Below are 57,261 nucleotides of genomic sequence, written 5' to 3' on the forward strand. Positions count from 1 at the left end.
CGCCACGGCCCGCCACGACGACCCCGCGCGCGTCGACGGCACGGTGAACGGCTCGCCGCGCCGGTCGGTGGCCTGCGCGACGCTCAGCGAGGGGACGCTCGGGGTGCCGTAGTGGGACCGGGTCGTCGGCGAGAGGATAGGCAGCTCGTCGCCGTCGACCGCGTAGCGCAGGTAGTAGTCGCTCGGCGTGTAGACGGCGGAGCCGGTGCTGTCCAGCTGGCCGAGCTTCTGCTGCGCGATCTGCGTGCCCTCGGTCTGCAGCTTGGTGTCCACCTGCCCGACCAGGGTGCCCCCGAGCAGCGCGGCGCTGGTGGCCCCGGCCAGCACCAGGCCGACCGCCAGCAGCACGGTGACGATGGCGACCAGCCGGGCGACCAGCGTGGTGCCGGCCCACCACTCGCGCACGGCGCCGAGCGGGCGGCGGCGGGGCGCGGGTGGGGCGGGGGCCTCGACCTGCTGCTCGACCATGACGTCCGTGGTCACGTCGACTCGCGCAGCAGGTAGCCCACCCCGCGCTTGGTGTGGATCAGCGGGGGCAGGCGCCGGCCGTCGGGCCCGTCGATCTGGTCCACCTTGCGGCGCAGGTAGGAGATGTAGGACTCGACGATGTTCGCGTCGCCGCCCCAGTCGTACTGCCAGACGTGGTCGAGGATCTGCGACTTCGACAGCACGCGGCCGGGGTTGAGCATGAGGTAGCGCAGCAGCTTGAACTCGGTGGGGGACAGGTCGACGGGGTGGCCGGCGCGCACCACCTCGTGCGAGTCCTCGTCGAGCTCGAGGTCGGCGTACCGCATCACGCTGCTGTCGTCGTCGAGACCCGGGCGGGTGCGGCGCAGCACGGCCCGGATGCGCGCGACGACCTCCTCGAGGCTGAACGGCTTGGTCACGTAGTCGTCGCCGCCGACCGTGAGGCCCTGCACCTTGTCGGCCGTGTCGTCGCGCGCCGTGAGGAAGAGCACGGGCACGTGCTGGCCCTTCTCGCGCAGGCGTCGCGTGACGGTGAAGCCGTCCATGTCGGGGAGCATCACGTCGAGGACGACGAGGTCCGGCTCGACCTCGCGCGCGAGGCGCAGCGCCGAGCCGCCGTCGGCGGCGGCGTGGACCTCGAAGCCCGCGAAGCGCAGGGAGGTCGCCAGCAGCTCGCGGATGTTGGGCTCGTCGTCGACGACGAGCAGACGGGCCTCGGGCGTGCCCGAGGCCGACGTCGTGTGGGGTGTCGACATACCCCGAGTCTGGCCCGAGACCCTGGGAGTTCGCTGGGTGAACGCCGGACGCGCCGGCGTGTGATGACGCGCACGCGTGACAGATTCATCCGGTCGGCAAAGGTGGACGAGCGACCAGGAACCCGGCAGATCGGTCACCCGTTCTTTGTGGATCTGCGGGATCGCGGGGGTACCGTCTGCGGGTGACCCTCCCCCTCTCCGGTGGCCCCCGACCGGTCGTCACCGTCATCCAGAGCTCTCCCGACGTCCACCTCGACCGCTTCGGCGAGTGGCTCGGCGACGTCGAGCTGCGCATCGTCGCGGCCTTCGCAGGTGAGAGCGTTCCCGCAGCCGACGAGGTCGGTGACGGGCTCGTCGTCCTCGGCGGCCACATGTCCGCCTACGACGACTCCACGGCCCCGTGGCTGCCCGAGCTGCGCGCCCTGCTGGCCGACGCGAGCACGCGCGGCGTCCCCACGCTCGGCATCTGCCTCGGCGCCCAGCTGCTCGCCGCCGCCCGCGGCGGACGCGTGCAGGTGGCCGCGCCTCCCGGGCGCGAGTCGGGCATCGTCGACGTGCGCTGGCGGCCCGAGGCGGCCGGCGACGCGGTCGTCGGAGCCGTCGCGGCCCTGGCCGACGAGCGCTACCGCACGCCGCAGCCGAGCATGCACGCGGACGCCGTCGTGGACCTGCCGCGCGGTGCGGTGTGGCTCGCGTCCTCGGCCATGTACCCGTACCAGGCCTTCCGCATCGGCTCCGCGTGGGGCGTGCAGTTCCACCCCGAGGCCGGCGCGGACACGCTGCGCGCGTGGGCCGACGGGTACGACGACGTCGACACCGACGCCGTGCTCACCGCCTACGCCGCGCGCGAGCTCGAGGTGACGGCCGGCGGCCGGGTGCTCGCCGAGTCGTTCGCGGCGCACGTGCGCGCGGTGGCCTCGGAGACCGTCTCCGCCTGACCCGACACGAGAGCGCCCGACCCCCGTGGGGATCGGGCGCTCTCGTCGTGTCAGGCCTCGATCTCCGGCGTGACCGGCGTGGTGCCCAGCTGCGTCGGTGCGTTGCCGGCCTTGAGGGCCGCCAGCCGGGCCTCGACCTCGATCTGCTCGGACGACGACTCCAGCTCGGCGAACTGCGAGTCGAGGGACGACGCGGCGATCTCGGCCTGGCCCATGGCGAGGGCCTCCTCGCGGCGGACCTTGTCCTCGAAGCGGGAGATCTCGCTGGTGGGGTCCAGCACGTTGATCGAGCTGATGGCGGTCTGCACGGTCTGCTGCGCCTCGGCGGACTTCTGCCGGGCGACCAGCGTGTCCCGCCGCGACTTCAGCTGCCCGAGCTTGTCCTTCATCATGGCAAGGCCGGCCTTGAGCTTCTCGACCGAGTCCCGCTGCGAGGCGATGATCGGCTCGGCCTCGCGGACCTCGCCCTCGGCGGTGAGCTGCTTGCCCAGCGCCACCTTGGCCAGGTTGTCGAACTTGTCGGCGTTCGCGGTGTCGCCGGCCGCGCGGTACTGGTCGGCGCGGCTCGACGCGGCCAGCGCCTTGCTGCCCCACTCCCGCGCCGCGGAGACGTCCTCGTTGTAGTCCTGCTCGGCCAGTCGCAGGTTGCCGATGGTCTGCGCGATCGCCTTCTCGGCGTCCGCGATCGAGTTGGTGTAGTCCCGCACCAGCTGGTCCAGCATCTTCTGCGGGTCCTCGGCCTGGTCGATGAGCGCGTTGACGTTGGCGCGGGCCAGCTGGGTGATCCGCCCGAACACGCTCTGCTTCTCGGTCATCGCTCGTGCCTCTCCTCGTCCGTGTGGTGCCTGCTCATCTGGAATCCCGGCCGCTCAGAAGCCGCCGCCGAAGCCGCCGTCGCCGAAGCCACCGCCGCCGCCGCCGTCGCCTCCTCCACCGCCGCCGCCGCCGCCCCAACCGCCCCCGCCGCCGAAGCCACCGCCGCCGCGCAGCACGCTGTCGAGCAGGATGCCGCCGAGCACCATCCCGCCGACGCCGTTCAGCCCGCCGCCGCGGCCGCCCATGGCGCTGCCGCGGTTCTGCAGGTCGTCCGCGCGCTCGACGTCCTGCTGCGCCAGCTGCGCCGCCTCGCGCGCCAGCTGCTCGGCGCGCTGCGCGGTCGCGAGCGCCGCGGAGGCGTCGGTCGGCCGCTGGTCGAGCGCCACCTGCCGCAGGCGCTCGGCCTCCGCCAGGCGGGTCCGCGCCTCGGGTCCCACGGCGCCGCGGCGGGTGCTGAGGAAGTCGCCCGTGGCCCGCAGGGTGGACTCGAGCCGCCCGAGGAGGTCGTCCAGCTGCTGCTGCGCGCGGCGGTCCCGCTCGGCCGCGTCGCGGGTGGGTGCCAGGGCCGCGTCGAGGGCGGCCTCGGCGTCGGTGATCGCCCGCATCGCGGCGAGCGGGTCGCCGGTGCCGGCGCGTGCGGCGCGCGCGGCCTCGACCGCGGTGCGGGCCGTCTGCGCGGGTGCGGCCACCTCGGGCTTGTCGCGGGCGAGCCGGTCGACGTCCGCCAGGTCGGCCGAGATCGACGCGATGGCGGCGTCGATGCGCGTGCCGATCGCGGCGAGCTCGGGCCCGGCCCGGTCGACGGCCTCGAGCAGCGTGCCCACCTGGCTGAGCGCCTCCTCGGCCGCGCGGGCGTACCCGACCGCGGTGCCGCGCTCCCCGCGGCCGACCGCCTCCTGGCCGCGGGCGACGGTGGTGTCGACCTCGTCGAGCAGCTGCTGCGCCTGGTCGGGGTTGCGCGCGACCGACGCGAGCGTCACCGGCGGGTAGGTCGCCGCCAGCGTCGCCACCTGGGCCCGTGCGGGGTCGAGCCTCTGCCGCAGGGTGGTCGCCGAGCGGGCATGGTCCGTGAGGGCCTGCTCGACGTGGGACTCGAGGTCGCGCAGGTGGTCGAAGCCGGCCTTCTGCGCGTCGAGGGTCGCGGCCACGGCGGCGCACGTCCGCAGGATGCGGGTGGCGGTGTCGCGGACCTGCGGCTCGGTGTCCGGGATCTGGTCGTCGAGCGTCTGGCGCAGCCGGAAGGCCTCGGTGACCTGCGCCTTCGCGTCGGCGAGCACGGTCTCGAACTCTCCCGTCGCATCGGCGCCGAACTGCGCCTGGGCGAAGCCGAGCTCCTCCTCCGACGCCTTGACCGCGTCGTCGATCGCGACCAGGGCGGACGCCGACCGGCGGTCGAGCTCGGCGGTCGGCAGGGCGGCCAGCTCGTCGGCGGGCGCGGCCGAGCCGGGCCCGGCGACCGCGTTCGCGCGGCGGCGTCGCGAGAGGAACCACGGGATGCCGAACAGCGCGACGATCACCAGGAGGCCGACGACGAGCACGGTGCCGAAGCCGCCGCCACCGCCCGAGGAGGAGCCTGAGCCCGAGCCCGTGGCCTCCTCGCGCAGGGTGTCGGCGGTCGCGATCGCGGCGCCCGCCCAGTCGTCGTTGCGCAGCTTGTCCTCGGCCGCGGCGCTGGCGGCCTCGACCTGCGAGCTCGACAGCCCCTCGACCGTCTCCGGCGCGAGCGCGTACCGGCGGGCGTCCGTGGCGACGGCGAGGATGACGTCCTGCGACCCGAGGCCCGACTTCTGCGCGGTCGACTGAGCCCACTGGACGGGGTCGGCCCCGCCGAAGTCCGAGACGTAGACGACGTAGAGCTGCAGCGCGGTGTCCGCGGCCAGCTCGTCGAGAGCCGCCTGCACCTCGGCCTGGCTGCCGTCGAGGGCGCCCACCTGATCGGTGATCTCGCTGGTCAGGGCGAGGGGCGCGACCGTCGGAACCGTGCCGGCGCCGAGCAGCAGGGGGACCCCGAGCAGCAGCGGGACGAGCACGGACAGGCGACGACGCGTGACGGGCACCCGAATGATCCTTCCGGTGGGGTCTACCCGCCGCAACGGCTCACGCCCGGGAACGGTTCCCCGGTCAGTCGCGCTCCGACTCCGTGGCGGGATCGAGGTCCTCGGCGTCGACGATCGAGTAGGCGTAGCCCTGCTCGGCCAGGAAGCGCTGGCGGTGCGCGGCGAAGTCCTGGTCGACCGTGTCGCGCGCGACGACCGTGTAGAAGTGCGCGGTCCGGCCGTCGCCCTTGGGCCGCATGATCCGGCCGAGCCGCTGCGCCTCCTCCTGGCGGGAGCCGAACGAGCCCGACACCTGGATGGCGATGGACGCCTCGGGGAGGTCGATCGAGAAGTTGGCGACCTTGCTGACCACCAGCTTGGTGATCTCGCCGGCCCGGAACGCGTCGAACAGGCGCTGGCGTTCGCGAACGGTGGTCTCGCCGGTGATCAGGTCGGCGCCCAGGTGCTCCGACAGCTCGTGCAGCTGGTCGAGGTACTGGCCGATGACCAGGGTCGGGTCGCCCTCGTGCTTGGCGACGAGCTGCTCGACCACCCGGTTCTTGCCGCGGGCCGTCGCCGCCAGCCGGTACTTCTCCTCGGGCTCGGCGGTCGCGTAGGCCATGCGGTCGGCGTCGGGGAGCGTGAGGCGGACCTCCACGCAGTCGGCGGGCGCGATGTAGCCCTGGGCCTCGATGTCCTTCCAGGGGGCGTCGAACCGCTTGGGGCCGATGAGGCTGAACACCTCGTCCTCGCGGCCGTCCTCGCGCACCAGGGTGGCGGTCAGCCCGAGCCGCCGCCGGGCCTGCAGGTCGGCCGTCATGCGGAAGATCGGCGCGGGCAGCAGGTGGACCTCGTCGTAGACCACGAGGCCCCAGTCGCGGGCGTCGAGCAGCTCGAGGTGCGTGTACACGCCCTTCCGCTTGGTGGTCAGCACCTGGTAGGTCGCGATGGTGACCGGGCGGATCTCCTTGCGGGCACCCGAGTACTCGCCGATCTCGTCCTCGGTCAGCGAGGTGCGCTTGACCAGCTCGTCGCGCCACTGCCGGGCGCTGACGGTGTTGGTGACGAGGATGAGCGTGGTCGTCGACGAGCGGGCCATGGCGCCCGCGCCGACGAGCGTCTTGCCGGCGCCGCAGGGGAGCACGACGACGCCCGAGCCGCCGTGGAAGAAGCCGTCGACGGCCTGCTTCTGGTACGGCCGCAGCTGCCAGCCGTCCTCGCGCAGGTCGATCTGGTGGGCCTCGCCGTCGACGTAGCCGGCCAGGTCCTCGGCGGGCCAGCCGAGCTTGAGCAGCACCTGCTTGAGGTGGCCGCGCTCGGAGGGGTGCACGATGACGTCGGTCGCGTCGATGCGGGCGCCCAGCAGGCCGGCGGTGCGCTTGGAGCGGACCACCTCGACCAGCACGGCGGGGTCGAGCGCGTGCAGGACCAGGCCGTGCACGGGGTCTTGGATCAGCTGCAGGCGGCCGTAGCGGGACATCGTGTCCGCCACGTCGACCAGCAGGGCGTGCGGGACCGGGTAGCGCGAGTACTCGAGCAGGACGTCGACAACCTGCTCGGCGTCGTGGCCCGCGGCGCGCGCGTTCCACAGGCCCAGCGGGGTCAGGCGGTAGGTGTGGACGTGCTCCGGGGCGCGCTCGAGCTCCGCGAAGGGGGCGATCGCGCGCCGGCAGGCCTCGGCCTGGTCGTGGTCGACCTCGAGCAGCAGCGTCTTGTCGCTCTGCACGATGAGGGGGCCGTTGGTCACGAAGTCTCCTGACGATCGTCTGGCGGTGCGTCCTGGGTCGCCCGCGTCACGGTCGCGATGCGGTGCACCGCCACGGTGAGCTCGGACTCGCGCGCGGTGTCGATGGCCCGCAGCCGGCCGCCCTCGACCCGCAGGGGACGCAGCAGCCGCCGTTGCGGGACGCCGTGGGAGCCGACCAGCTCGACCCACACCTCGGCCTTCTCGGCAGCCGCCTCGCGCAGCAGCACCAACGCGTCCACCGGGTCCGCTGTTCCCACCGCGGCGGGCGGGGGCACCGGTGCGGTCGCGCGCCGGGCCGGCGCCGGGGGCAGCGCGCCCGGCAGCCGCTCGACCTCGTCGGCCTTGCGCTCCTGCTCCGCGCGGCGCAGCTGCGGTACCAGCGCGAGGAGGCGTTCGTCGGTCAGCACCTCCCGCCCGCCCACGGTGGGCCCGGCCCCGGTCGCCCGGCGCCGAGCCCCCGCGGTGGCACGACGACCGACGCGGCGCACGGCCGTGACCACGTGCAGCACCTGTCCGTCGGGCCCTTCGGCCACAGGCGCGAGACCGTGCGCGCGCAGGGCGTCGACGAGCTCGCGGACGGGTGCCTGCGACGCCAGCACGGTCGGCGCGAGCCGGACCAGGCCGAGGGACGCCAGCCGGGGGTCCTCCGCGAGGCCGGCCAGCAGCGAGGGGTCGTCGGCGCGCACGTAGCCGGAGGCCGAGCCGACGCGCATCCGGCCGTGCCGGCGGGCCGCGTCCCGGACCAGGTACTCCAGCGGCTGCGGGACGCCCGAGCGCGCGTGGGTGCCCAGCTCGGTCAGGAGGCCGTCGGCGGTCGCGCCGGCGTCGAGCGCGCGCCGGACCGACTCGGGGGTGAAGCGGACGGTCAGCGCGCCGCCGCGGGACTCGATGTGCGCGGTCCGGTCCAGCAGGTCCTCGAGCTCGGGGCTCGGCCGGCCCGGGACGACGCCGGTGAGGTCGCCCTGCAGCAGGATCTCGTCGACGGCCGGCGGGAGGGCTGCGGCGAGGGCGTCGGCGGGGTCCGCGGGCTCGGCGCCGACCAGCGGCGCCGTCTCCAGCAGGAGCGCGCGGCCGGCGTCGGACAGCGCGCCCGCGCCCAGGATGCCGAGCCGGCCCGCCTCGACCAGGACCGCTTGCACGGCCGCTGCCGGCGGGACCGACCGCGGGGAGCGCCAGCGCAGCAGGGCGACCACGTGCGCGGCGTCGGGAGCGGTACCCGCAGGCGTCTCGGCGAGGACGTCGAGCACCGACCGGCGCAGGCGGGGGGCCCAGGTGCGCTGCAGCTCGGGGTCCAGCGCGGCCCGGACGCCGCCGCGCTCGTCTCGCCCGCCCACCAGCCAGGGCGTGCGCAGCATGGAGCGCCAGGTGCGGGCCAGCGCCGCCCACCGGTCCGGGACGTCGCGCACGGCCCACTCGTCCACCGCGACGGTCGGCGCGAACGAGGGGTTGTCCTCGCCGTCGTCGGCGACGAACGCGGCCGCACCCGCCAGCTCGATGACGAAGGCCGCCTCGGACTCGTCGGTCTCGAGCGCCATCGCGACCCGGCGCAGCTCGCGCACACCGAGGCCGCCGCCGCGCAGCACCCCGGGCGGCGTGTGCTCCCAGAGTCGCACCAGGCGGGCGACCAGCAGCACGATCCGCTCGCCGGCGGCGGCCGACTCGGCGGTCACCAGAGCGTGGCTGCGGCGCGGGACGTCGTCGGGGACGGACGGGGGGAACGCCGGCGACGCGTGCGTGCGGCCGCCCCGCAGCGCGATCGCGACCGCGCGGGGCAGCACGACGTGCCGGGAGTCGCCGGGCAGCAGCAGGTGGCGGCGCAGCAGCCAGTCGACGGCCGCGGCGGCCGCCGTGCTGTTGGAGGGCGCGAGGCCGACCGGCGGGCCCCAGAGCAGGGCGTCGAGCACCGGGCGGGCGCCCGTCGGGGCGGACTCGAGGAGCGTCGGCAGGTCGGAGAGGTCGACCGGCTCCGGCGTGGGGCCGCGACGGACTCCGGCGTCCAGCGGGGCGAGGCCGGCCGGGTAGGGGCCGAGGATCTCGGCGAGGCCGGGGGAGGGCTGCAGGGGAGCGTCGTCGTCGGCGGAGTCCGGGTAGACCAGGGTGCCGACGACGGCGAGCCGCAGCGCGCGCTCGACCAGCGCGACGCCCGCGTCGTCGGTGGCTCCCAGGGCCCCGGGCAGGTCGGCGGCCGTGACGGGACCGGGCTCCGAGAGCGCGACGACCGCCTCGAGCACCTGCAGCACGCTCGCGTCGACGTTGGCCAGGGCGCGCTCGAGGCTCGACCGGCTGGTGGCGCGGACCGCCAGCGACGACAAGGTCGCCGGGGAGGGCGACGCCAGGTCCGGTCGGCTGCGCAGGAGCGCGACGAGCTCGTCGTCGCTGCGTTCCCGCAGATAACCGGTGAAGGTGGGCATCCGCACAACCTTACGTGGCGTGCGCCGCGTGCGGGGCTCTCGTTACTGGTCGGTAGCGGGCGCCGACGTCTGGCAGTCTCGGTCCGTCCGTCGTGTCCCGTCCCGCTGGCCTGTGTGGAGGTCTCTCGCGTGCCGCTCTCTCCTGATGTCCTCGCCGGTCTCCGGGCCGACGCCGCCGCCCAGCAGCCCGAGATCGTCGCGCTCCGCCGCGCGCTGCACCGCACGCCTGAGCTCGGGCTCCGGCTGCCGGCGACGCAGCAGCTCGTGCTGGACGCGATCGCTCCGCTGGGCCTCGAGGTGAGCACGGGCGCCGGCCTGAGCTCCGTGGTCGCGGTGCTCCGCGGGGGTCGGCGGGGCCCGGCGGTGCTGCTGCGCGGGGACATGGACGCCCTGCCGGTCACCGAGGACTCCGACGAGCCGTTCCCGTCGGAGAACGTCGGGGTCATGCACGCCTGCGGGCACGACCTGCACGTCGCGGGGCTCGTCGGCGCGGCGCGGCTGCTCGCGTCCCGTCGCGACGAGATCGCCGGTGACGTCGTCCTGATGTTCCAGCCGGGCGAGGAGGGCGACCACGGCGCGCGGCTGATGATCGAGGAGGGCGCGCTGGACGCCGCCGGCGAGCGGGTGGTGGCCGCCTACGGGCTGCACGTCCTGTCGTCGATGCTTCCGGCCGGGCTCGTGATGGCGCGGCACGGGACCATGCTGGCCGCGGCGGACACGGTCCACATCACCGTGCACGGCCGCGGCGGCCACGGCTCCATGCCGCACCTCGCCGCCGACCCGGTGCCCGTGGCCGCCGAGATCGTGCTGGCCCTGCAGGCGATGGTCACGCGCCAGTTCGACATCTTCGACCCCGTCGTGGTCACCGTGGGCAGGATCTCCGCCGGCACGACCGACAACGTGATCCCGTCGACCGCCCTGCTCGAGGCCACGGTCCGCACCTTCTCCGAGGCGACGCACGCCTCCGTGCTGGACCGGCTGACCCGGGTGGCCGAGGGCATCGCCGCCGCGCACGGCCTCACGGTCACCGTGGACTACCAGCGCGGCTACCCGGTCACGTCGAACACTCCCGCCGAGGTCGACCGTGCCGCCGGCCTGGTCCGCACCATGTTCGGCGAGGACGCGTACCTCTCCGCCCCGCAACCGATCTCCGGCTCGGAGGACTTCTCGTACGTGCTGCAGCAGGTGCCCGGCACCTACCTCGGCCTCGGCGCGACGCCGGTCGGCGCCGATCCCCGGACCGCGGCCTACAACCACTCGGCGCAGGCGACGTTCGCCGACGAGGCGCTCGCGGTCGGCCCCGCGGTGCTCGCGGCGCTGGCGCTCGACCGGTTGGCGGAGGACGAGGAGCCGGTCGACCCGGCCGAGCTCGCGTCGAGCACGCCGTCGTACGTCTGACCTGCGTGCCCGGTGTTCCGATCCCTGTGCCCCGTGCTAGGTGCGCAGGGGTTGTCCGTGGCGGTCGGTGAAGTGCCAGTGGCCGTCGGGGTGGTGGGTGATCTCGATGCCGTGGTCGTGGACGGTGCCGTGGTGGTGCCAGCACAGCAGGACGCCGGTGTGGGTGTCGGTGGTGCCGTGGTCGCGGTGCCAGTGCTGGGTGTGGTGGATCTCGGCCAGGGCGGGTGGGGCGTCGCAGGTGGGGTATTGGCAGTGCCGGTCGCGGGCGATGATGGCGCGGCGTTTGGGCCCGGTGTAGGTGCGTTCGGTGCGGCCGACGTTCAGGATCTGGGAGGCGGGTCCGAACACGATGCGGGTGATCGCCGAGTCGCAGGCCAGGCGGGCCAGCACGGTGTCGGGGATGGGTCCGGTGCCGACCAGCTCGGCGACCGCGAACCGGTCCGGGTCGCCCGGCGCAGGCCGGGCGTGTGCGGGTGTGGCGCCGGGCCCGTCGGGGCGTGACGGCGCATCGCCGCTGCTGCCGTGCCCGTCGCCCGGTCCGCGCGTAGGGCCAGAGCCGGATCCCGATGCGTGCGGGTCGGGGTTGCCGGGGGCGTGCTCGAGGGCGCGGTGCAGGGTGGTGTAGTCGACGATGGCGGTGATCTGGGGGCGGTGGGTGCCGGTGGCGCCGGTCAGGTCGCGGTCCAGGGCCAGGCGGGTCAGGGTGACCAGGGCCCCGGCGCGGCGCCGCCCGGCGGGCAGCCCGGCCTGGTCGGCGGAGGTGCCGGTCAGCGCGGCCAGCGCCGCGGACAGGGCGTGGCCGTGCTCGGTGGTCAGGAACCCGGTCAGGTGGCACCCGTCGGTGGACTGGGCCAGGGTGAGGAACTCCCGCTCGGTGGCGTCCCGGTAGCCGCGCTCGTCCGCGCCGGGGTCGGCGTGCGCGGCCCACCGGCGGGTCAGCACCCGGAACTGGGCGGCCGGCAGCCCGGCGAACTCCAGCAAGAACCCCTCCCCGCACTCCTGGGCGGGGGCGGTCAGCAGGGTGCGCCGGTCGGGGGTGTTGGCCACCGCGGCGATCGCGTGCGCGGCCTGCACCGGGACCCGGCCCGCGACCGCCTCGACCGCGGTGGCCGGCAGGGTGTCCCGGAACGCCCGCCCCAACCTCACCAGGTCGGCGGCCTGGGTGTGCGGCAGGCGGCCCTGGGTGGCCAGCCAGGTGGTGATCGACCTCGCCCCGTCCGACGCCCAGCACCCGTCGGCCTCCACCACCGGCACCACCCGGGCCGCGATCGCCGCCAACCGGCCCGCCACCACCAACGCCTCACGCACCACCTCAACGGCGGCCGCGCCCGGCAACCGGCCCCCCACCGTGGTCGGGTCCGCCGCCACCGCCAACGCCTCCACCGCCGCGGCCAACGCCAGCAACGCCGCCGACGCTGGCGAGGCGGAAGGCGCGGGTCCGGCAGCCGCGTGACTCGCGCTCACGTCCTCGACCGACACCCGCACCCACCTCCTCCGCGTCCGCGGGACGGGCCGACCAACCGGCCCCAACAATCCCGCCACGAAGAAGTCTCCCAGCCACCACTGACATTCACCGCGACAATCGCCCGGATGGTGAGACGAGAACCAGACTCACCGTCCCCGCAGGTCAGAGCCACGCCGAGCCGCCCACAGCCCCCGACAGGGAATCATTTATCCACAAGAGAGAATGGTGATAAAGGGCGGGGTGTGCTGCATTCTTTGACCCCTCGAGCGGACGGCGCCCCCGCAACGATTCCGTGCGCCCGGGCCTCCGCCTGACAGCGGGAGGACGAACCCGCGCCGGGGCCGCCGACCGAGACGGCCCGGACGTTTCCCGCGACCCAGGGCCTTCCACCCACGGCGGCTCGAATGGTCGCGGGCCAGGCCACACCGGCGAACCAGCGGCCACTACCGCCCCGCGCACCCCACGCAGGTCGTCGCGGTCGGCCGCGCCTCGAGCCGACCGGCCGGGATCGCGTCGCCGCAGACCTCGCACACGCCGTAGGTGCCGTCGTCGACCTTCGCCAGCGCGCGCTCGATGGAGAGCAGCCGGTCGGAGGCATCGCGCGCCAGGGCGTCGACCTGCGCCCGCTCGAACGCGATCGTCGCGCCCTCGGGGTCGTGCTCGTCGTCGGCGTTGCTGTCGCGCGAGGCGTCGACGACGCCGCGGTGCTCGCGTTCGAGCGCCGCGAGGCGGTCCTGGGTCGTCGCCCGCAGCTCGAGGAGCCGGGCGCGCGCGGAAGAGGTCATCGTCGGACCCAACGCGCGGCGCCCCCGGGGGCTTCCGGCGCCGGGTGGGGTTTTCGATGGCTGCGGCCGGTAACCTTGTGGCCAGTACGTCTTCTTCTCATGAACGGGGTTCACCGTGCCTACCGGCAAGGTCAAGTGGTTCGACACCGAGCGCGGCTTCGGGTTCATCGCCAGCGACGACGGCGGCGAGGTCTTCCTGCATGCGTCGGCGCTGCCCGAGGGCGTCACGGCGCCGAAGCCCGGCGCGAAGGTCGACTTCGGCGTCGCCGACGGTCGCCGCGGCCCCCAGGCCCTGTCGGTGAAGCTGCTGGATCCCGTGCCCTCTGTCGCCAAGGCCGCGCGCAAGCCCGCCGACGACATGGCCGTCATCATCGAGGACCTCATCAAGGTCCTCGACCGCGTCGGCAACGACCTGCGTCGTGGCCGCTACCCCGAGAAGGCGCGCGGGGAGCAGTACGCCTCGCTCCTGCGCGCCGTCGCGGACGACATCGAGGCCTGAGCATGCCTGCAGCAACCAAGGACGCGGTCCTCGGATCGGCCGTCGACCTGGCCCGCGAGGTCGCGGTCGCCCTGGCCGAGGACCCCGCCGACGTCGGCGAGTACCTGGGCCTCGTGGTCGAGGGCGAGCGGCTGGTCTCGCACCGGTTCGCGTCGGCCGCCCGCGGCTACCGCGGCTGGGAGTGGACGGTCACGGTCGCCCGCGTGCCCCGCGGTCGCACGGCCACCGTGTGCGAGGCCGAGCTACTGCCCGGCCCGGACGCCGTCCTCGGCCAGGCGTGGCTGCCGTGGTCGGAGCGCATCCGTCCCGGCGACATCGGCCCCGGGGACGTGCTCCCCTTCAAGGCCGACGACCCGCGCCTCGAGCCCGGCTGGACCCCGACCGGGGACCCCGAGCTCGACGACGTCGCGATCGACGAGCTCGCCCTCGCCCGCGTCCGGGTGCTCTCGCCCCAGGGTCGCGACGAGGCCGCCGAGCGCTGGTACCGCGGCGCCCACGGCCCGACGAGCGCCGGCTCCCTGGCCTCGGCTGCCGCGTGCGGCAGCTGCGGGTTCCTGATCCCGCTCCAGGGGTCGCTCGGCACCGTCTTCGGCGTGTGCGCCAACCAGTGGTCGCCCGACGACGGCATGGTCGTGAGCGTCGACCACGGCTGCGGCGCCCACTCCGAGACCGACGCCGAGACCCCGCCGACCGACTGGCCGGAGTCCGACCCCCTGATCGACGAGCTGAGCCTCGAGCTGGTCAACCTCACCAAGCCCGCCGCCGCACAGCCGGTCGCGGACGCGGACGAGGCGCCCGTGGCCGACGAGACCCCGGTCGCCGACGACAGCGCCGTGGCCGAGGACACCGCGGTCGCCGACGACACCGCGACGACCGAGGACGAGCCGGTGGCCGACGACGTCGTCGTGACAGCCGAGCCGGTGGACGCCGAGGCAGCCCCCGAGTCACCCGCCGACACCCAGCCCGACGACTCCGCGGACGACCCGTCCGCCACCCCCGACCCGGAGCCGTGACCGCCGACGCCTTCGGCACGGCCGCCCTCCGCGCGGCCGTCCTGGGGGCGTGGCGCTCGTCCCCGGCGCGCCTGCGCGAGGACGCGAACACGGAGGAGGACCACGCCCGCGGCTACTACCGCGACCGCGTGATCGTCGAGCTGGCGCAGAACGCCGCGGACGCGGCGACACGCGCGGGCGTCCCGGGACGGCTGCTGCTGCGGCTGGCCCGCACCGACGACGACGGCACGGTGCTGGTCGCCGCGAACACGGGCGCGCCCCTCGACGCCGAGGGGGTGGCGTCGCTGGCGTCGATGCGGGCGTCGGCCAAGCGCGACGAGTCGCGGCGCGCGGTCGGCCGGTTCGGGGTCGGCTTCGCGGCGGTCCGGGCGGTGGCCGACGAGGTCTCCGTGCTGAGCACGACGGGCGGGGTGCGGTTCAGCACCGCCGACGCCGCCGAGCTGCTCGCCGAGGCGGCGCTCGACAACCCCGCCCTGGCCGACGAGGTGCGCCGCCGCGACGGCTCCCTGCCGGCCCTGCGGCTTCCCCTGCCCGCCGAGGGCACCCCGCCCACCGGCTACGACACGGCCGTCGTCCTCGAGCTGCGCGACGAGGTCGCCGCCGACGAGGTCCGCACCCTCCTGCACGACGTGGGCGACCCCCTGCTGCTGGCCCTGCCCGGGCTGGTCGAGATCCTGGTCGACGACGACACGGGCCCCGCCCGGCGCCTCGCCGACGTGGCCGAGCGCTGGACGGTCGCCACGGGCGAGGGAGAGCTGCCGCTCGCGCTCATGGCGGACCGCCCCGTGGAGGAGCGGGCCGCCCGCGCCTGGCGCGTGACCTGGGCCCTGCCTCGCGGCCGCGCGCCGCTGTCCCGGGCCGACCAGGTGGTGCACGCCCCGACGCCGACGGACGAGCCGTGCAGCGTCCCCGCCCTGCTCGTCGCGACCTTCCCCCTGGACCCCTCCCGCCGGCACGTGGCGCAGGGCGCCCTGACCGACGCCGTCCTCGACCACGCCGCCGACGTGTACGCGCGCCTGGCCCACGGCCGCGCGGCGACCGGCGGCGACGCCCTGGCCCTCGTCCCGACGGGGCTGGCGGCCGGCCCGCTCGACGCCGCCTTGCGCGAGCGCATCGTCGAGCGCCTGACCCGCACGCCGCTGCTGCGCAAGGCCGCGCCCGACGACGCCGACCCCCTCGTCGTCCCCACCCAGGCCGTGGCCCTCGCGGGCTCGTCGGTCCACGACGACGCGGCGCTCGCCGCCCTCGGCCGCCGGGTCACGTCCCTGGTCACCCTGCCCAGCGGCCGCGAGTCGCAGGCGCGCGCGCTCGGCGTCGAGATCCGGTCGCTCGCGGACGTGGTGGAGGACCTGCCGGCCGTGAGCGACGGCGGCTGGACGGACCTGTACGACGCCCTCGAGCTGCTGGCCGACGACCCGCAGTCGCGCGAGGCCCTCGGCGCCGTCCCGGTCCCGCTGGCCGACGGCCGGGTGGTCCGCGGCGCCCGCGGGACGGTGGTGCTCGACCCCGGGCTCGTGGCCCGGCTGGGCGAGCGGACCCTCGAGACGCTCGGCCGCTGGGGGCTGCGCGTGGTCGACCCGACGGCCGTCCACCCGGTGCTGGAGCGGCTCGGCGCCCAGGCGCCCGACGCGGTCGGACTGCTCAACCAGGACCCGGTGCGGCAGGCGGTGCTGGAGCTCGCCGACGACGACACCGAGACCGACGAGGTGGTCGACGCGGTCCTCGCGCTGGTGCAGGCGCTGGACGGCGCCGACCTGCCCCGCGAGGCCCTGCCCTGGCTCGGGCTGCTCCCGCTGCCCGCGGCCGACGGCGAGCGCACGCCCGCCGACAGCCTGGTCCTGCCGGGCTCCGCGGCGGCGACGATGCTCGACGACCGAGTCCTGTCCACCGTCTCCGTCGACACCGTGGACCGCTGGGGTGCCGCCGCCCTCGCCGCGGTCGGTGTCCGCGCCGACCTGGTGCTGGTGCACGTCGCGGACGTGCTGGCCGACCCGGCCTCCCTGCGGGACGGCGCCACCGACTCGGCGACGCTCGCCGCGCAGTCGCTGGACGGCTGGGACGACTACCTGCACCACCTGGCCCAGCGCCTGGGCGCCGGCGCGTACGTGGGCGACGCGGTCGCGGTGGCGGACCTCGACGCCGTGGACCCTGAGCAATGGGGGACGGTCCTCGCGCGGATCGCCGGCGACCCTGACCTGCGCCGCGCCCTGGTCGACCCCGTCCGCGGCGAGTCGGGCGCCGGTGCCCCGTCGTACACCTCGTGGTGGCTGCGCGAGCGGGCGGACCTGGGGCTCGGGCGCCCGTTCGCGGTCGGCGACGCCCTGGCCGCCCTGCTGCCCGCCGCCCCGGACGCCGTGGCAGGCCTCGACGCCGCCGTGCAGCGTGCCCTCGGCGGAGTGGCCGCGCTGGACGAGCTCGACGGCCCCGGCTGGACCCAGCTGCTCGACAGCTGGGGGCCGGTCGGCGTCGCGGTCGACCCCGCGCTCGCCGCGGCCGTGTGGGCGGCGATGGCGCCCGACGAGCCCCCCGAGCGGCTGCCCGCGCTGGTGGGCCCCGGCCGCGTGGCCGTCGTGCACGCCGAGGACGCCGCGGTGGCCGAGCACCCCATGTGGCACCAGCGCACCGACCTGGCCGCCCTGGTGCCCGGCACCGAGGCCACGGCCCGCCTGCTCGACCTCCCGTTCGCGGCCGACCTGGCCGACGGCGTGGTCGACGACGCGGGCGAGGTCGACGACGTCCCCGCCGGAGTCGGCACCCTCCTGCCGCACGCGCCGACCACGTGGGTGCAGCACGACGACCTGCAGGTCGACGGCTCGCCCGTCGAGTGGTGGGTCGAGGACGACGGCGACGGCTCCGTGGTGCACGCCGTCCACCTGGTCGGCCTCGCCGCCGGCCTTGCCCAGGCGGCCGGCCGGTGGGAGCTCCGCTACGCGGTCGAGGCGCTGCTCACGGCTCCGGAGCGGGCCGACGAGATCGCGCTGGACGTCGCGCAGGGGCAGCAGCGCGACGACGACGCGGTGTCCGATCCGTCCGGAACCCGATAGCGTCCCCCGCGTGCATCCCTTCCCGCCCGTGCCGCCAGCGCCCGGCGGTCGTCGGCACCGTCGGGACCTGCGGGATCGCCGGCAGCCGGGGCGCCAGTGGCCCCGCCGGCTCGCGTCCGTGCTGGCCTGCACGCTGGTCTTCGTCGCGGTGCCGATCGCCATGAACCCGACCGCGGACCTCCGCGTGACCTCGGACGGGGGAGCCGCGGCGCTCCGGGCCGACGACCCCGCGGGCCGGTCGGCCACCCGGTCACCGACCGCGCCGACCTCGTCGCCCCCCGGCACCGCCGCAGCGCCCCCGGCCACCACGGCCCCGGCCCCGACGCCGACCCCCGCCTCGATGGTCGACGAGATCGTGACCCGCACCAACGCGGAGCGGGCGACCGCCGGGCTGCCCGCGCTGACGGTCTCGCCGTGCGCGACCGAGCAGGCCGCCGCGCGCACCGCGCTCCTCGCGGCGGAGGACCGCTTCGAGCACGACCCCCTGGAGCCCGTGCTGGCGGCGTGCGACGCGCGCGCCGCGGGGGAGAACCTCGCCCTCGGCTACCCGACGGCGCTGGCCGTGGTGGCGGGCTGGATGGGGTCCGACGGCCACCGCGCCAACATTCTGGGCGACGCCTACACGCAGATCGGCGTCGGCTGCGCCACGGGCCCCCGCGGGCTGCTGTGCGCGCAGGTGTTCCTGGGCTGACGCGTCGCCGTCAGCCCCGGGCCTTCTGGCGGGCCCGGTTGCGCCGCGCCCAGCCGTACCCGAGCAGCCCGAGGAACGCCCCCGCGGCGCACACCCACGCGGGCGTCCAGGACGCCCGGCCGGTCGCGGCGAGCACCGCCGTGATCACGAGCACCACGCCCCAGATGCCGGTGCCGACGAGCATCACGCGGCCCAGGTCCACGTCCACCGGGGGTGGCGCGGTCCGGGTCGGGTGGAAGAGCTTGTCGATCAGCGACGGCACGGCGCGAGCCTAGTCGGGCCGCAGCCGCAGGCCCGGCCGCTCGATCGTGTGACGTTGACGACGACGTGCTGAACACGCAATTTCCCGGTCACACAGTTCTGCCACACTGCGCGCATGGCTTCGACCCCCACTGCGCAGAAGACACGCCCTGCGCCCCCGACGAACGTCGTCGACCGCTACTTCAAGATCACCGAGCGCGGCTCGACCATCGGCACCGAGATCCGCGGCGGTCTGGTGACCTTCTTCACGATGAGCTACATCATCGTGCTCAACCCGCTGATCATCGGCACCGTCCGCTCCGGCGACGGGCAGTTCCTCGGGGGCGGTGACACCCCCAACCTCGCCGCCGTCGCGGCGACCACGGCGCTGGTCGCCGGGCTGCTGACCATCCTCATGGGCGTCGTCGCCAACTTCCCGATCGCGCTCGCGGCCGGGCTGGGCCTCAACGCCGTCGTCGCCTACTCCATCGCCGCGCTGCCGGGCATGTCCTGGCAGGACGCGATGGGCCTGGTGGTGCTCGAGGGCCTGATCATCCTGGTCCTGGTGCTCACCGGGTTCCGCGCCGCCGTGTTCCGCGCGGTCCCGCTCGAGCTGAAGACCGCCATCAGCGTCGGCATCGGCCTGTTCATCGCGTTCATCGGCCTGGTCGACGCCGGGTTCGTGCGCATCCCCGCCAGCATGGCCACCCCGGTCGAGCTGGGCATCGCCGGCTCGCTGGGCAGCTGGCCGCTGCTGGTGTTCGTGTTCGGCCTGATGCTCGCGATCATCCTCATGGTCCGCAAGGTGCGCGGCGCCATCCTCATCGCGATCGTCTCGGCCACCGTGCTGGCGTTCGTCGTCGAGCTCGTCGGCAACATCGGCAGCAAGACCGACGAGACCGGCGCCGTGGTCAACCCGGCCGGCTGGCAGCTCGGCGTGCCGCACTGGCCGTCGGGCGGCATCATCGCGACCCCCGACTTCTCGCTGGTCGGGCAGTTCTCGCTGTTCGGCTCGATCGAGTCGATCGGCCTGGTCGCCGTCATCCTGCTGGTGTTCTCGCTCCTGCTGGCCGACTTCTTCGACACGATGGGCACCATGGTCGCCGTCGGTGGCGAGGCCGGGCTGCTGGACGAGACGGGGAGCCCGGTGGGCGCCCAGCGGATCCTGGTCGTCGACTCGATCGCCGCCGCGGCGGGTGGCGCGGGCAGCGTCTCGTCCAACACCAGCTACATCGAGTCCGCCTCGGGCGTCGGCGACGGCGCGCGCACCGGCCTGGCCTCCGTGGTCACCGGCATCGCGTTCCTGCTGGCCACGTTCCTGTCGCCGCTGGTCGCCATGGTCCCGTTCGAGGCGGCCACCCCGGCGCTGGTGGTCGTCGGCTTCCTCATGGTCACGCAGATCGCCGGCATCAACTGGAAGAACTGGGAGGTCGCCATCCCGGCGTTCCTCACCATCATCCTCATGCCGTTCACGTACTCGATCACGGCCGGCATCGGCGCGGGCATCATCACGTTCGTCGTCATCAAGCTGGCGGTGGGCAAGGTGCGCGACATCCACGCGTTCATGTGGATCGCGTCGGCGATGTTCGTCGTCTACTTCCTCATCGGCCCGATCAAGGCCGCGCTCGGCATCTAGCGGCAGACGCACGAGGCCGGGTCCCCACGGGGGCCCGGCCTCTGTCGTACCGGCTCAGCGTCGGACGGTGACGACGATCGTCTCGACGGCGGGCAGCAGCTGGTCGAACGACTTCTGGTAGAGCGCGGCACCGCCGCGGTAGGGGTCGACCACGTCGTCGTCCGCCGGCTTGTGCGCGCTGAGCCCCCGGCGGGCCGCGGCGAGCGGCACCAGGGCGCGCAGGCGGTCGGCGGTCGTGGCGTTGGCGCCGGGCAGCGTGGCGGGGTCGATGTCCGCCACCAGCCGCGCGAGCTCCCGCAGAGTGAAGGTGCGCCGCACGGCGGCGGGCACCAGCTCGACGATCGCCGAGCGGTGCCGCCGGGTCAGCGCCAGCACGAGGTCGGCCTGCTGCACCATCCCGGGCGTGAGCTGGCGGGCCGCGAAGCCCCCGGGGTCGACGCCCAGACCGGCCACCAGTGCCGCCATCTCGTCGGGCATGGGCCAGCCGACCATCGCGCCGGTGCCGGCCGACGCGACCTCGATGGCCGGCGCCAGCCCACCACCGTCGCGGCCTCGGTAGGCAGCACCCAGCCCGGCAGCGAGCAGTCGCTCGACGGCCGGCGACCGGCAGATGTTGCCGGTGCAGACGACGAGGACGCGCACGGGCTCGGCCAGGTCGGAGGGGGTCACGGGCACCATCTTGCGGGTCCCACCCGCAGATCACGGCATCGGATGACCCGATCGGCGCACACATCTCACCCTGTCTGGGCGGGGGCACCCAGACCGCGCCGGTACGATTCCGACCGCAGTCGCCCGAACCGGGCGGCGGTGTGTCCAGGGGGAGAGAGACGTCGTGACGCACCCGGGATGGGGATCCGACTGGACCGGTCAGCCGGTCCCGGAGGCTCCGCAGCACCCCGAGACCGTCCGCCGTCGCCGCTCGAGCGCGAAGCGTGCTCGCCGCCGACGCGTCGTGCGCTCGGTCCTGCTGGGCCTCGGGATCGTCGTCGTCGTGGTGATCGGCGCGGGCATCTGGCTGGCCACGGACGCGATGCGCGCGAAGGACGCGCTGCAGGCGGCCCGCGCGGACGTGCGGGACCTGCAGGCGCAGGTGACCGCCGGCGACGAGGCCGCGGCCGACCGGACGCTGGTGCAGCTGCAGGCCCACGCGGCCACGGCGAAGTCGTCCACCACCGGCCCGGTCTGGACGGCCGCGTCGTCGCTGCCCTGGGCGGGGGACAACGTCAGCGCCGTCCGGACCATCGCCCGGACCGTCGACGACCTGGCGCAGCACGCCCTGCCGTCGCTCATGGAGGCGACCACGCTGGTGGACCCGACCGCGCTGGCCCCCGTGGACGGCCGCGTCGACCTGGCCCCGCTGACGCAGGCCGCCCCGCAGATCGTCGCCGCGGACGCGTCCGTGCAGCTGTCCGCCCAGCAGCTCGAGGACATCGACACGTCCGCGCTGCTCGGCGTGGTGGCGGAGCCCGTCGAGCAGCTTCGCGACCAGGTGCAGGACGTCGCCGTCACCACCGCGACCGCCGCCCGCGCCGCCCAGCTGGTGCCGGCCATGATGGGTGCCGACGGCCCGCGCAACTACCTCGTGCTGGTGCAGAACAACGCCGAGCAGCGGGCGACCGGCGGCATCCCCGGGTCCGTCCTGCTGCTGCACACCGACGACGGCGCGGTCTCCGTGGTCGAGCAGCGCTCCGGCGGGTCGCTCAGCGGGCTGGCCGACCCGGTGCTGCCGCTCACGGACGCCGAGGACGTGCTCTTCGGCCCGCTGCTGGGCACCGACATGCGCGACGTGACGTTCACGCCCGACTTCCCCCGCACGGGCGCCCTGGCCAAGGGCATCTGGGAGCGCGAGGTGGGCGGCACGATCGACGGCGTCCTGTCGGTCGACCCGGGCACGCTCGCGCTCGTCCTGGGCGCCACGGGGCCGGTGACGATGCCGGACGGGTCGGTGCTCACCGCCGACAACGCGGTGCAGGCGCTGCTCAACGGCGTCTACCTCGACATGCCCGACCCCAAGGACCAGGACGCGTACTTCGCCGGTACCTCCGCCGCCGTCTTCGGTGCCGTCGTCAGCGGGCAGGGCGACGCGCCCGCCGTGCTGGACGCGCTGGCCGAGGCCGCCCGGCAGGGGCGGCTGATGCTCTGGTCGGCGGCCGAGGGCGAGCAGGACCGCCTGGCGGGCACGGTGCTCAGCGGCGAGCTGCAGGGTGCGGACCGCGACTCGGCCGTGATCGGCGTGTACCTCAACGACGGCACCCAGGCGAAGATGGGCTACTACCTGGACCTGACCATCGACGCCCAGGCCACCACGTGCCGCCCGGACGGCTCCCAGCTGGTCCACGCCGACGTCACGCTGACGTCCACGGCACCCGCCGACGCGGCCCAGCTGCCCTCCTATCTGGTGGGTCTGGACAACATCGTCCCGCTCGGAGACATTCGGACAAATGTCCTGATCTACGCGCCCGAGGGCGGCGGAATCGAATCGGTACGGGTGAAACCTGATCCGCAGGGTCTTCTTGCCCAGATCCACGACGGATTGGCGGTAGGCGGACGGACATTTACACTCAAACCGGGCGAGACCGGCTCGCTGGCGCTGGATATCGTTACAGGCCCGAAACAAATGGGCGACGTGCATATCCGCTCGACTCCGACAGCCCGCCAAAAGGGTGACGTAGTGCTCACTTCCTCGTGCGGTAACTAGCAGGTACGGTTGCCCCAAGTACATCGCGCCACACCAGTAACACCAGATCGGCGCCACCCAGTTATACGACCGTCCGGGGGGACACCAATGAAGATTCGTCGCACCGCTCTGGTCGCAGCAGCTGCCGTGGCACTCGCACTCGTCCCGTCCGCCGCCATGGCGTACGGCTCCGGTGACTACTCCAACAAGGGCACGGTGTCGGACACGACGCCCGCCGCCGGTCAGAGCTTCACCGTGACGGTCACCGGCCCCGCCGGCGCCTCGGTCACGCTGACCATCACCAGCAACCCGGCCTCGCTGCCCGACTCCGCGATCACCATCGCGGGCACCAAGTCGCTGAGCAAGGTCACCAACGCGTCCGGCACGGCCGTCTTCACGGTCACGCTGAGCCAGGGTGGCACCTTCACCCTGGTCGCCACCGACACGGCGTCGGGCGCGGTCCTCAGCACGCAGACGGTCACCGTCGCGGCCGCTGCGGGCACCTCGGGCCAGCTGAGCTCGACCGGTTCCAACGCGCTGCCGATCGCCCTGGGCGCCGGTGCGCTGGTCCTCGTCGGCGCCGGTGGCGTCGTCGTGGCCCGCCGTCGTCAGGCCGGCGCCGCGGCCTGAACGGCCTAGCACCTCACACGAGAGCCCCGCACCGGATGGTGCGGGGCTCTCGTGCGTCCGGGGGTGGGCGGCGGGGCCTCGGGCCGCTGGAGGGCCTGTGAAACCCTGTCGTCGCTGGGGCCCCCGGGACCGCGACTGCCGTCGCTGACGGCCCTTCAGGGCTCCGAGCTGGGTTGTACCGCGGTCGACCGGCCGACGGCCGACGCCCTCGACTTCCACGGGGGTCCACGCCGCGATCGCCGCCGGCCGTGAGGCAGCGACTGGAGGACGTCAAACGACGACGGCCCCGGACCGAGTGGTCCGGGGCCGTCGTCGTCAGGCGTGGAGCGTCAGTGCGTGGGCCGCTGGTGCTGGGCCGGGGCCTGCGCCTGCTGGCGCTGGAACTCGCGCAGCTGGGTGTCGCTGAGGGAGTCGCCGGGCCACAGCGTGGTCGGTCCGGACACGGCCGTCGGGCTCGTAGGCTCCGGGGCCTGCGGCACGCGGCCGGTCGGCGTGCCCTTGCGCTTCTTGCGGCTGGTGCGCCCGGAGTCGGCGGCCGTGGCCGGCGTGGGCGTGTAGTCGTAGTAGGCGTACTGGTCGCTCTGCTTGCGCTTCTGCCGGTTGACCACGATGCCGAGGATGCGGGCGCCGACGGTCTCCAGGGCACCCACGGACTCGGCCAGCTGGCTGCGGTGCAGCTTGTCCGCGCCCACCACCAGCAACGCTCCGCCCGTGAGCTTGGACAGGATGGCCGCGTCGGTGACGGGCAGCAGGGGAGCGGTGTCGACGATGACGACGTCGTACTGCGACGTCAGCTTCTCCAACAGGTGCGCCATGGCGAGCGAGCCGAGCAGCTCGCTGGGGTTCGGCGGCACCTGGCCGGCCGGCAGCACGTGCAGGTAGCCGTTGCCCCACGGCTGGATGACGTCCTCGACGTTCGCCCGGCCGATGAGCACCGTGGTGAGCCCGACGTTGCCCTCGAGCCCCATGTACTTGGCCACCGACGGGCGGCGCAGGTCGGCGTCGATGAGCGCGACGCGCGTGCCGGCGTCGGCGAGCGTGATAGCGACGTTGATGGACGTCGTCGACTTGCCCTCGCCGGGCAGCGAGGACGTGATGACGATCGACTGCGGGCGGTCGGCGATGTCGAGGAACTGCAGGTTGGTGCGCAGCCGCCGGAACGCCTCGGAGCGCTGGCTGTGCGGGCTGCTCTGCACGATGAGCGGGTGCTGGGGGGCTTCGGGGTCGTCCGGGATGGTGCCGATGACAGAGGTCTCGGTGACGCGCGCGACGTCCGCGTCGGTGCGGATACGGGTGTTGAGCACCTCGCGAAGGATGGCGATTCCGATGCCGAGCGCCAGGCCGACGAGCAGGCCCAGGGCGAGGTTGAGCTTCTTGTTCGGCGACGACGGGCCCTCCGGGGAGACCGCGTCGCGGACGATCGAGATCTTGACCGCCGATGCCCCGCCGTCGCTGGGCGTCTCGAGATCGGCGATGACGGACTTGAACTGCTTGGCGATGGCATCGGCCGTCGCTGCAGCCATGGCGGGGTTCTCGTCCGTCACGGTTACGTTGATCAGCGACGTGTTCAACGGGGAGCTCGCGCTCACCCGTGACGCGAGGGTGTCGGTGCGGGCGTCGAGCCCGAGGTCCTCGATGACCGGCTGCAGGACGAGCGGGCTGGTGACCAGCTGCGTGTAGGACGTCACCTGCTGGCGCGTGAAGTTGGAGCCCTGGAGAAGGTCGCTCGACGAGTCGCTGGACTTCACGGAGACGTACAGCTGCGTGGTGGCGTCGTAGAGCGGCGTGCTCGCGAGCGAGAGGGCGACGCCGAGGCCGGCGCCGAGCACGGCGAACACGGCGATCGACAGCCATCGCTTACGCAGAATGACCCAATAATCCTGAAGCTCCACGAACGTATTCTCCCTGCTCGCCATACCCGGTCAGACAGTGTCTCATGCGCATGATCGTGCGGATCTGCGGGTGAAAATACCGTGTGACGGGCGTTATGCCCGACATCCGTTCACCCGTACGATCGAAGTGCGAGTCGCCCGGGGTAACATTTGCCGGACCGTCTTCATGGCGCGCGTCGCCAACGGAAACGGACATCGGGGGGAAACGTGACGATATCGGACATGCGGGCGCGCGCCCTCGCCTTCGTGCCGCAGCAGCTCACACGGTCGACTTCCCCGCAGGAATTCTCCGCACCCTCCGGCCGTCGTGATCTTGCCTTCCGCCTGTGGGCCACGGACGCTGTCGCCGTCACCTTCTCCGTGATCGTCGCCTACCTGGTTCGGTTCGACCACACCGGCCTCGCGACGGTTTCGGGTGAGTTCTCCCCGTCCTATCTCTCCGTGTCCGTCGTCCTTGCCACCGCGTGGTTGGCTGCCCTGGCCTTCGGGCGGACACGTGACCGCCGCGTGCTTGGCAGCGGTCCCACGGAGTTCTCGCGCGTCTTCAATGTGACCTGGCGGCTCTTCGCTGCGGTCGCCGTGATCGCCTATCTGCTGCGCATGGAGATCGGCCGCGGGTACCTCGGGTTCGCGGCACCGTTGGGCCTGGGACTGATTCTTGCTGGGCGGTTCTTCTGGAGGCGCTGGCTGCACGAGCAGCGCGAGGCCGGCCACTTCCAGTCGGGGATCCTGGTCATCGGGCACCGTGACAAGGCGGCACGGCTGATCGGCGAGCTGAACAGGAACCCTCGCGCCGGCTACTCCGTACTCGGCGTCTGCGTCCCCACCGGCGAGGTCGCGGAGGGAGAGCTCATCGGCGGCATCCCCGTCCTGGGCGCAATGCACCGTGCCGGCGAGATCGCCGAGCAGATCGGCGCGTCCGCGGTCGCAGTCACCGGCGCCGACGCGATCACCTCCGACACAGTCCGTCAGCTCGGCTGGGACCTGGAGGGCAAGGGCATCGACTTGGTCCTCACGCTCGCTCTGGTCGACGTGGCCGGTCCGCGTGTGCTCATGCAGCCTGTCAGCGGGCTGCCGCTGATGTACGTGGACGAGGCGCGATTCACCGGCGGGAAGTACATCGCCAAGTCGCTGTACGACTGGGTGCTCGCCGCGGTGATCACCCTCGTCCTGCTGCCGGTGCTCGCGGCGGTCGCGATCCTCGTCGGGGTTACCAGCCGCGGTCCAGTGCTCTACCGGCAGGAGCGCATCGGCAAGGATGGCAAGCGATTCCGGATCTTCAAGTTCCGCACCATGGTCGCGGGGGCCGACAAGCGGCTGTCCGAAGTCCTGGCCGACCAGGGCATCGACTCGGTCGGGATGTTCTACAAGCCGAAGAACGACCCGCGCGTCACATCGGTCGGACGAGTGTTGCGCCGCACCTCGATCGACGAGTTGCCTCAGCTGTTCAACGTACTGCTCGGCGACATGGCCCTGGTGGGGCCCCGCCCGCAGATCGATGCGGAGGTGGCCCAGTACGACCGAACGGCACACCGACGACTTCGGGTGAAGCCCGGGCTGACCGGACTCTGGCAGGTCTCGGGTCGATCGAGCCTCGCGCCCGAGCACGGTATCCGTCTGGACGTCAACTACGTGGAGAACTGGACACCGTTCGGCGACCTGATGATCCTCGCGCGCACCGCCAGGGTTATCGTCCGGGGCGACGGCGCGTACTGATTCGTCGTCTGACCGCGTGCCCCTTACCAGGAAGACAGCCAGCTACATGCGAGACCTGATCGTGCACGAGTGGATCTCGGCGACCGGTGGTTCAGAGAAGGTTCTGGACCGCTTGGTCGGCGTGCTCCCCGATGCGCAGGTCGTGTGCCTGTGGGACGACGATCCGGGCAGATACCCCGGTCGTGAGGTCGTCGAGTCGTGGGTGGCGAAGACCCCATTGCGGGGGCGCAAGGCTCTGTCCATCCCTGCGTCGCTCGCCGCGTGGCGGACGCTCAACGTGGGCGAGGTCGACCGGATCGTCGTCAGCTCGCACGCTTTCGCTCATCATGCGCGGCCCCTGCGCCGAGCAGCCGATGCGCAGAAGTTCGTCTACGTGCACACACCTGCCCGCTATCTCTGGGCTCCGGAGCTCGACGTCCGGGGTTCGGGTGCCGCCGTGAAGGCTGTTTCCCCGCTGCTTCGTGGCATCGACCGCCGCCGCGCCAGTGAGCCCAGCTCGATCGCGGCGAACAGTCGCTATGTACGTGACCGCATCCGCGCGGCGTGGGACCGCGACGCCGACGTGATCTACCCACCAGTCGACGTCGCGCGGATCCAGTCCGTCTCCGACTGGCGGGACGAGCTCGGTCCGGGCGATCTGGCCGAGCTGGACGCACTCCCCGCGCAGTACCTGATTGGTGCGTCACGGTTCGTTTCCTACAAGCGCCTCGATCTGGTTATCGACGCGGGTGAGGCGTCGGGCCTACCGGTTGTCATCGCCGGATCGGGCCCGGAGGAGGGTCGCCTGCGGGAGCGCGCATCGGCGGCCACGGTCCCCGTCACATTCGTGCGCCGGCCATCCGACGCCCTGCTCTTCGCGCTGCTCCAACATGCGGTCGCCTTCGTGTTCCCTGCGATCGAGGATTTCGGCATCCTTCCGGTTGAGGCCATGGCTTGCGGAACGCCCGTCATTGTCAACGCGATCGGCGGTGCGCCCGAGAGCGTGGAGGCCCCACTCGGCGGCGCGGTCGTCGAGTCATTCACGTCCGTGGAGCTCGCTCGCGCGGTGTCCGCCGCGTCGAGCGTCGACCGCAAACTGGTCGCGAGGCACTCGCGCCAGTTCTCCGCCGAGCGCTTCGACGCTGAGTTGCTTCATTGGCTCAACGGCGAGGTCATCGACCTGGGCCGCGCCGCGCCGGGGGAGGCGGCCGCATGACGCGCTCCCGCCAATTGGTGGCCGTTCTCGTGCTCGGTACTGCCGACTGGGATCAGGCCATCGCGACCAACCAGCACTACGCCACGCGTGCTCTCGCCGAGGGATATACCGTCACTTTCGTCGAGTCGATGGGCCTACGACGGCTGGAGCTCTCCCGTCGCGACGTCGTCCGGATCCTGCGTCGGCTCGTATCCAAGTTGATCCGGCGTCCATCCGCCGGCGCGCTCGCACGACCGCGTCCCGAGGGGCTGCAGGTGCTGACGCCGTTCGTCGTACCCCAGCACACCGCGGCCGTCGCACGTTGGTTCAACGAGCGCTCATTGCGGCGCCTGGTCGCACCTTGGCTCGAGCACGACGGCCCCAAGCTCCTTTGGACATACTCGCCCGAGACGTACCGCCTCGAGGAGTTCGCTGACGGGATCGTCTACCACTGCGTGGACCTCCTGCACGAGGTGCCCGGGATCACCCCGGCTGTCGTCCTAGCGGGCGAGCAGCGGCTAGCAACTGCTGGCGCGGTCGCCGCGGGCACCGGGTCAGTAGTTGTCGATCATCTGCGTGCCCAGGGCTTCGCGTCACCGATCTCGTGGCCTAACGTCGCGGACGTCGGCACCTTCGACTGGACTCGACCGGGGGCGCCCACCGGGCCGCGCGCGGGACGCGTCGTGTTTGGTGGCAATCTCAGCACCACCAAGGTCGACTTTCCTCTCCTTCGTCGATTGGTCGAAGCGGGCCTCGACCTCCACCTCGCCGGTCCTGTTTCAGAGGGTGGCGGCAACGCGCGCGAGGAACTCGATGCGGTCGTCGCGGCGGGCGCGACGTACCACGGGATGCTGCGGGCGAAGGAGCTTGCCGACCTGTGTGCCACAGCCAGCGTCGGCGTCATCCCGTACCTCGACAACGCCTACACGCGCGGTGTGAGCCCGTTGAAGACCTACGAGTACCTGGCGGCGGGTGCGTGCGTCGTGTCCACCGCCATCCCCGCGGTCGTTGCCCTCGGCGATGACGTTCTTGTGTGCGGCGATCGCGATGACTTTGTCGCAGCTGTCGTGGCCAACAGCGAGGCACCGAGCGACGCAGTGAAGATGCGCCGCCTGCTGGCGGCTCAGCAGCACAGCTGGACCAGGCGGGGCGAGGAGATCCGGCGAACTGCAACGGCGGCGTTGGTCGAGACAGTTGTCGAGACGGTTGAGGTTGACCGATGACGCGTCTGCGAGTTGTCCACGTGGCGAGAGACATCGTCGGGACGGGAGGTGGTGAAGTGGTTCGTCAGGTCACCGCTCTCACCGCGGCTCGCGGCGTAGAAGTCGTGCTGGTCACCGACTCGACTGACTTCGTTCCCGCGCCCGGAGTCACCGTCAAGACAGTCGCGGGGGGTGGCGCCCTCATCGCTTGGCAGCCGGAGCATCGCATCGGCTGGCACGTGAGGCATGCGCTGCAGATTGCTTGGTTTACCGTTGCCTCCTCCATGATTGCGTTGCCTCTTCGGATGCGCGGGTATGTGGTGTTCAACCACAACTGCGAGTCCCTCGTCGGCCAAGTGCTGGTGATGCACAACGTCTTCAGCGCAGAACTGACCCGCCGACACCTGTCGAGGCCGCGAATGTTCCTCGCCTACCTCAACCCGGTGCGCGCCATTCGCATCGCCAAAGAGCGTGTACTCGCGGCCCCGGTGTGGGGTAGGCGGCTTCTCGCCGTATCACAAGCGGCACTTCCCGACGTCGTCGCGCTCGCAGGCGGGCATGACCGCGTGTCGGTCACTCCCAACGGTGTCGATCTCACAAAGTTCTCTGCCGAACCCGGACCGATCGACGTGCTCCTCGCTCAACAGTTGGTGGGCTCAAGGACCGTCGTCCTCTTCATTGGCCACGAGTTCGCCCGCAAAGGACTCCCTGAATTGATCGCCGCTCTAGCGGGCATGCCCTCGGACACGATTCTCCTCGTCGCCGGAGGGGAGTCCCAGGACCGAGAGCGATACCGGATCATGGCTGAGAAGTCTGGCGTCGCATCAAACGTCGTGTTCCTCGGCCGCGTGGACGACGTCCGCCCGGTGCTGGGAGTCGCCGACGTCTTCTGCCTGCCCAGTCACTACGAGACGATGCCGCTCGTTGCGCTAGAGGCATTAGCCGCGGGCGTCCCAATCGTCCTCACGCCAGAGTGCCCGGCGCATCGGCTCATCGTCAGCGGCGCCAACGGTGAGGTCACCTCCCATGATCCCGAGGAAATCGGCCGTGCTATCGCTAAGGCGGCGCTCGTGGTCAAGGGCGATGCCGTGCGCGCGTCCGTCGCGGAGATGAGCTGGGAGCGCACGACAGCGGGCTATCTCCAAGTTGCAGAGGGGATCGCGACCCGTGGTTCTGTCGCGCGTCGACGTCGGGTGGCAGCATGAAGAGAGGCTTCCTCGTTCTATTTGCCGGCGGGATCTTCGGCAAGATCGTCGCGCTACTGCGCGAAATCGTGTTCGCGGCCGCCTTCGGCACCGGTGCGACCGCTACCGGGTTCCGAGTCGCTCAGACAGCATCCATCGTTCCAGCAAACCTAGTGTCGGGGGACTTGATCTCTGCGGCCTTCGCTCCGAGCTACGCCAAGTTGTCAGCATCAGACGCAAGGCGCGCGAACTCGCTGCTAGTCGCTTACCTCTTGTGGGTCACCAGCGTCCTGGGCCTCGTCTCGCTCGTGGTCTTCGTAACTCGCGCCGACCTGGTCGCCATCATCGTTCCGGGTGCCCTGCCGACCGTCCAGGCGACGGCGAGCAGCTTGCTCGCCGTCCTCGCCTGGGTGATTCCGGTATACGGCATCTCGACGATCACTTCCTACGCGCTCTCAGCCACGGGAGCGTTCGCCCAGAACGCCATCCGCCCGATGGTTCAGAGCGTCGGTCTACTCGTCGGCACTGTCATGGCTGTTTGGCTCGGGTCAATGAGTTGGTTGGCATGGGGTTTCCTCGCCGCGTGGGTGCTTTACGCCGCGCGAGGGCTGTTCCTGCTTCGTGGTCGACTCGCATTCACCGGGGGACCAGCGGTTCGGGAGGGCGGTCTGATGGTGCTCCAGGGCATCCGCGGCATCGCGCCTCTGATCGTTCTTGCTGTCGCTCTCCAGGGCTCTATTGTCCTCGAGCGGGTGTTCGCGTCGTACGGGGCCGACGGACTCGTCGCTTCGATCGACTATGCGCGAACGATCTCTGACTCGGTCATGTCGACCATCGCACTCCCATTGGGGATCCTCGGCCTGACACAACTCCCACAGGTGCGTACCAGCGAGTCGCAGCGCATCCTGACGCGGATGACGGAATTCGTCTGCGTGACGGTGATTCCCATTTCGATGGTCTTGATGCTCGCAGCTCGCCCGGCGGTAGACCTCCTCTACGCCCGCGGACGGTTCGACGTCCAGGCAGCATCGCTGACATCAGCGGTCCTCGCCGGGCTCTCGGCCGGCCTCACGTTCCAGGTTCTGAGCTACACGATGGCGAGGGCTATTACTGGCAGGGGAAACACGCGGCCGGTGCTTACGTGGAGTCTTGTCGCAATCGTGGCGCAGTGCCTCGTGCAAGGGATCGGAGTTCCGCTCGTCGGCGGTGTGGCCGTCGGAGTTGGCGTTTCGGTCTACGGTGCGGTCCTGACATTCGGCCTCTCGCGGGCGTTGGGGCTGGGCCGCGCAACGCTCGCCGTCCTCGTGCGATGGTTGCCGACGATGGTGGCGGGTTTCGCTTCCGTCGCGGCCGGGCTTTCGTGGGGCGCCGGGGCAAGCGTGGTTCTTCTGGTGTTCGCGATCAACGTTGCGAGTTCCCGTGCGACACGCAAGCTGATCCGTGAGTCACTCGTCAGCCTCCGGACAGGGTGGCGAGCGCGGCGCCTCGCTACCTCGTCCGAGACTGACCCCAAGGTGCCGGCGATCGATCGCCCGGCCAAGGATGCGGGGAAGAGTTGACAGCCTTCGCGCTCCTGGCGGTTCCATTGGTTGTCCTCGCGATGACGTCTTCGGTCCGCCTGCGCCTAAGCATCGCGGCGTTCCTCGCAGTGCCGCAGTTCTACGTGCCTGGGCTCCCCCAATCGACCGGTGTGTTCAAGATTTGGGTACTCCTGATTGGAGTCGCGGCACTCGTTGACCTCCGGCGGCGACCCACCCCAATCGAGCGATTGCTCGCATGCCTTGCGGTGGCATGCGCGCTTGCGTCCCTGTGGTCACCTCAACCACAGGCCGCCTTCTTCGCGGTTATGAACATTCTCTGCGTGCTGATCATCAGTCTGTACGCCCGCACTATCCAAACGACTGACTCCCGCGGTTTGTCAACCGTTACCTCCATCCTTGCTGGGTGGATCATTCTTGAATCGATCCTCGTCATCGGATTCCGACTATTTCCCTCGATCGAGGATAGATTCTACCGATCGCCACTCGGCGACGTATTTGTTGGTTCGCAACGGCTTGACGGATATTTCGGTCTGTTTCCGGACAACGCGACGGCGTTCAACAAGGCCGGTGGATTCTGGCTGAACGCAAACACCGCGTCGATGTTCCTTGGTGCGGCCGCGTGGGCGCTGGTCTGGGCCTACGTCCTCTGGCGCCGCAAGATCGTCGCGTATGGCGCTGCGATGGCGTTCTTTGCTGTGCCTTTCACCGGATCCAAAACAGGCCTAGTGCTCCTCGTTGCCACTGTCTTCTTCGTGGTTGCGCTCCGATGGCTCCTTGCCCGCTATGGCGGCGCGGGTGTAGCGGTGCTCGCGCTCACGGCGCTGCCCCTCTACATTTTCGTCACTCATCTGGTCGAACTACTTCCTTCAACATTTCGCTCCGATTCCAGCGAGTCGCTGGGGAGTCGCGGGCTCATCTGGTCCGTCGCTCGGGACCTGTTCCACCAGTACCCGGCCCAAGGGCTAGGTTTCGGCGGCTGGACAAATGAGTTCGCGAGCCGGATCGGCGGCCTGCTGGCGGCAAGGCTGCCACCGCACAACACGTTCATCGCCTACTGGGCGAATACGGGCCTGCTGGGGGCGAGCCTGCTGTTCGGCCTCTGGATCGCCATTGCCGTCACGTGCGTCCGTATGGTCAAGCGATCGCGGTGGAGTAGGTGGGCGTCAGCCGCGGTGTGCGCCTCGCTCGGCTGGATCGCCATCCACGGCATGGGCGACGCTGTCGACTTCTATGGCGACGAGCGTTCGATGCTTCTCTTCGGTCTGCTCCTTGGAGTCATCGTCGTCGGGTCATCCCCCCGAGAAGATGTCGAGGATCTGGGTCTTGCGAGCAATGCAACGTCGGGCTACGCCCGGCCCGACGTACCCACCAACAGGGTTCGCTCCCGGCCAGAGCTTGGCCGCGTTCCATGACGGCTGATAGTTCGATGACGATTGCGGTCTTTTCTCGGTCGATGCCGGGCCACGGTCCGGGCGGTATGGAACTCGTGGCATGGCGCTTGGCGTGCGCGTGGGCGGCTAACGGACATGTTGTTCGGGTGTACACGACGCCCGGGGGCACTCCCAGTGAGGTTCCCGATCGCGTCGCCGTGACAGAACTTGCCGGCCTACCGGGGAAATACTCGCGCACTTGGTTAAGGGCCACCAGGGATGTCGATCTGTCGGACGTCGATGTCGTCCTGGGCGTGAGCGCCGGTGCCCGGTACCTCCTGCGTTCCGGCGCCCGCCGGCCCATTGTCATGCAGGCGCACGGGACGAGCGTCGACGAGATCATCACCAAGTGGTCGCTACGGACGCCTCGAGCAGCGATCGGGAGCTTGCGCAATTTCGTGGGACTTCTGCAGGATCTGCGCAACTATCCGCGGTACACAGCGGTCGTGGGCATCGGACCCAGCGTCTCGGAATCCATTGATCGCTATCCGCGATGGGCGAGTCCGAAGAGAGTCGTAACGATTCCGAACGGAATCCCAGACTCCACTGTAAAGAACGACGGCATGCCACGGAACGGATTCCTTTACGTAGGCCGCCTCCACCGGGAAAAAGGCGTCGATCTGTTGATCCGTAGCATGGGTGACGTCGACTCCGTACTCGATGTCGTCGGCGACGGTCCTGAGCGGGCGCGGCTCGAGCACCTCGCATCGGAACTGCGCCTGGGAGAGCGCGTGAAGTTTCACGGCGCGCTCCCCCCGCCCGAAATCGCGACGATGATGTCGCGAACGGCGGTCGTGGTGGTGCCATCACGGCGGAGAGAAGGACTGCCCCTGGTCGTGATGGAGGCGCTTGCCGCCGGCGCTCATGTGGTCGTGAGTGCGACGGTGCGCGCGACCCTCGGCGACGACGCGCCCGGGGGAGTCCTGACCTGGGGCGGTGACCGTGCCTCTCTAGCCTCTGTGATGACTTCGGCAGCGAAGATGGAAGGACGAGTCGTCCTGCCTGCCGAATACGACCTTCGCAACGTGGCGAGGCGGTACGAATTGCTCTTCGACGAGCTCCGCGGGGAGTCGAGAGGTGGTTGAGACTCCGGTCGCCGTGTTTCGGCACACTCTGTACAAGCCGTCGGAGCGCTTCATCCCAGACCAGGCATCGCACCTTGGGCGTCCGGTGATCATGATCGCGCGCGATCCGATCATCGGGTTGGTCGAGGGCTTGCATGCAGAATCGCTTTCGGCGCGAGACGGGTTCTCGCGGTTTCGCTACACCGTCCTTCGCGACGATCGCGTTCTTCGCGCCCTGCTGCTAGAGCAGGGCGTGGGTGTTGTTCATGCCCATTTTGGTGTCGAAGGTATGTACGCGCAGCGAGCCACGCAGCACCTCGGGCTTCCCCAAGCGACGACTTTGCACGGCTATGACGTGACTGTCTCCGACCATGCCCTTATCAGTTCTCGGTCCCCGGCATGGATTCATTACGGACTCGGCCGTCGTCGCTTCCTCGATCGATCTCCCTTGCTCATCTGCGTATCTGAGTACATCCGCGAGCGGGCGATCGCACTCGGAGCCCGGCCTGAGTCGACCGTGGTCGTCGGAACCGGAATCGACACTGTCGCGATCTCCCCGAGCCGAGTTCCCGAGGCGCCCATAGTGCTTCATGTCGGTCGACTTGTGGAGAAGAAGGGGACCCGGTACCTACTCGAGGCTTTCGCGCGGGTGCTCGAGATTGAAGAATCTGCCCGGCTGCGGATCGTTGGAGATGGACCCCTCCGTGGAGCCCTGGAAGCGCTTGCGTCAGCGCTGGGGATTTCGGGCGCTGTCGAATTCTTGGGCGCGCAAGGCCAGGATCGAGTCATCGCCGAGATGCGCGATGCGCGCGTGCTCGCGCTGCCGAGCGTTACAGCGGCCACTGGTGATGCCGAAGGCCTCGGACAGGTGGTCTTGGAGGCGGCGGCCGTCGGCCGGCCCGTGGTAGTGACAGCCAACGGCGGAATGCGCGATGCTGCAATAGACGATGTTACCGGACTCGTGGTCAGCGAGCGAGATGCCGGAGGATTAGCGGAGGCGCTCCTGGCCTTGCTGAGCGACGCGGGGCTCGCAGCCAAACTCGGAGCGGCCGGACGGACCTTTGTGGAACAGCGATTCGACCTGAAGAGCCAGGCAGCGAAGGTGCGGCAGTTGTACGAGGAGATCGGTTAGAACGGGAGACCGGTCGCAAATTGCAGCAAGCAATCAGCTGGTACCGCGAGTCTGTTGGGCGAGCGTCAGGGCAGTCGGCGAAGTAATCGGGCCGGTACTCCGGCGTAGAGCGAGTTGGGTTCGCAGTCCTTGGTTACCACCGCTCCGGCAGCTATTACGCAACCCTCGCCGATCGTAACGCCGGGCAAGATTGTGACTCGGCTGCCAATCCATGCGCCGTCACGCACGTAGATCGGAGCAAGGCTGCCAGCGCCGGCCCTGCAAGCGGCATCGGACATGCTATGTGAACTTGTGATGAAGAGTGTGTCGATCCCGATGCCGACACGACTTCCGATGACCACGGGGGCACGGTTGTCGAAGATGCATCTGGTGTTGATTGTGGACCTGCTCCCTAAGGTCAGCTTGTTGGTCCGCAGCACGACACCTGCCTCGATCCGACATCTTGCAGGGACGTCAACGCCGGCCAATCGATAAATGATCGTCCGCAGACGGAAAGGGATTAGCGGTGAGCCGGCCACAGCGTTCACGATGGAAATCGCCAGGTTCATGCATCAAGTCTGCCATGCGACTCTGAAACCGCAGCGCGGCCACTGCGGAACGCATCCTGCGTTTCTGTGGACTCGCTCCCGTACCGGCGCCCTTCGCCGATCCGGCAAGGCAGGGACGCGGGCTTCTCGCGGTGAGGGCGGACGACTCCTCGCATCAGAGGCGCTCAACGGATGTGCGGCGAGTCTCGCCGCGTGGGCTGCCCGGTAAGGTCAGGCAATTCCTTCGAACTCTGTGGAGCGAAACCCGTGCGTCTCTCAGTCATCGGCTGCGGCTACCTCGGTGCCGTCCACGCCGCGAGCATGGCCCAGCTCGGCCACGACGTCATCGGCATCGACGTCGACACCAAGAAGATCGACGCCCTGCGTGAGGGTCGCGCGCCGTTCTACGAGCCCGGCCTGCCCGAGCTGCTGACGGAGGCGGGGGCCACGGGCCGGCTGTCGTTCAGCACGGACATGGCGGACGCCGCGGGGGCCGAGGTCCACTTCATCTGCGTGGGTACGCCGCAGGTGCACGGGGAGTTCCGCGCGGACCTGACGTACGTGAACTCGGCGGTCGAGGCGCTGCGGCCGCACCTGCGTCCCGGTGACGTGGTCGCCGGCAAGTCGACAGTGCCGGTCGGCACGGCGGAGGCCATCGCGGAGTCGCTGCAGGGCACGGGCGCGATCCTCGTCTGGAACCCGGAGTTCCTGCGCGAGGGGTTCGCGGTGAAGGACACGCTGCACCCCGACCGGTTGGTCTACGGGCTTCCGACGGACGACGACGGCGAGCCGACGCCCGAGGGCGCCAAGGCCAAGGACGTCCTCGACGAGGTCTACGCGACGCCCCTGAGCGAGCACACGCCCCTGGTCACCACGGACTACGCCACCGCGCAGCTGGTCAAGGTGGCGGCCAACTCGTTCCTGGCCACCAAGATCTCGTTCATCAACGCGATGGCCGAGCTGTGCGAGGCGACCGGCGCGGACGTCACGCGGCTGGCGGACGCGATCGGGTACGACGCGCGGATCGGTCGGCGGTTCCTCAACGCCGGGCTCGGGTTCGGCGGCGGGTGCCTGCCCAAGGACATCCGGGCGTTCATGGCGCGGGCCGGCGAGCTCGGGGTCAGCGACGCACTGTCGTTCCTGCGCGAGGTGGACTCCATCAACATGCGGCGGCGCGTGCGCATGGTCGACCTGGCGCGCGAGGTGTGCGACGGGTCCATCGTCGGCAAGCGCGTGGCGGTGCTCGGTGCCGCGTTCAAGCCGGACTCCGACGACGTGCGTGACTCGCCCGCGCTCTCGGTGGCCGCGCAGATGCAGCTGCAGGGTGCGCACGTCACCGTGACCGACCCGCAGGCCGTGGCCAACGCCGCCGCCAAGTGGCCCGACCTGCACTTCGCGGCGACCGCCCTCGAGGCCGCGAAGGACGCCGACGTCGTGCTCCTGTCCACCGAGTGGGCCGAGTACCGCGAGATCGACCCCGACGACCTGGCGCGGGTGGTCGCGCACAAGCGGATCCTCGACGGCCGCAACGTGCTCGAGCCCGCGGTGTGGCGTGCGGCGGGCTGGACCTATCGCGCGCTGGGCCGTCCCTGACCGTGGCCCGCAGGGGGGCGCTCGGCTGGGGGCTCGTCGTCGCCGGCGTCGTGCTGGCCGTGGTCGCCGTGCTGCTGCTCACGCGACCGGACGGAGGCCTCCAGCCGTGGTCGTCCGACGGTGCCGACCCGCAGGAGTACGCGGCGCAGCTGGTGACCGAGACCAACGCCGCGCGCAAGGACGAGGGGCTGCCGGCGCTCACGGTCTCGTCGTGCGCGGCCGGTGAGGCGGACCAGCGGGCGAAGGCCCTGGTGGGTCAGCAGCTGGAGCACGCGTCGCTGACGCCCGTGCTCGAGGCGTGCCCGCCGTCGACCGTGGCGGCGGAGAACCTGTCCCGGGCCGCCGCCACGCCGCACGACGTCGCCGACGCCTGGCTGGCCTCGGCCGGCCACCGCGCCAACCTGCTCGACCCCGCCCTCGACCAGGTGGGCATCGGGTGCCTGCTCGACGACGGCGAGATGCTCTGCTCGCAGGTGTTCCTGGGCCCGTAGTCAGGCGGCGGTCACGGGCTCGCGCGAGCGCGTGCGGGCACGGACGGCCAGCAGGACGGCGACGCCCACGGCGGTGCCCAGCGTGTTGGCGACGAGGTCGCGCACGTCGGCCACGCGGTCGGGGAGGAAGAGCAGCTGCGCCAGCTCGATGGCCGCCGAGGTGGCGAGCCCGAGCGCGACCACCGCCCACGGCCGCAGCCGGGTGAGCAGCCCGACCAGCACGCCGAACGGCACGAACAGCACGATGTTGGCCACGAACTCGGTGACGCTGTAGGTGAGGCCGACCCCGTGGGATCCGAGCCAGGCGAGCACGGTGCGGACCAGGTCGAAGCCGTCGTCGGGCCCCAGCTGGGGCCAGAGCGTCACGCGCGCGAGCCCGACCAGGTAGACGACGAACACCGCGACGGTCACCCGGCGGCGGGTCATGCGGGCTCCGGCCGCCGGACCAGCAGCGACAGGCCCACGCCGATCGCCGCGCCGAGGGAGTTGCCCAGCACGTCGCGGGCCGACGAGCGCCGGTACGGCAGCCCGATCGCCTGCACGGTCTCGATGCCGATCGACAGGGCCACCAGCGCCACCAGCACCAGCCACCACCGTCGGCGGGGCACCAGCAGCGCGCCCAGCAGCCCGAGCGGGACGAAGAGCGCGATGTTCGCGGCGAACTCGGCGGCGTGCACGTTGAGGATCTCGGGCAGCCCGATCTGGTGGAGGTGGTCCAGGCCGCGCGAGATCGGGGCGTCGAAGGCGTCCTGAAGGTGCCACGGGTTGAGCACGAGCAGCCCGGCCACCAGGAGCACGGCGACGAGCAGCCCGACCACCACCCGCCGCTGCCGCTCGCTCATGCGCACAGGGTACGGCCGGCCGCTGCCGACTTTCATTACGTAAGGTAATGAGTTAGGCTAACGATCATGCCCTCTTCCCGTGAGCTCGCCGGCGACCTGCGCATCGCCGTCGGTCGGGCGTCCCGCCGCATCCGGGCGGAGCGGGGCGAGGCCGGCCTGACGGACCCGCAGTTCACCGTGCTGGCGTGGCTGACCAAGGAGGGTCCGCTGACCCCCGGCCAGCTGGCCGAGCGCGAACGGATCCAGCCGCCGTCCATGACCCGCACGGTCAACGGCCTGCTCGAGCTGGGTCTGGTCGCCAAGACGGAGCACCCGACCGACGGCCGGCAGGTCGTCGTCAGCCTCACGGACGCGGGCGTCGCGGAGGTCAGGGAGACCCGCCGACGCCGCGACGCCTGGCTGGCCGGCCGCCTGGCCACCCTGACCTCCGACGAGCGCACGCTGCTCGCCGACGCCGCCGAGCTCCTGCGGAGGATCGCCGCTTCATGAGTCCCACGTTCTCGTCGCTGAAGTTCCGGAACTACCGGCTGTGGTTCGCCGGGGCGCTCGTGGCGAACGTCGGCACCTGGATGCAGCGCGTCGCCCAGGACTGGCTGGTGCTCACGCAGCTCACCGACGAGTCGGGCGTCGCCGTCGGGGTCACCACGGCCCTGCAGTTCGCGCCCGTGCTGCTGCTCTCGCCGTACGCCGGGCTGCTGGCCGACCGGGTGGACCGCCGCAAGCTGCTGATGGCCACGCAGGTGGGCCAGGGCGTGCTCGCCGGCGGGCTCGGGATCCTCGTCCTGTCCGGGCACGCGGTGCTCTGGCAGGTGTACCTGTTCGCGCTGGCCCTCGGCTGCGTCACCGCGATCGACGGCCCGGTGCGCCAGACGTTCGTCGCGGAGCTGGTGCCCGCCGCCAAGCTGTCCAACGCGGTCGGCCTGAACAGCGCGAGCTTCAACGCCGCGCGCCTCATCGGCCCCGGCGTGGCCGGCCTGCTCATCGCGGCCGTGGGCACCGGCTGGGTCTTCGTCATCAACGCGGTCACGTTCGGCGCGACGATCTTCTCCCTGACCCGCATGCGCACCTCCGAGCTGAGCCCGATGCCCACCGCCACGCGCGCCAAGGGCCAGCTGCGCGAGGGCATCGCCTACGTCCGCGGGCGCAGCGACATCCTCGTGATCATGGTCGTGGTCGGCGTGGTCTCCACGTTCGGCCTCAACTTCCAGCTGACCAGCGCGATGATGGCGCGCACCGAGTTCGGCCGGGGCGCGGGGGAGTACGGGATCCTCGGGTCGGTGCTGGCCATCGGCTCGCTGACCGGCGCCCTGCTGGCCGCCCGCCGCGAGCGGCCCCGCGTGCGGCTGGTGATCGGGGCGGCGTTCGGGTTCGGCATCGCCACCGGGGTCATGGCGCTGATGCCCACGTACCTCTCGTTCGCGATCGCGTGCATCCCCGTCGGGCTGGCGTCGCTGACCATGATGACGGCAGCCAACGCGACCATCCAGATGAGCACCGACCCCGCCGTGCGCGGCCGCGTGATGGCCCTCTACATGATGGTGTTCCTGGGCGCGACGCCCATCGGCTCGCCCATCGTCGGCTGGATCGGCCAGACCTACGGCCCCCGCTGGGCCATCGGCATCGGATCCATCTCCGCGCTGCTGGTCGCCACCGGCGCCGCCCTGTGGGCCTGGAGGAAGTGGGACGTCACCGTCCGCTACCACGTGCGCACCCGGCCTCACCTCGAGGTGGTCTTCCCACCCCTGCCGGACCGCCGCGCGGAGACGGCCGCCCGGCTGGGCGCGCAGGAGGCGGCGGACCGCCAGACGGCGGCCTGAGCGGGCCGACCGGGTGGATGCGCGGGTGAATAGCGCTCCTGCTCGTGTCGCCCGGGATGTCCGAGATGTCACGATCGGTGGGTGAGTGCCACCGTCGACGAGCCGCGCGCGCCTGAGGCGACCGCGCCCGGCGAGCAGCCCGTCGACGAGCCTCCCCGCGCGCGCCGGCTGACCGCCCGCCGCGTCGCGTTCGGCGTCCTGGCGCTGCTCGTCCTGCTGGTGCTGGCCGCGGGGTGGCTGGCGTTCCGCGGCTACCAGGCCGGCACGGCGCTGCTCTCGGCCAAGGACGTCGTGCTCGACCTGCGCGGCGAGGTCGGGGGCGGTGACACCCAGCAGATCGAGGCGCGCCTGCCGGAGGTCCAGGCCAGCCTGGACCGCGCGCGCCGGGCCAGCTCGGACCCGGTCTGGCGGCTGGCCGAGCACGTGCCCTGGGTCGGCGCGCAGCTGCACGCGGTGCGGGTGGTCTCGGTGTCGCTCGACGACGTGGTGCGCGACGCGCTGCCGGCGGTCGGGCGGATCGACGCCGTGCTGCACGCGCAGGAGGCGCCGGGCACCGACGGGCGCATCGACCTGGCCCCCCTGGTCGACGCCGCGCCGGACATCGCCGCCGCGGCCGCCAGCGCCCACACCGCGCAGGCCGCGGTCGCCGCGATCGACACCGGGGCGCTGGTCCCGCAGCTGGCCGGTCCGGTCACGCAGCTGCAGGACGGCATGGCCCAGGTCACCGGAGCGCTCGACGCGGGTGCGCAGGTGGCGGCGCTGCTGCCCCCGATGCTCGGCGTCGACGGCCCCCGCACCTACCTGCTGGTCTCGCTCAACTCCTCCGAGCTGCGCAGCGCCGGCGGCATCGTCGGTGCGTTCGCGGTGCTCAAGGCCGACGACGGCACCATCGACCTCACCGAGCAGCGCACCACGACCGACCTGCCGGGCATCGAGACCTCGATCCTGCCGCTGACGGACCCGGAGCTGCGCTTCGACACCGACCGCCTGGGCCGCTGGGTGCAGGACGCCGTGATGACCCCCGACTTCCCCCGCAGCGCCCAGCTGCTCACGGCGCGCTGGGAGCGGGACATCGGCACGCACGTCGACGGGGTCATCGCCACCGACCCGGTCGCGGTCTCCTACCTGCTCGCGGCCACGGGCGCGGTCACGGAGCCGGGCGGCCTGCAGATCGACGCGGCCAACGTGCTCCAGGTGCTGCTCCGCGACGCCTACCTCACCTACGGCGACGACGCCGCCGCCGGCGACTCCTTCTATACCGGCGTGGCGGCCACGATCTTCCGCGCGGTCGGCGGGGGACAGGGCGACTCGCACGCGGTGGTCGACGCGCTCGCCCGGGCGGGGGCCGAGGGGCGGCTGCGGATGTGGTCGGCGCACCCTGAGGAGCAGAAGCGGCTCGCAGCGACGAGCGTGGGCGCGGCGTTCCTCACCGGCCCGTTCCCCGACGTCACCGGCGTGTTCCTCAACGACGGCACGGCCGGCAAGCTCGACTACTACCTGAGCACCGCGCTGACGGTCGAGGACCTGCGCTGCGACGGCCCGCACCCGAGCGCGACCGTCCGGCTCGACCTCGACTACCAGCCCCCCGCGGACGTCACGACCTTCCCGCGCTACGTCACGGGCTGGAGCTTCACGTCGCTGCCCACGGGCTGGCTGGCGACGAACATCACCGTGTACGCGCCGGTGGGCGCGCCGCTCGAGGCGTTGCGGCTGGACGACGGCTACGTCTCGGGCGGCACCGGGCTGGCAGCCGGCCGCAACGTCCAGGTGGTGACGTCCTGGCTCGAGCCCGGGGCGCACCAGACCTACCGGTTCGACGTCCCCGTGCGCGACGGCCGGGTCGACGTCTGGACCACGCCCACCCTGACCAGCCCCGGGCAGGTCGTCGCGTCGTGCCCCACGCACGGGTGAATCGTCGAATAGTCCTAAATCACCCGTTATGCCCATGTGTAGACGGGCGTGCGCAGGCCAGAATGGGGACCGAAATGTCCGGTTAGCCGACAGGGGCGCCATCATGGTCAGGCTCGTACGGGGCGCGGTCGTCGCGTTCCTCGCAGTCCTCGTCGCCGTCGTCGGCGCGCTGCCGTCCACCGCGGCGGTCAGCCCGTCCCCCTCGCCGTCAGCGAGCGCCGGTCCCGTGTACGGGTGCATCGACAAGGTCGACGCCTACGGCGCTCCGCGCGTCTGCCAGCTCCAGGTGCAGATCCTCACGCCGATCTGCGACAACGAGGTGCCGAAGCTCAAGTACGCGGTCGAGGCGATCGGTTCGCCCAACACCACCGTGACGGTTACCTTCATCAACCCGACCGGCCCGGACGTCGTCTACGCCGACCTGCCGCTGACCGGCACGGTGAACTGGCCGGGCGCGGTGGTCGGTCCGGACGGCCGGGGCATCGACTGGCCCGGCTGGACCAAGCTGGCCGACGGCACGTGGGTCCAGGGCGACGAGTTCGACTGGGTGCGGCCCAACGTGCAGGTGCTCTTCCAGGTGAACCCCGAGGCCACGGTCACGGTCGCCTACCCGCCGTCGAGCCCGGTGTGCAACACCAACCCGCCCGACACCGAGGTGCTCGCCGACAACCCGACGGCCGCGGTGCTGTCCGCCACGGGCTCCGAGACGCAGCCGCTGCTGCTGGCCGGCGGGGCGCTCGTCCTGATCGGCGCGCTCACCGTCGCGCTCGTCTCGATCGCCCGGCGTCGCCGCCCGACCGCCTGACCCGCCAGGGCCCACGAACGCCCGCCTCCCGCGCTGACCGCGGGAGGCGGGCCTTCGTCCGTCAGGAGAGCTGGTCGACCACGTGGTCGATGCACGCCGTGAGCGCGAGGACGTCCTGGGGTTCCACGGCGGGGTACATCGCGACGCGCAGCTGGTTGCGGCCGAGCTTGCGGTAGGGCTCGACGTCGACCACGCCGTGGGCACGCAGCACGCGCGCGACCGTGGGGGCCTCGATCTCGGGGTCCAGGTCGATCGTGCCGACGACGCTCGAGCGCAGCGCGGGGTCGGCGACGAAGGGCGTGGCCCAGTCGCGCGAGTCCGCCCAGCCGTACAGGTGCCCGGCGGACGTGGCGGTGCGCTGCGCGGCCCAGGCCAGCCCGCCGTTGCCGAGGATCCAGTCGAGCTGCTCGGCCAGCAGCACCAGGGTCGCGATGGCCGGGGTGTTGAGCGTCTGGTCGAGCCGCGAGTTGGTCAGCGCCGTGGTGAACGACAGGGACTCGGGCACCCAGCGTCCGCCTGCCTCGAGCCGCGCCGCGCGCTCGATCGCGGCGGGGGAGGCCGCGGCGAGCCACAGCCCGCCGTCCGAGGCGAACGACTTCTGCGGCGCGAAGTAGTAGACGTCGGTCTGGCCGACGTCGACAGGGAGCCCGCCCGCGCCCGAGGTGCCGTCGACCAGCACGAGCGCCCCCTGTTCGCGCGACCCGGCCACCCGGCGCACCGGCGCCACGACGCCGGTCGACGTCTCGTTGTGCGGCCACGCGTAGGTGTCGACGCCGTCGGCGAGCTCCGGCACCGCGACGCCGCCCGGGTCCGCGGCGGTGACGAGCGGCTCGCCGACGAACGGGGCGCGGGCCGCCGCCGACGCGAACTTGGCGCCGAACTCCCCGAAGGTGCCGAACGCCGCGCGGTCCTCGATCAGGCAGAGCGTGGCGACGTCCCAGAAGAATGTGGACCCGCCGTTGCCGAGCACGACCTCGTACCCGTCCGGCAGGTCGAAGAGGGCCGCGAGCCCCGCGCGGACCCGGCCGACGAGCGCCCGGACGGGAGCCTGGCGGTGGGACGTGCCCAGCAGCGCGGCGGACGGGCCGGCCAGCGCGTCCACCTGGGCGCGCCGGATCTTCGAGGGGCCGGAGCCGAACCGGCCGTCCGCGGGGAGCAGGTGTGCGGGGATCGAGATCTCGTGGGCGTCGGGCACGAGGCCGAGGATAAGCGGTCACGGGGACCCGCTGTCGGCTCGACCAACTAATCTGTGCACCAGCGCGGCAGACCCGCCCCTCGGTTGGGTGCCTCGCACGATGACGCGACGCGGGAGGCCATGCAGTGAGCGACCTGATCGACACCACGGAGATGTACCTCAAGACGGTCTACGAGCTCACCGAGGAAGGCATCACCCCCCTGCGCGCCCGGATCGCGGAGCGGCTCGGCCACTCGGGTCCCACGGTCTCGCAGACGGTGGCGCGCATGGAGCGCGACGGGCTCGTCGTCGTCACCGGCGACCGGCACCTCGAGCTGACCGACCTGGGCCACGACAAGGCCGTGCGCGTCATGCGCAAGCACCGGCTGGCCGAGCGGCTGCTCACGGACGTGATCGGCCTGGAGTGGCCGTACGTGCACGAGGAGGCCTGCCGCTGGGAGCACGTCATGAGCGAGCGCGTGGAGAAGCGTCTCGCGGCGCTGCTCGACCACCCGCACTTCGACCCCTACGGCAACCCGATCCCGGGGCTGGGGGAGATCGGCGAGGAGACCACGCGCGTGAGCTTCCTCGACGGCGTCACCTCGCTGTCGACGTACCGGGGCGTGGCGGGGTCCGACGGCGTCGAGCGGGCGGTCGTCGCGCGCATCGCGGAGCCGCTCCAGGTGGACGTCGAGCTGCTGTCGCGGCTGTCCGAGGCCGGCGTGCTGCCGCACCAGGAGATCGCGATCGAGCGGTCCAACGGAGTCGTGACGGTGTCCGCGCCGGGCTCGGAGACGGTGCTGGACCTGCCCGAGGACGTCGCGCGGCACATCTTCGTCGGCACCCGCTGACGCCCTCGGACGCTCTCTGGGAGCCCCCTGGGCGGCCCCTGGGAGAGGTTCGTCCGGATCGGCCGTGATCTTTCGTGCACCCCGTCCGGGTGACCTGTGCCCGCGCTCCCATGCCCGTGATCGGCGTCTTTGCAGGTCACGGTGACGGATCGGGCGCGTCGGCCGGACGGCCGTCCAACAAGAACGACTCGGTCCGTGATCGGAACGTGACAATCGCCGCGGGTGTCCTGTACGTTCGACCTGCTTCACCGGAACCCTCCTCCGGAGAAGCCCTCGAGCGGAACGCCTAACCCTGCCGCCGCCACGAGGTCCGCACTGACCGCCGGCAGGGGCGGGGGACCCAATTGCGGGCACCGGAAGTTCGGTGTCCTTGGGGTGAAGCCGGAGATCCGATCTCGATCGGGGACACGGCCGGGTGTTCTCCCACCCGAACCCGACAGCTGACCTCGTAGGCATCAGGAGAGGCAACGCGTGACCGTGAGCACTACTCGCGCCCGCCATCGTGCGGCGCGCCGTCCTTCGACGCCACTGACCGAGTTCGCTGCAGCCGCCTCGGACCAGATGGGAACCGTCGGGCGCCGTACTGCTGTCGTCGCCGCATCGTCGGGCCTCGTGGTCTCGATGCTCGGCTCGCCGGCCTCCGCCACCCCCGGGGGCGACGCCGGTGCACTGCCCGCCGTGGACACCGCTGCGCTGACGGCCTCGGCCCGCGCGGTGCTGAACACCGCCCCCGTCGTGACCGCTCCGGCGGACGCTGCGTGGACGATCGACGTCCCGGCCGTCACGGCCGAGACGCCGCCGCCCCCGCCGCCCGTCAAGGTCAAGGCCGCCGCCGCGTCGCGCAGCACCGTCCGCGCTGCCGCAGCCGCCTCGACCGCCGCCCCTGCGGCCACCAACGCCGCGGTCCCGCAGTCGGTCGCCGGCAACGCGGTGCTCGAGGTCGCGGCCCGCTACGTGGGCGTCCCGTACGTCTCCGGCGGGTCCACCCCGGCCGGGTTCGACTGCTCGGGCTTCGTGTCCTACGTCTACGCGCAGCTCGGCATCTCCCTGCCGCGCACGTCGGGTGGCATCAAGGCCGCCGGCACGGTCATCTCGCGGGCCGACGCCCAGCCGGGTGACCTCATCTGGAGCCCGGGTCACATCTCGATCTACGCGGGTGGCAACGACCAGATCGACTCGCCCCGCCCGGGCAAGACGATCCAGTTCCGCGCCATCTGGCAGAGCGCTCCCGTCTTCATCCGTATCGGCTGACCCCAGCCCTCACGGCACGCGAGGCCCCGACGACAGCGATGTCGTCGGGGCCTCGTCCCGTTGGCGGGCCACGCGCGCCGACGAGTATCTGCGTTGCCGCTGCCTGACCGACGCGTACTCTGGCCGTGCACCACGCTGTTGCTTCGCTTCGCCGGGCCGGCAGCCAGCCGGTCCGACCCCCGAGGTCGGGAGAACGCCGTGCTCGTGAATGTGTCGAAGCTGTCCACCGAGGCCGTCGGTGAGGCAGCCACCGAGGTCGGTCCGCCCGGGCTGATCGCGTCCGGAGCACGCACCCTGCTGCTCAACGCCAGCATGGAACCCCTGTGCATCGTGAGCCTGCGGCGTGCCGTGGTGCTCGTGATGACCGGCAAGGCGACCGTGCTGGAGACCGACGGCCGCCTGCTGCACTCGGAGCACGTGGCCGTCCCCCTGCCGGTCGTCCTGTGCCTGACGCGCTACGTGCACGTCCCGGTCCGCCGCCCCGTGCCGCCCACCCGTCGCACCGTGCTGCAGCGCGACAACCACCGGTGCGCCTACTGCGGAGGCGGGGCCGACACGGTCGACCACGTGCACCCGCGGTCGCGCGGCGGCCGGCACGAGTGGACCAACGTGGTCGCGGCCTGCGTGCGGTGCAACCACCGCAAGGCCGACCGGCTGCTGCACGAGATCGGCTGGGAGCTGACGTTCGTCCCGCGCGCGCCGCGCTGGTCGGTGGCGTTCGGCACCACCTCGGTCCGGGCCGAGCCCCTCTGGTCGCAGTACGTGGTGGCCTGACCCCGTCGTTCGTCGCCCGTTCGTCAAAGATCCGCCAACGTATGGCAACATTCCGGTACCTCGCGGGCGCAACGGTGCTCGCGGGGAGGACACTGGGACGAGTGCACGGCGGGCTCGTGACGAGCACGGAGGCTCCGGATGACGCGTGACGATGTGGTCCTCGTCGGGGTGGACGGATCGGCGGCGAGCCTGCACGCGCTCGACTGGGCGGCCGCGCAGGCCCGTGCCCACGGCTGGGGCGTCCGGCTGGTGTGCAGCTACTCGCTGCCGTCGTTCACGGCCGCGTCGCTGGACGGCGGGTACGCCGCGCTCGACGACACCGCGATCCAGGAGGGCGCCCGGGCCGTGCTGGCCGAGGCGACCGAGCGCGTCTCGTCGATGGGCGTGCCCGTGACCGCCAAGGTGCTGACCGGGGACGCGGCGGGCGTGCTGGTCGAGCTGTCGCACACCGTCCGCCTGGCCGTCGTCGGCACCCGCGGGCGCGGCGGGTTCGCGGACCGGCTGCTGGGCACCGTCTCGTCGGCCCTGCCGGCGCACGCGTACTGCCCGACGGTCGTCGTGCCGCTGCGCGAGGCGGGCCGGTCGCTGCCCGACGACGCCCCGATCCCCGCGCCGCGGCCCGTGAAGCGCATCGTGGTCGGCGTCGACGGGTCGCCGCAGGCCGAGCACGCCCTGCGCTATGCCATCGGCGAGGCCGAGGCCTGGGGCGCCGAGCTGACGGCGGTCGCCGGCGTGCCCGTGGGATCGATGACCGGGGTGCTGGCCTGGCTGCCGGCGGCCGTCGACCACGAGCAGGTGCTCAAGGACGTCACCGAGGGGCTGCACGTCGTCGTCGACCGCGCCCTGGCGGACCACCCGGGCGTCACCGTGCGCCGCATCGCGCTCGACGGCACCGGCGCCGAGCTGCTCACCGAGTTCTCCGTGGCCACCGACCTCATCGTCGTCGGCTCGCGCGGCCGCGGCGGCTTCAAGGGGCTGCTGCTCGGCTCGACCAGCCAGGCCGTGCTGCACCACTCCGACTGCCCGGTCATGGTGGTCACCAACCGGTGCGCCGCCGAGGAGGCGGCCGTCGCCGGCTAGCCCTCGGGGGCGGGCGGCACGTCCGGGCGCCGCACCAGCGCGGAGAGCACCACGGTCGAGCGCGTGCGGGCCACGAACGGCTCGGCCGCCAGCTTCTCGACGACGCGCTCCAGGTGCCGCATGTCCCGCGCGCGCACCTGCACCACCAGGTCGACGTCGCCCGTGACGGTGCTCGCGGCCACCACCTCGGGGTAGTGCTCGACGGCCGCGCGCATGGTGGCCGGGCTGGTGGAGCCGTTGCAGTACAGCTCGACGAACGCCTCCGTCTGCCAGCCCATGGCCGCCGGATCGAGCCGGACCGTGAACCCGCGGATCACGCCCCGCTCGCGCAGCCGGTCGACCCGGCGCTTCACGGCCGGCGCCGAGAGCGAGACCTGCTCTCCCACCTGCGCGAACGTCGCGCGAGCGTCCAGCGCGAGCACCCGCAGGATGGCGGTGTCGAGGGCGTCGAGCCCGGAGTCGTCGGTCACGCCCCCATCATCGCGTCCGCCCGCTCGATTGGTGATCTGTCCCGAGACATGGCACGGTGCACCCGTTGCGCCGAATGGGTGATTCAGCAAATGCGGCAACTTGCCTCAAGGCGGACGTCCTGGATGCCGAGATGACTGGGAGCCCCATCTTCGCGCCACACACGCAGGGGTCCCGTGAAGGAGGCGACGTGGTCAAGGACACGCAGAAGCGGCTCGACGTCGTGCCGAGCCAGCGTCCGTCGGTGATCAGTGCACCGACCCCGTCCGTCGTGGACGTGCCCCATCCCAAGGTCGCTCCTTCGCCCCTGGTCGACGCCGCAGACGCCCCTGCAGCCCGCTCCGCCGCCGTCCGCCGGCCCGTCTGGATCGGCCTCGCCGCCGGCATGGCGCTTGCCGTGGCCGCCGGTGGCGCCGTGTACGCCGCGGACCAGAAGGCGCAGGTGGCCCGCGAGAAGGCCCTCGACGCCCACGTCCGCGTCGACCGGGCCACGCTCGCCGCCGCCGGCGACGCCGCCGTCGAGCGGACCACCGACCAGATCGTGGCGCCCGCCGCCTACGCCGCCAGCCGTGCCGCGGCGACGGCGACCGCCCAGTCGACGGTCACGCACGCCAACGCCACCCTCGCGGCCGCGCCGAACGCAGGGGACGCACCCCGTGCGGCCCTGGCCGCCGCGACCGGCGCCGTCGGCACCGCCCTGACCGCCCCCGGTGTCAGCCTGGCGTCGCTGCGCTCCCTCGTCGCCGGCGTCGCCGCGCCCGAGAAGGCCGCCGTCGACGCCCAGGCCGCGTGGCAGGCCGCCGAGAACGCCCGCATCGCCGCCGAGCAGGCCGCAGCCGCCGCCCAGGCGCAGGCCGCCGCCGCCGCGCGCGCGTCGACCCCCTCGCGATCCACCACCCGCACGACCACCACGAAGCCGGCCACCACCGCTCCCGTGGCGCCGACGACGGGCGGCGTGCCCGCCGGCGGGCTCGTCTGCAAGGGGTCGGGCGGCTCCGGCGCCAGCGAGTCGAGCGTCTCGGCCATCGGGTCCGCGATCAACGCCTACCGGTCCTCGCTCGGCCTGCCGCAGCTGGGCGTCTCGCGCAGCGGCAGCCTGGTGGCGCACGCCATCAACATGGCCAACACCGGCGGGATCTGGCACTCGGGCGGCGACAACATCGTCGCCTGCGTGAGCAACGGGTCCGCGTCCGCGATGGTCTCCGCCTGGTCCCGCTCCCCGTCCCACGACGCGCAGATGCGCCGCACCGACGTGTCGAGCATGGCCGTGGGCGGCGCCGCCCTGAACGGCTGGCTCTTCGGCGCAGTGAAGTTCAGCTAGCCCCACCTCCACGTCCGAGCAGATGCAGCCCCTGGGCTCACTGTGCTCGGACGTTGCGCAGGGCCTTCTCCCGCTGGCGTCCGCGCATTCGGTCGTCCCGGCGCGTGAATCTGCGGACGCAGGGCAGTAGAGACGGCGACGTCCGCACATCCGGTCGCCGGGGCGCTCGGATGTGCGGACGTCGGTGCGCGGCAGGGGCGTCCGGGCGGCCCTGCCGGGGGGTGCTGGGCCGCTCGGACGTCCGGTCTCAGCGCAGGGCGTCCGTGAGCCGGTCGGTGGCCAGGTCCAGGTCCTCCGACGAGATCGTCAGCGGGGGAGCCAGCCGGATGGTGCTGCCGTGGGTGTCCTTGGCCAGCACGCCGCGCGCGAGCAGGCGCTCGCAGAGCTGGCGGCCGGTCAGCGGCGCGGTGACGTCGAGCCCCGCCCAGAGGCCCACGCGTCGCGACGAGGCGAGCAGCCCGGCGTCGACCAGCCCGTCCAGCCGGGCGCCCCACTCGAGGCCCAGCGTCGTGGCACGGGCCTGGAGCTCGCCGGTCTCGAGCAGGCCGATGACCGCGAGGCCGACGGCGCACGCCAGCGGGTTGCCGCCGAACGTCGAGCCGTGGGTGCCCGCCGTGAGGACGCCGAGCACGTCGGCCCGGCCGACCACGGCCGACACGGGGAGCACCCCGCCGCCGAGCGCCTTGCCCAGCGTGACCAGGTCGGGCCGGACGCCCCAGAGCTCGGACGCGAGCGTGGTGCCGGTGCGGCCGAGCCCGGACTGGATCTCGTCAGCGATGAAGAGCACGTCGTGCTCGGTGCACAGGGCGCGGACGGCCGGCAGGTACGAGTCCGGGGGGACGACGACGCCCTGCTCGCCCTGGATCGGCTCCAGGAGGACGGCCACGGTGGTCTCGTCGATGGCGTCGGCAAGAGCCTGCGCGTCGCCGTACGGGACCACGCGGAAGCCCGGCGTGTACGGGCCGAAGCCGCGGCGCGCGTCGGGGTCGGTGGAGAACGACACGATCGTCGTGGTGCGGCCGTGGAAGTTGCCGTCGGCCACGATGATCGTCGCGCGCTCGTCGGGGACGCCCTTGACGTCGTAGCCCCACTTGCGGGCGGCCTTGATCGCCGTCTCGACGGCCTCGGCGCCCGTGTTCATGGGCAGGACCATGGGCGGACCGGCGACCAGCGGGCCCACCAGCGCGGCCAGCCGGGCCGCGAACGGCTCGAGCAGCTCGTGGTCGAACGCCCGGGACGTGAGCGTGAGCTTGTCGATCTGCGCGTGCGCCGCGGCCGTGAGCACGGGGTGCCGGTGGCCGAAGTTCAGCGCCGAGTACCCGGACAACAGGTCGAGGTACCGGCGACCCTCGTCGTCGGTCACCCACGAGCCGTGCCCCTCGACCAGCGTGACGGGCAGCGGGTGGTAGTTCGGCGCCAGAACGGAAGCCGTGGCGACCTCCACAGCAGTCATGGTCATCGACCGGAGCCCGAGGCGGGGCGGATCTCGAGCGTGCAGCACTTGGCGCCGCCGCCGCCCTTGAGCAGCTCGCTGGTGTCCACCGGGATCGGGTTGTAGCCGCGCTCGGCGATCGCCGCGGCGAGGTCCACCGCGTCGGGCGCCACGACCACGTTGTAGCCGTCGGAGACGGCGTTGAGCCCGAGGGCGACCGCGTCGCGCTCGGTGGCCTCGACGGCGTCGGGGAACAGCTGCTGCAGGACCGCGCGCGAGCCGGCCGAGAACGCCGGCGGGTAGTAGGCGATCTGCGGGTCGGCCGGGTCGCTGGACAGCACGGCCAGCGCGGTGTCCAGGTGGTAGTAGTGCGGGCTGACCAGGTCGAGCGAGATGACCGGGCGGCCGAAGAGCTCCTGGAGCTCGGCGTGCGCGGCGCGGTCGGTGCGGAAGCCGGTGCCGGCCAGGACCAGGTCGCCGACGACGAGCAGGTCGCCCTCGCCCTCGTTGGTCTCGGCGGCCGTGTGCGTGACGTAGCCGCGGTCGGCGAACCACTTCTGGTACGCGGGGCCCTCGGGCTGGCGCTCGGCGTAGCGGAACTTGGCGGAGTAGACGACGCCGTCCAGCACGGTGGCGCCGTTGGCGGCGTAGACCATGTCGGGCAGGCCGGGGATCGGGTCGATCGTCTCGACGGTGTGGCCGAGGTCGAGGTACACGTCGCGCAGGGTGCGCCACTGACGGACCGCGAGGTCGGCGTCGGTGAACCGCGTCTTGTCCATCCACGGGTTGATCTCGTAGGACACCGTGTAGTGCGTGGGTTCGCACATCAGGTAGCGGCGATCGGTACGTCCGGGGGCGGTCGGGGTCATGAAGGCTCCTCGTGGCGTGTCGTTGCCCCAAGGCTACGAGTCGGTTCGGCCGGAGCCCGTCATCTCGGATTGCGCGCAGGGGCACGATCCGTTGCGCGTCAGAAGGGGCTAGCCGCGATCTGTTGCGCGAGCCTCCCGGAACGCTTTCAGCAGCGCGTACCGGACCATGCCCCCGAGGAACGGTTTGAGCAGTGCCTCGGTGAGTCGGCGGGGGAGCGGACCCGCCAGGTGCACGTTCTCGCTCCAGAACACCCGGCTCGATGACGGCCCGGCGGGCACCACGACGATGCTCGCGGTGCCCTTGAGCACCCGGCCGCCCTTGGTGAACGTGGCGACGCCGGGGTCCGCACCGGCGGGCGGGTCGTAGCGGTCGATGGTCATGACGTCCTTGAGGCCCGGGAAGCCGCGCTTCGCCAGGGGGCCGGAGACGGCCGTGACCGTCGAGCCGTCGACCGTGATCCGGGTCAGCGGGATCCACCGCTCGTGGTTGCGCAGGTCGGCCACCAGCTCCCACGCCGTCGTCGCGTCCACCGGGAAGGCCCTGACCACGGCGTCGATCGGGATGCTCGTCACCCGGCCATCGTCCGCGCGGGTAACGTCCCTGTCCATGGAGACGTCGATGGAGAGCAGGCAGCTGGGACGCACGGGTCGGTCCGTCGGGGTCGTGGGGCTGGGCTGCTGGCAGCTCGGCGCGGACTGGGGATCGGTCACCGAGGACGCCGCGCTGGAGGTGCTGACGGCCGCGGTCGACGCCGGCGTCACGTTCCTCGACACCGCGGACGTCTACGGCGACGGGCGCTCCGAGAAGCTCATCGGCACGTTCCTGGCGTCGCGCCCCGGGCACGGTCTGACGGTCGCGACGAAGATGGGCCGCCGCGCGGACCCGCACGTCGCCGACGCCTACACGCTCTCGTGGTTTAGGGCGTGGACCGACCGGTCGCGCGAGAACCTGGGCGTCGACACCCTCGACCTGGTGCAGCTGCACTGCCCGCCGTCGGAGGTCTACCGCCGGGAGTCCACGTACGACGCGCTGGACCTGCTGGTCGACGAGGGTCGCATCGCGTCCTACGGCGTGTCCGTCGAGACCGTCGACGAGGCCCTCGAGGCGATCATCCGGCCGCACGTGGCCACGGTGCAGATCATCCTCAACGTGTTCCGCCGCAAGCCGCTGGAGGAGGTGCTGCCCACGGCCGCGGCCCACGGCGTCGGCATCATCGCGCGCGTGCCCCTGGCGTCGGGCCTGCTGTCGGGCAAGTACGACGAGCACACGCAGTTCGCCGCCGACGACCACCGCTCCTACAACCGCGGCGGCGAGGCCTTCGACGTGGGCGAGACGTTCGCCGGGGTGCCGTTCGAGGTGGGCGTGGCTGCGGCCCGCGAGGTGGCCGCCCTGACGCCCGCCGGCTACACCACCGCGCAGCTGGCCCTGCGGTGGATCATCGACCAGCCCGGCGTCTCCGTGGTGATCCCCGGCGCGCGCTCGGCGGCGCAGGCGATCGGCAACGCGGCGGCGGCGTCGATGCCCCCGATCGACGAGGAGACGCTCGACGGGCTGCGCGGCATCTACGACGGGCGGATCCGCCAGCACGTGCACGGCCGCTGGTAGGTCTGGCTAGACGGACGGACCCTTCTGGTCCGGCACCGTCTTGCGCGACCCGAGGCCCTTGATCCGCCCCGGCAGCCGCTTCTGCTGCGCGGGCAGGATCATCGGCTTGTCGTCGGGACCCGCGACCTCGATGACCTTGGGGAACGCGAGCGGCGCCGGCCCGAAGGCCGTGCGCGCGCCCTCGATCACGTTCTTGCCCAGCGCCCGAGCGCCCGTGACGCCGATGACCAGGCCGATGCCGAACGGGATCATGCGGCCGAACGCGAGCCCGGTCTGCTTGGTCAGCTGGGTGCGCACCAGCCGGCGCGTCATGGTGGTGTTCACCTTGCGCACCGTGGCCATCGGCATGCGCGTGAGCAGCGTCCGCGCGACGCTGACCGTGGTGAGCTCGGCGCCGTCGGTGACGATCTTGCCGCCCGCGTCGCCCAGGATCGTGGTGAGCAGCAGGGCGCGGCGCCGGTCGGCGTCCTCGACCTCGATGCCGTGCACCGACGCGACCGCCAGCGCGAACGCCGCCGACGCCCCGAAGAACGTGGCCACGTCGCTGGCCGTGAGCACCAGCGCGACGCCCGTGCCGACCGCCGGTGCCGCCGCGGTCGCGCCGACCGCGCCGCCCGTGGCCTGCACGACGAGCAGGTACTCCTTCTCCAGCAGCCGGACCAGCTGCTCGGGCGACGCCTCGGGGTTCCGGCGGCGCAGCGACTCGACGTGCGCGTGGATCGTGCTCGACGGGATGGTGACGGCCTTCTCGAGGGCCGCTTCGACGAGGCGGGGCACGCGTCAGCGCTCCCCGGTGACCGTCAGCTGCACGGTGGCCCCGGCGTCGAGCGTGCGACCCACGGTGCAGTGCGAGTCGACCGCCCGGTGGATCATCGTGATGAGGCGCTCGCGGGCCTCGGGCTCCAGCGCGCTCAGGTCGACCACCATCTCCTCGGCGATCGCCGGGTAGCGGTCCTCCTCCGGGTCGCTCTCGCCCGACACCTTGATGGTGACGTCGACGTCGTCGCCCAGCCGGTGGCTCAGCTTGGCGTCCGCCGCGAGCCCGCTGCAGCTCGCCAGCGCGATCTTCAGCAGCTCGCCCGGGCTGAACACGTTCTCGACGCCGACGCTGCCGATCAGCACCTCGGCTCCGCGTGAGTTGCGGCCCGTGTAGAGGCGCTTGCCGGTGCGCTCGACCCACAGCTGGGTGTCGCCCGCATTCACGGTGATGTCGGGCGCTGGCTTCTGCTCCGTCGTCATCCCGCGATCCTGCCATGGGGGGCGGAGGGTCTCGCGTCGAGAAGGGTCCCAGCCCTGGTTCGTTGCCGCGGGGTACCGTGCCGCGTGCGAACGACGCGATCGGCAGGGTCTCCCCGGACCGCCGGCGTCGTGTTCACCGCGGCCGTCGTCGTGTACTTCACGGCCGTCGTGCACCGCACGGCTCTCGGGGTGGCGGGCGTCGACGCCATCGACCGGTTCGGGCTGTCGGCCACCATGCTGGCGCTCTTCTCGGTGGTCCAGCTCACCGCGTACGCCGGCATGCAGATCCCCGCGGGGCAGCTGCTCGACCGGTTCGGCGCCCGGTCCGTGCTGGTCACCGGCTCGCTGGTGATGGCCACGGGGCAGCTGTTGCTGGCGCTCTCCGACCACGTCGGCCTGGCCCTTGTGGCGCGCGTCCTCATCGGTGCCGGCGACGCCCCGATCTTCATCGGCGCGTGCCGACTGGTGGCCGAGTGGTTCCCGCCGCGCCGCGTGCCGGTGATGGTGCAGACCACGGGCCTGATCGGTCAGGCCGGGCAGCTTGCGTCCGCTATCCCGGTGGCCTGGCTGCTGCACACCCGCGGCTGGACGGTCGCGTTCGCGACGCTGGCGGGGCTCGGGGTGGTGGCGGCGTCCGTCGCGTTCGTCGGCATCCGCTCCGCCGCGGCGTCGTCGTCCCACACGCCTGAGCGCTTCCTGTCCGCGGTCCGATCGGCCGCGCGCCCGCACGGCACACGGCTGGGCTTCTGGGCCCACTTCCTGTGCCCGTTCTCCGCCAACGTGATGGCGCTGCTGTGGGGTGTGCCGTTCTTCGTCACCGCCCAGCACCGCACGCCCGGCGAGGCGAGCCTCCTGCTCATCGTCCTCACGCTGTCCGCCATGGTCACGGGGCCGTTGGCCGGGCAGTTCACCGCCCGTCACCCCCTGCGCCGCAGCTGGGCGGTGCTCGCGACGGCCGGCGCCACGTTCGTTGCGTGGTCGGTCCTGCTGGCCTTCGACACCCCGCGGCCGCTGTGGCAGCTGGTCCTGTTCGTCGTCGTTCTCGGCGCCGGGGCGCCCATCTCGCTGGTCGGCGTGGACTTCGCCCGGACCTTTACGCCCCGCGAGCGGCTCGGGGCGGCGACGGGTTTCGTGAACATGGGCGGGTTCACCTCGACGATCCTGGGCGTGCTCGCCGTCGGCTTGGTGCTCCAGCTGGTCTCGCCTCCCGGGGCGGACACCTACACGCTGGACGCGTACCGCATCGCGTTCGCGGTGCTGCTGGTGCCGTGGCTCGTCGGCGTCGTCGGGGTGCTGTACCACCGGCGCCACACCCGCTCCGACCTGGCCGCCGCGGGTGTGCATGTGCGACCCGTCCGGGACGTGCTCCGGTCGCGACGGTCTTCGGACGTTCGTCCGCGTGTTCGGTAGGCTCTGCGGCGTTCCCCGTGGATCGCGCGCCTGTAGCTCAGGGGATAGAGCACCGCTCTCCTAAAGCGGGTGTCGGCAGTTCGAATCTGCCCAGGCGCACAGTGTGTTGTTGCAGGTCAGAGACTTGGTGGTCGCAGTTGGTGAGTCCGCTGCGGGGCTGGCAGGGGCCTTGTGGTCAGCATGTGGTCAGCAAGATGCGCTGATGGCGTCGACCCT

At 72.1% G+C, this 57,261-nt stretch carries 51 protein-coding genes, 1 tRNA gene and 1 riboswitch (1 of these 53 cut by a window edge); of the genes, 31 read left to right on the plus strand and 21 right to left on the minus strand.

Features of this window, described 5'->3' with window-relative positions:
• Together AB5970_RS03020 and AB5970_RS03025 are read right to left on the minus strand one after the other, a co-directional pair.
• Positions 1-483 carry the 5' portion of a sensor histidine kinase gene (locus AB5970_RS03020; protein WP_370502415.1) on the minus strand. 1,044 nt of this gene lie to the left of the window's left edge, so 483 of the gene's 1,527 nt are visible here — the first part of the coding sequence; it begins with the start codon at positions 481-483; the stop codon falls past the left edge of the window.
• Entirely contained in the window at positions 480-1,223 is a 744-nt protein-coding gene (locus AB5970_RS03025) for a response regulator transcription factor (RefSeq protein WP_370502416.1), read from the minus strand. The genes AB5970_RS03020 and AB5970_RS03025 overlap by 4 nt, the downstream gene beginning before the upstream one ends.
• A gap of 182 nt (positions 1,224-1,405) precedes the next feature.
• Between AB5970_RS03025 and AB5970_RS03030 the strand changes: the two genes are divergently transcribed.
• A complete protein-coding gene (locus AB5970_RS03030) occupies positions 1,406-2,161 on the plus strand; it encodes a type 1 glutamine amidotransferase (protein ID WP_370502417.1) in 756 nt (251 codons plus the stop codon).
• Positions 2,162-2,211: 50 nt separating this feature from the next.
• Here the strand turns inward: AB5970_RS03030 and AB5970_RS03035 are convergent, their stop codons facing one another.
• From AB5970_RS03035 to AB5970_RS03050, 4 genes are all read right to left on the minus strand, one after another.
• Positions 2,212-2,976, minus strand: coding sequence for a PspA/IM30 family protein (locus AB5970_RS03035; RefSeq protein WP_370502418.1), 765 nt, complete (start codon positions 2,974-2,976; stop codon positions 2,212-2,214).
• A 54-nt stretch (positions 2,977-3,030) separates the two neighbouring features.
• A complete protein-coding gene (locus AB5970_RS03040; protein WP_370502419.1) occupies positions 3,031-5,034 on the minus strand; it encodes a TPM domain-containing protein in 2,004 nt (667 codons plus the stop codon).
• Positions 5,035-5,098: 64 nt separating this feature from the next.
• Positions 5,099-6,760 (minus strand): DNA repair helicase XPB, encoded by a 1,662-nt coding sequence (locus AB5970_RS03045; protein WP_370502420.1) that lies wholly within the window; start codon positions 6,758-6,760, stop codon positions 5,099-5,101.
• On the minus strand, positions 6,757-9,171 hold the full coding sequence (locus tag AB5970_RS03050; RefSeq protein WP_370502421.1) for a helicase-associated domain-containing protein: 2,415 nt from the start codon (positions 9,169-9,171) through the stop codon (positions 6,757-6,759). Before AB5970_RS03050 ends, AB5970_RS03045 begins: the two co-directional genes overlap by 4 nt.
• 129 nt (positions 9,172-9,300) lie before the next feature.
• On the opposite strand from AB5970_RS03050, the gene AB5970_RS03055 reads away from it, so the two are divergent.
• Positions 9,301-10,569, plus strand: a complete 1,269-nt coding sequence (locus tag AB5970_RS03055) for a M20 metallopeptidase family protein (RefSeq protein WP_370502422.1) — start codon at positions 9,301-9,303, stop codon at positions 10,567-10,569.
• 36 nt (positions 10,570-10,605) lie between these two features.
• Here AB5970_RS03055 and AB5970_RS03060 read toward each other — a convergent pair whose 3' ends face one another.
• Entirely contained in the window at positions 10,606-11,973 is a 1,368-nt protein-coding gene (locus tag AB5970_RS03060) for an HNH endonuclease signature motif containing protein (protein WP_370502423.1), read from the minus strand.
• A gap of 504 nt (positions 11,974-12,477) precedes the next feature.
• Positions 12,478-12,819: a TraR/DksA family transcriptional regulator gene (locus tag AB5970_RS03065; RefSeq protein ID WP_370502424.1), complete on the minus strand. Its 342-nt coding sequence runs from the start codon at positions 12,817-12,819 to the stop codon at positions 12,478-12,480.
• Between the two features lie 115 nt (positions 12,820-12,934).
• On the opposite strand from AB5970_RS03065, the gene AB5970_RS03070 reads away from it, so the two are divergent.
• From AB5970_RS03070 to AB5970_RS03085, 4 genes are read left to right on the plus strand one after another with little or no spacing between them, the layout of a single operon-like run.
• Entirely contained in the window at positions 12,935-13,318 is a 384-nt protein-coding gene (locus AB5970_RS03070) for a cold-shock protein (protein ID WP_056085661.1), read from the plus strand.
• A 2-nt stretch (positions 13,319-13,320) separates the two neighbouring features.
• Positions 13,321-14,331, plus strand: a complete 1,011-nt coding sequence (locus AB5970_RS03075) for a DUF3027 domain-containing protein (RefSeq protein WP_370502425.1) — start codon at positions 13,321-13,323, stop codon at positions 14,329-14,331.
• Complete coding sequence (locus AB5970_RS03080; RefSeq protein WP_370502426.1) at positions 14,328-17,375, plus strand: sacsin N-terminal ATP-binding-like domain-containing protein; 3,048 nt, start codon at positions 14,328-14,330, stop codon at positions 17,373-17,375. Before AB5970_RS03075 ends, AB5970_RS03080 begins: the two co-directional genes overlap by 4 nt.
• A 10-nt stretch (positions 17,376-17,385) precedes the next feature.
• Positions 17,386-18,066, plus strand: coding sequence for a CAP domain-containing protein (locus AB5970_RS03085; protein WP_370502427.1), 681 nt, complete (start codon positions 17,386-17,388; stop codon positions 18,064-18,066).
• Positions 18,067-18,076: 10 nt separating this feature from the next.
• Here AB5970_RS03085 and AB5970_RS03090 read toward each other — a convergent pair whose 3' ends face one another.
• The gene (locus AB5970_RS03090; RefSeq protein WP_370502428.1) at positions 18,077-18,328 is read right to left on the minus strand and encodes a DUF2530 domain-containing protein; all 252 of its coding nucleotides are present in this window, start codon (positions 18,326-18,328) and stop codon (positions 18,077-18,079) included.
• Positions 18,329-18,442: 114 nt separating this feature from the next.
• On the opposite strand from AB5970_RS03090, the gene AB5970_RS03095 reads away from it, so the two are divergent.
• On the plus strand, positions 18,443-19,942 hold the full coding sequence (locus AB5970_RS03095; RefSeq protein ID WP_370502429.1) for an NCS2 family permease: 1,500 nt from the start codon (positions 18,443-18,445) through the stop codon (positions 19,940-19,942).
• A gap of 54 nt (positions 19,943-19,996) precedes the next feature.
• On the opposite strand, the gene AB5970_RS03100 is transcribed toward AB5970_RS03095, so the two are convergent.
• Positions 19,997-20,620, minus strand: a complete 624-nt coding sequence (locus AB5970_RS03100; protein WP_370502430.1) for a low molecular weight phosphatase family protein — start codon at positions 20,618-20,620, stop codon at positions 19,997-19,999.
• Positions 20,621-20,894: 274 nt separating this feature from the next.
• Here AB5970_RS03100 and AB5970_RS03105 point away from each other — a divergent pair, with 274 nt between their 5' ends.
• Both AB5970_RS03105 and AB5970_RS03110 read left to right on the plus strand, forming a co-directional pair.
• Positions 20,895-22,640, plus strand: coding sequence for a DUF4012 domain-containing protein (locus tag AB5970_RS03105; protein WP_370502431.1), 1,746 nt, complete (start codon positions 20,895-20,897; stop codon positions 22,638-22,640).
• 126 nt (positions 22,641-22,766) lie between these two features.
• A complete protein-coding gene (locus AB5970_RS03110) occupies positions 22,767-23,249 on the plus strand; it encodes an LPXTG cell wall anchor domain-containing protein (protein ID WP_370502432.1) in 483 nt (160 codons plus the stop codon).
• Positions 23,250-23,578: 329 nt separating this feature from the next.
• Here the strand turns inward: AB5970_RS03110 and AB5970_RS03115 are convergent, their stop codons facing one another.
• Positions 23,579-25,141, minus strand: coding sequence for a polysaccharide biosynthesis tyrosine autokinase (locus tag AB5970_RS03115; protein WP_370502433.1), 1,563 nt, complete (start codon positions 25,139-25,141; stop codon positions 23,579-23,581).
• Between the two features lie 222 nt (positions 25,142-25,363).
• On the opposite strand from AB5970_RS03115, the gene AB5970_RS03120 reads away from it, so the two are divergent.
• From AB5970_RS03120 to AB5970_RS03155, 8 genes are all read left to right on the plus strand, one after another.
• Positions 25,364-26,857: a sugar transferase gene (locus tag AB5970_RS03120; RefSeq protein WP_370502434.1), complete on the plus strand. Its 1,494-nt coding sequence runs from the start codon at positions 25,364-25,366 to the stop codon at positions 26,855-26,857.
• Positions 26,858-26,903: 46 nt separating this feature from the next.
• Positions 26,904-28,052: a glycosyltransferase gene (locus tag AB5970_RS03125; RefSeq protein ID WP_370502435.1), complete on the plus strand. Its 1,149-nt coding sequence runs from the start codon at positions 26,904-26,906 to the stop codon at positions 28,050-28,052.
• Positions 28,049-29,254 (plus strand): glycosyltransferase, encoded by a 1,206-nt coding sequence (locus AB5970_RS03130; protein WP_370502436.1) that lies wholly within the window; start codon positions 28,049-28,051, stop codon positions 29,252-29,254. Before AB5970_RS03125 ends, AB5970_RS03130 begins: the two co-directional genes overlap by 4 nt.
• On the plus strand, positions 29,251-30,438 hold the full coding sequence (locus AB5970_RS03135; RefSeq protein WP_370502437.1) for a glycosyltransferase family 4 protein: 1,188 nt from the start codon (positions 29,251-29,253) through the stop codon (positions 30,436-30,438). The genes AB5970_RS03130 and AB5970_RS03135 overlap by 4 nt, the downstream gene beginning before the upstream one ends.
• Positions 30,435-31,976, plus strand: a complete 1,542-nt coding sequence (locus AB5970_RS03140) for a lipid II flippase MurJ (protein WP_370502438.1) — start codon at positions 30,435-30,437, stop codon at positions 31,974-31,976. Before AB5970_RS03135 ends, AB5970_RS03140 begins: the two co-directional genes overlap by 4 nt.
• Positions 31,977-32,278: 302 nt before the next feature.
• The gene (locus tag AB5970_RS03145) at positions 32,279-33,370 is read left to right on the plus strand and encodes an O-antigen ligase family protein (protein WP_370502439.1); all 1,092 of its coding nucleotides are present in this window, start codon (positions 32,279-32,281) and stop codon (positions 33,368-33,370) included.
• 65 nt (positions 33,371-33,435) lie between these two features.
• A complete protein-coding gene (locus AB5970_RS03150; protein WP_370502440.1) occupies positions 33,436-34,473 on the plus strand; it encodes a glycosyltransferase family 4 protein in 1,038 nt (345 codons plus the stop codon).
• Positions 34,466-35,584 (plus strand): glycosyltransferase, encoded by a 1,119-nt coding sequence (locus AB5970_RS03155; RefSeq protein ID WP_370502441.1) that lies wholly within the window; start codon positions 34,466-34,468, stop codon positions 35,582-35,584. Before AB5970_RS03150 ends, AB5970_RS03155 begins: the two co-directional genes overlap by 8 nt.
• A 65-nt stretch (positions 35,585-35,649) precedes the next feature.
• Here AB5970_RS03155 and AB5970_RS03160 read toward each other — a convergent pair whose 3' ends face one another.
• A complete protein-coding gene (locus AB5970_RS03160; RefSeq protein WP_370502442.1) occupies positions 35,650-36,132 on the minus strand; it encodes an acyltransferase in 483 nt (160 codons plus the stop codon).
• A gap of 246 nt (positions 36,133-36,378) precedes the next feature.
• Between AB5970_RS03160 and AB5970_RS03165 the strand changes: the two genes are divergently transcribed.
• Positions 36,379-37,704, plus strand: a complete 1,326-nt coding sequence (locus AB5970_RS03165; RefSeq protein ID WP_370502443.1) for a UDP-glucose dehydrogenase family protein — start codon at positions 36,379-36,381, stop codon at positions 37,702-37,704.
• Between the two features lie 2 nt (positions 37,705-37,706).
• Positions 37,707-38,195: a CAP domain-containing protein gene (locus tag AB5970_RS03170; protein ID WP_370502444.1), complete on the plus strand. Its 489-nt coding sequence runs from the start codon at positions 37,707-37,709 to the stop codon at positions 38,193-38,195.
• Here the strand turns inward: AB5970_RS03170 and AB5970_RS03175 are convergent, their stop codons facing one another.
• Both AB5970_RS03175 and AB5970_RS03180 read right to left on the minus strand, forming a co-directional pair.
• Positions 38,196-38,621 carry a VanZ family protein gene (locus AB5970_RS03175; protein WP_370502445.1) on the minus strand — a complete coding sequence of 142 codons (426 nt, stop codon included), beginning with the start codon at positions 38,619-38,621 and terminating at the stop codon, positions 38,196-38,198.
• Positions 38,618-39,037: a VanZ family protein gene (locus AB5970_RS03180; RefSeq protein WP_370502446.1), complete on the minus strand. Its 420-nt coding sequence runs from the start codon at positions 39,035-39,037 to the stop codon at positions 38,618-38,620. The genes AB5970_RS03175 and AB5970_RS03180 overlap by 4 nt, the downstream gene beginning before the upstream one ends.
• Positions 39,038-39,103: 66 nt before the next feature.
• Here AB5970_RS03180 and AB5970_RS03185 point away from each other — a divergent pair, with 66 nt between their 5' ends.
• The 4 genes from AB5970_RS03185 (at position 39,104) to AB5970_RS03200 (ending at position 43,570) form a co-directional block, all read left to right on the plus strand.
• Positions 39,104-39,526, plus strand: coding sequence for a MarR family winged helix-turn-helix transcriptional regulator (locus tag AB5970_RS03185; protein WP_370502447.1), 423 nt, complete (start codon positions 39,104-39,106; stop codon positions 39,524-39,526).
• A complete protein-coding gene (locus AB5970_RS03190) occupies positions 39,523-40,854 on the plus strand; it encodes an MFS transporter (protein ID WP_370502448.1) in 1,332 nt (443 codons plus the stop codon). The genes AB5970_RS03185 and AB5970_RS03190 overlap by 4 nt, the downstream gene beginning before the upstream one ends.
• An 81-nt stretch (positions 40,855-40,935) precedes the next feature.
• Positions 40,936-42,765: a DUF4012 domain-containing protein gene (locus AB5970_RS03195; RefSeq protein ID WP_370502449.1), complete on the plus strand. Its 1,830-nt coding sequence runs from the start codon at positions 40,936-40,938 to the stop codon at positions 42,763-42,765.
• A 103-nt stretch (positions 42,766-42,868) separates the two neighbouring features.
• On the plus strand, positions 42,869-43,570 hold the full coding sequence (locus tag AB5970_RS03200) for a peptidase (protein ID WP_370502450.1): 702 nt from the start codon (positions 42,869-42,871) through the stop codon (positions 43,568-43,570).
• A gap of 61 nt (positions 43,571-43,631) precedes the next feature.
• On the opposite strand, the gene serC is transcribed toward AB5970_RS03200, so the two are convergent.
• A complete protein-coding gene (serC, locus tag AB5970_RS03205) occupies positions 43,632-44,765 on the minus strand; it encodes a phosphoserine transaminase (protein WP_370502451.1) in 1,134 nt (377 codons plus the stop codon).
• 125 nt (positions 44,766-44,890) lie between these two features.
• Between serC and AB5970_RS03210 the strand changes: the two genes are divergently transcribed.
• From AB5970_RS03210 to AB5970_RS03225, 4 genes are all read left to right on the plus strand, one after another.
• On the plus strand, positions 44,891-45,595 hold the full coding sequence (locus AB5970_RS03210; RefSeq protein WP_370502452.1) for a metal-dependent transcriptional regulator: 705 nt from the start codon (positions 44,891-44,893) through the stop codon (positions 45,593-45,595).
• A 303-nt stretch (positions 45,596-45,898) separates the two neighbouring features.
• A riboswitch (cyclic di-AMP (ydaO/yuaA leader) is annotated at positions 45,899-46,064 on the plus strand.
• A gap of 2 nt (positions 46,065-46,066) precedes the next feature.
• Complete coding sequence (locus tag AB5970_RS03215) at positions 46,067-46,846, plus strand: C40 family peptidase (RefSeq protein WP_370502453.1); 780 nt, start codon at positions 46,067-46,069, stop codon at positions 46,844-46,846.
• Positions 46,847-47,158: 312 nt separating this feature from the next.
• The gene (locus AB5970_RS03220; protein WP_370502534.1) at positions 47,159-47,620 is read left to right on the plus strand and encodes an HNH endonuclease; all 462 of its coding nucleotides are present in this window, start codon (positions 47,159-47,161) and stop codon (positions 47,618-47,620) included.
• A 138-nt stretch (positions 47,621-47,758) separates the two neighbouring features.
• On the plus strand, positions 47,759-48,700 hold the full coding sequence (locus tag AB5970_RS03225) for a universal stress protein (protein ID WP_370502454.1): 942 nt from the start codon (positions 47,759-47,761) through the stop codon (positions 48,698-48,700).
• On the opposite strand, the gene AB5970_RS03230 is transcribed toward AB5970_RS03225, so the two are convergent.
• Positions 48,697-49,170, minus strand: a complete 474-nt coding sequence (locus tag AB5970_RS03230; protein ID WP_370502455.1) for an Lrp/AsnC family transcriptional regulator — start codon at positions 49,168-49,170, stop codon at positions 48,697-48,699. The two genes, AB5970_RS03225 and AB5970_RS03230, sit on opposite strands and share 4 nt — an antisense overlap.
• Positions 49,171-49,358: 188 nt before the next feature.
• On the opposite strand from AB5970_RS03230, the gene AB5970_RS03235 reads away from it, so the two are divergent.
• A complete protein-coding gene (locus AB5970_RS03235; protein WP_370502456.1) occupies positions 49,359-50,489 on the plus strand; it encodes a CAP domain-containing protein in 1,131 nt (376 codons plus the stop codon).
• A 247-nt stretch (positions 50,490-50,736) separates the two neighbouring features.
• On the opposite strand, the gene rocD is transcribed toward AB5970_RS03235, so the two are convergent.
• The 3 genes from rocD to AB5970_RS03250 form a co-directional block, all read right to left on the minus strand.
• Positions 50,737-51,942 carry an ornithine--oxo-acid transaminase gene (gene rocD, locus AB5970_RS03240; protein WP_370502457.1) on the minus strand — a complete coding sequence of 402 codons (1,206 nt, stop codon included), beginning with the start codon at positions 51,940-51,942 and terminating at the stop codon, positions 50,737-50,739.
• A gap of 2 nt (positions 51,943-51,944) precedes the next feature.
• A complete protein-coding gene (ddaH, locus tag AB5970_RS03245) occupies positions 51,945-52,790 on the minus strand; it encodes a dimethylargininase (protein WP_370502458.1) in 846 nt (281 codons plus the stop codon).
• A 108-nt stretch (positions 52,791-52,898) separates the two neighbouring features.
• On the minus strand, positions 52,899-53,363 hold the full coding sequence (locus tag AB5970_RS03250; RefSeq protein WP_370502459.1) for an SRPBCC family protein: 465 nt from the start codon (positions 53,361-53,363) through the stop codon (positions 52,899-52,901).
• A 46-nt stretch (positions 53,364-53,409) separates the two neighbouring features.
• Here AB5970_RS03250 and AB5970_RS03255 point away from each other — a divergent pair, with 46 nt between their 5' ends.
• Complete coding sequence (locus AB5970_RS03255) at positions 53,410-54,396, plus strand: aldo/keto reductase (RefSeq protein ID WP_370502460.1); 987 nt, start codon at positions 53,410-53,412, stop codon at positions 54,394-54,396.
• A gap of 6 nt (positions 54,397-54,402) precedes the next feature.
• Here AB5970_RS03255 and AB5970_RS03260 read toward each other — a convergent pair whose 3' ends face one another.
• On the minus strand, positions 54,403-55,173 hold the full coding sequence (locus AB5970_RS03260) for a hypothetical protein (protein WP_370502461.1): 771 nt from the start codon (positions 55,171-55,173) through the stop codon (positions 54,403-54,405).
• A 3-nt stretch (positions 55,174-55,176) separates the two neighbouring features.
• The gene (locus AB5970_RS03265) at positions 55,177-55,635 is read right to left on the minus strand and encodes an OsmC family protein (RefSeq protein WP_370502462.1); all 459 of its coding nucleotides are present in this window, start codon (positions 55,633-55,635) and stop codon (positions 55,177-55,179) included.
• An 84-nt stretch (positions 55,636-55,719) separates the two neighbouring features.
• On the opposite strand from AB5970_RS03265, the gene AB5970_RS03270 reads away from it, so the two are divergent.
• Together AB5970_RS03270 and AB5970_RS03275 are read left to right on the plus strand one after the other, a co-directional pair.
• Entirely contained in the window at positions 55,720-57,045 is a 1,326-nt protein-coding gene (locus tag AB5970_RS03270) for an MFS transporter (RefSeq protein ID WP_370502463.1), read from the plus strand.
• A 26-nt stretch (positions 57,046-57,071) separates the two neighbouring features.
• Positions 57,072-57,144, plus strand: a tRNA-Arg gene (locus tag AB5970_RS03275).
• The last annotated feature ends 117 nt before the right edge of the window (positions 57,145-57,261 follow it).

The organism is Cellulomonas sp. ICMP 17802 (genome assembly GCF_041295535.1).
In the GTDB taxonomy this organism is placed as follows: domain Bacteria; phylum Actinomycetota; class Actinomycetes; order Actinomycetales; family Cellulomonadaceae; genus Cellulomonas.

What these genes read in the sequence shown, in the direction of transcription:
- AB5970_RS03025 (WP_370502416.1), bottom strand. Translation starts at nt 1,223, where the DNA reads ATGTCGACACCCCACACGACGTCGGCCTCGGGCACGCCCGAGGCCCGT.
- AB5970_RS03035 (WP_370502418.1), bottom strand. Translation starts at nt 2,976, where the DNA reads ATGACCGAGAAGCAGAGCGTGTTCGGGCGGATCACCCAGCTGGCCCGC.
- AB5970_RS03050 (WP_370502421.1), bottom strand. Translation starts at nt 9,171, where the DNA reads ATGCCCACCTTCACCGGTTATCTGCGGGAACGCAGCGACGACGAGCTC.
- AB5970_RS03065 (WP_370502424.1), bottom strand. Translation starts at nt 12,819, where the DNA reads ATGACCTCTTCCGCGCGCGCCCGGCTCCTCGAGCTGCGGGCGACGACC.
- AB5970_RS03075 (WP_370502425.1), top strand. Translation starts at nt 13,321, where the DNA reads ATGCCTGCAGCAACCAAGGACGCGGTCCTCGGATCGGCCGTCGACCTG.
- AB5970_RS03095 (WP_370502429.1), top strand. Translation starts at nt 18,443, where the DNA reads ATGGCTTCGACCCCCACTGCGCAGAAGACACGCCCTGCGCCCCCGACG.
- AB5970_RS03100 (WP_370502430.1), bottom strand. Translation starts at nt 20,620, where the DNA reads ATGGTGCCCGTGACCCCCTCCGACCTGGCCGAGCCCGTGCGCGTCCTC.
- AB5970_RS03120 (WP_370502434.1), top strand. Translation starts at nt 25,364, where the DNA reads ATGCGGGCGCGCGCCCTCGCCTTCGTGCCGCAGCAGCTCACACGGTCG.
- AB5970_RS03125 (WP_370502435.1), top strand. Translation starts at nt 26,904, where the DNA reads ATGCGAGACCTGATCGTGCACGAGTGGATCTCGGCGACCGGTGGTTCA.
- AB5970_RS03130 (WP_370502436.1), top strand. Translation starts at nt 28,049, where the DNA reads ATGACGCGCTCCCGCCAATTGGTGGCCGTTCTCGTGCTCGGTACTGCC.
- AB5970_RS03135 (WP_370502437.1), top strand. Translation starts at nt 29,251, where the DNA reads ATGACGCGTCTGCGAGTTGTCCACGTGGCGAGAGACATCGTCGGGACG.
- AB5970_RS03140 (WP_370502438.1), top strand. Translation starts at nt 30,435, where the DNA reads ATGAAGAGAGGCTTCCTCGTTCTATTTGCCGGCGGGATCTTCGGCAAG.
- AB5970_RS03150 (WP_370502440.1), top strand. Translation starts at nt 33,436, where the DNA reads ATGGAACTCGTGGCATGGCGCTTGGCGTGCGCGTGGGCGGCTAACGGA.
- AB5970_RS03160 (WP_370502442.1), bottom strand. Translation starts at nt 36,132, where the DNA reads ATGAACCTGGCGATTTCCATCGTGAACGCTGTGGCCGGCTCACCGCTA.
- AB5970_RS03175 (WP_370502445.1), bottom strand. Translation starts at nt 38,621, where the DNA reads ATGACCCGCCGCCGGGTGACCGTCGCGGTGTTCGTCGTCTACCTGGTC.
- AB5970_RS03180 (WP_370502446.1), bottom strand. Translation starts at nt 39,037, where the DNA reads ATGAGCGAGCGGCAGCGGCGGGTGGTGGTCGGGCTGCTCGTCGCCGTG.
- AB5970_RS03185 (WP_370502447.1), top strand. Translation starts at nt 39,104, where the DNA reads ATGCCCTCTTCCCGTGAGCTCGCCGGCGACCTGCGCATCGCCGTCGGT.
- AB5970_RS03190 (WP_370502448.1), top strand. Translation starts at nt 39,523, where the DNA reads ATGAGTCCCACGTTCTCGTCGCTGAAGTTCCGGAACTACCGGCTGTGG.
- AB5970_RS03200 (WP_370502450.1), top strand. Translation starts at nt 42,869, where the DNA reads ATGGTCAGGCTCGTACGGGGCGCGGTCGTCGCGTTCCTCGCAGTCCTC.
- AB5970_RS03220 (WP_370502534.1), top strand. Translation starts at nt 47,159, where the DNA reads ATGGAACCCCTGTGCATCGTGAGCCTGCGGCGTGCCGTGGTGCTCGTG.
- AB5970_RS03225 (WP_370502454.1), top strand. Translation starts at nt 47,759, where the DNA reads ATGACGCGTGACGATGTGGTCCTCGTCGGGGTGGACGGATCGGCGGCG.
- rocD (WP_370502457.1), bottom strand. Translation starts at nt 51,942, where the DNA reads ATGACTGCTGTGGAGGTCGCCACGGCTTCCGTTCTGGCGCCGAACTAC.
- ddaH (WP_370502458.1), bottom strand. Translation starts at nt 52,790, where the DNA reads ATGACCCCGACCGCCCCCGGACGTACCGATCGCCGCTACCTGATGTGC.
- AB5970_RS03255 (WP_370502460.1), top strand. Translation starts at nt 53,410, where the DNA reads ATGGAGAGCAGGCAGCTGGGACGCACGGGTCGGTCCGTCGGGGTCGTG.
- AB5970_RS03265 (WP_370502462.1), bottom strand. Translation starts at nt 55,635, where the DNA reads ATGACGACGGAGCAGAAGCCAGCGCCCGACATCACCGTGAATGCGGGC.